Annotated in this window: 59 protein-coding genes and 3 pseudogenes (1 of these 62 only partly in view); 42 read left to right on the top strand and 20 right to left on the bottom strand. The window is 61.2% G+C overall.

Annotated features, from left to right (window positions below; translation table 11 throughout):
• Positions 1-468: 468 nt before the first annotated feature.
• From B9A19_RS07020 to B9A19_RS07045, 6 genes are all read left to right on the top strand, one after another.
• The gene (locus B9A19_RS07020) at positions 469-1440 is read left to right on the top strand and encodes a D-2-hydroxyacid dehydrogenase (protein ID WP_176216827.1); all 972 of its coding nucleotides are present in this window, start codon (positions 469-471) and stop codon (positions 1438-1440) included.
• Between the two features lie 72 nt (positions 1441-1512).
• Entirely contained in the window at positions 1513-2439 is a 927-nt protein-coding gene (locus B9A19_RS07025; RefSeq protein WP_084090079.1) for a TauD/TfdA dioxygenase family protein, read from the top strand.
• Between the two features lie 156 nt (positions 2440-2595).
• Positions 2596-3957: an LLM class flavin-dependent oxidoreductase gene (locus B9A19_RS07030; protein ID WP_084090080.1), complete on the top strand. Its 1362-nt coding sequence runs from the start codon at positions 2596-2598 to the stop codon at positions 3955-3957.
• Positions 3958-3990: 33 nt separating this feature from the next.
• Positions 3991-4557, top strand: a complete 567-nt coding sequence (locus B9A19_RS07035; protein ID WP_084090081.1) for an NADPH-dependent FMN reductase — start codon at positions 3991-3993, stop codon at positions 4555-4557.
• 47 nt (positions 4558-4604) lie between these two features.
• Positions 4605-6002, top strand: coding sequence for a multidrug transporter subunit MdtD (gene mdtD / locus B9A19_RS07040; RefSeq protein ID WP_084090237.1), 1398 nt, complete (start codon positions 4605-4607; stop codon positions 6000-6002).
• 20 nt (positions 6003-6022) lie between these two features.
• The gene (locus B9A19_RS07045; protein ID WP_084090082.1) at positions 6023-6451 is read left to right on the top strand and encodes an OsmC family protein; all 429 of its coding nucleotides are present in this window, start codon (positions 6023-6025) and stop codon (positions 6449-6451) included.
• A gap of 74 nt (positions 6452-6525) precedes the next feature.
• Here B9A19_RS07045 and B9A19_RS07050 read toward each other — a convergent pair whose 3' ends face one another.
• Both B9A19_RS07050 and B9A19_RS07055 read right to left on the bottom strand, forming a co-directional pair.
• A complete protein-coding gene (locus tag B9A19_RS07050; RefSeq protein ID WP_084090083.1) occupies positions 6526-7503 on the bottom strand; it encodes a TauD/TfdA dioxygenase family protein in 978 nt (325 codons plus the stop codon).
• A gap of 69 nt (positions 7504-7572) precedes the next feature.
• Positions 7573-9084, bottom strand: a complete 1512-nt coding sequence (locus B9A19_RS07055) for an amidohydrolase family protein (RefSeq protein ID WP_084090084.1) — start codon at positions 9082-9084, stop codon at positions 7573-7575.
• A 276-nt stretch (positions 9085-9360) separates the two neighbouring features.
• On the opposite strand from B9A19_RS07055, the gene B9A19_RS07060 reads away from it, so the two are divergent.
• Positions 9361-9909: a glutathione peroxidase gene (locus B9A19_RS07060; RefSeq protein WP_084090085.1), complete on the top strand. Its 549-nt coding sequence runs from the start codon at positions 9361-9363 to the stop codon at positions 9907-9909.
• 71 nt (positions 9910-9980) lie between these two features.
• On the opposite strand, the gene B9A19_RS07065 is transcribed toward B9A19_RS07060, so the two are convergent.
• From B9A19_RS07065 to B9A19_RS07085, 5 genes are all read right to left on the bottom strand, one after another.
• The gene (locus B9A19_RS07065) at positions 9981-10934 is read right to left on the bottom strand and encodes an aldo/keto reductase (protein ID WP_217807004.1); all 954 of its coding nucleotides are present in this window, start codon (positions 10932-10934) and stop codon (positions 9981-9983) included.
• Positions 10935-10982: 48 nt separating this feature from the next.
• Positions 10983-12362, bottom strand: coding sequence for an LLM class flavin-dependent oxidoreductase (locus tag B9A19_RS07070; RefSeq protein WP_084090086.1), 1380 nt, complete (start codon positions 12360-12362; stop codon positions 10983-10985).
• 270 nt (positions 12363-12632) lie between these two features.
• A complete protein-coding gene (locus B9A19_RS07075; protein WP_084090087.1) occupies positions 12633-13628 on the bottom strand; it encodes an aldo/keto reductase in 996 nt (331 codons plus the stop codon).
• An 11-nt stretch (positions 13629-13639) separates the two neighbouring features.
• Positions 13640-14065 (bottom strand): GFA family protein, encoded by a 426-nt coding sequence (locus B9A19_RS07080; protein ID WP_176216828.1) that lies wholly within the window; start codon positions 14063-14065, stop codon positions 13640-13642.
• A 4-nt stretch (positions 14066-14069) separates the two neighbouring features.
• Complete coding sequence (locus tag B9A19_RS07085; protein WP_084090089.1) at positions 14070-14831, bottom strand: SDR family NAD(P)-dependent oxidoreductase; 762 nt, start codon at positions 14829-14831, stop codon at positions 14070-14072.
• Positions 14832-14860: 29 nt separating this feature from the next.
• On the opposite strand from B9A19_RS07085, the gene B9A19_RS22045 reads away from it, so the two are divergent.
• The 12 genes from B9A19_RS22045 to B9A19_RS07140 all read left to right on the top strand — a co-directional run bounded on the left by B9A19_RS22045 (position 14861) and on the right by B9A19_RS07140 (position 25212).
• Entirely contained in the window at positions 14861-15199 is a 339-nt protein-coding gene (locus B9A19_RS22045) for a hypothetical protein (RefSeq protein WP_139798701.1), read from the top strand.
• A 75-nt stretch (positions 15200-15274) separates the two neighbouring features.
• On the top strand, positions 15275-16012 hold the full coding sequence (locus B9A19_RS07090; protein ID WP_084090090.1) for a GntR family transcriptional regulator: 738 nt from the start codon (positions 15275-15277) through the stop codon (positions 16010-16012).
• A 12-nt stretch (positions 16013-16024) separates the two neighbouring features.
• Positions 16025-17755: a fumarate reductase/succinate dehydrogenase flavoprotein subunit gene (locus B9A19_RS07095; protein WP_084090091.1), complete on the top strand. Its 1731-nt coding sequence runs from the start codon at positions 16025-16027 to the stop codon at positions 17753-17755.
• Entirely contained in the window at positions 17752-18000 is a 249-nt protein-coding gene (locus B9A19_RS07100) for a 4Fe-4S dicluster domain-containing protein (RefSeq protein WP_084090092.1), read from the top strand. The genes B9A19_RS07095 and B9A19_RS07100 overlap by 4 nt, the downstream gene beginning before the upstream one ends.
• Before the next feature lie 48 nt (positions 18001-18048).
• Positions 18049-19461, top strand: coding sequence for an ABC transporter substrate-binding protein (locus B9A19_RS07105; protein ID WP_084090093.1), 1413 nt, complete (start codon positions 18049-18051; stop codon positions 19459-19461).
• An 8-nt stretch (positions 19462-19469) separates the two neighbouring features.
• Positions 19470-20255 carry an ABC transporter permease gene (locus B9A19_RS07110; protein ID WP_084090094.1) on the top strand — a complete coding sequence of 262 codons (786 nt, stop codon included), beginning with the start codon at positions 19470-19472 and terminating at the stop codon, positions 20253-20255.
• Complete coding sequence (locus tag B9A19_RS07115; RefSeq protein WP_084090095.1) at positions 20252-21112, top strand: ABC transporter ATP-binding protein; 861 nt, start codon at positions 20252-20254, stop codon at positions 21110-21112. Before B9A19_RS07110 ends, B9A19_RS07115 begins: the two co-directional genes overlap by 4 nt.
• 7 nt (positions 21113-21119) lie before the next feature.
• Positions 21120-22088, top strand: a complete 969-nt coding sequence (locus B9A19_RS07120) for a HEAT repeat domain-containing protein (protein ID WP_084090096.1) — start codon at positions 21120-21122, stop codon at positions 22086-22088.
• Positions 22085-22384: a DUF971 domain-containing protein gene (locus B9A19_RS07125; RefSeq protein ID WP_084090097.1), complete on the top strand. Its 300-nt coding sequence runs from the start codon at positions 22085-22087 to the stop codon at positions 22382-22384. The genes B9A19_RS07120 and B9A19_RS07125 overlap by 4 nt, the downstream gene beginning before the upstream one ends.
• A 230-nt stretch (positions 22385-22614) precedes the next feature.
• On the top strand, positions 22615-24231 hold the full coding sequence (locus B9A19_RS07130) for an FAD-dependent oxidoreductase (protein ID WP_084090098.1): 1617 nt from the start codon (positions 22615-22617) through the stop codon (positions 24229-24231).
• Positions 24228-24548, top strand: coding sequence for a 4Fe-4S dicluster domain-containing protein (locus B9A19_RS07135; RefSeq protein ID WP_084090099.1), 321 nt, complete (start codon positions 24228-24230; stop codon positions 24546-24548). The genes B9A19_RS07130 and B9A19_RS07135 overlap by 4 nt, the downstream gene beginning before the upstream one ends.
• Positions 24549-24660: 112 nt before the next feature.
• Positions 24661-25212 (top strand): histidine phosphatase family protein, encoded by a 552-nt coding sequence (locus B9A19_RS07140; protein WP_176216829.1) that lies wholly within the window; start codon positions 24661-24663, stop codon positions 25210-25212.
• 345 nt (positions 25213-25557) lie between these two features.
• Here the strand turns inward: B9A19_RS07140 and B9A19_RS22050 are convergent, their stop codons facing one another.
• A complete protein-coding gene (locus B9A19_RS22050; RefSeq protein ID WP_139798702.1) occupies positions 25558-25890 on the bottom strand; it encodes a hypothetical protein in 333 nt (110 codons plus the stop codon).
• Positions 25891-26242: 352 nt separating this feature from the next.
• Between B9A19_RS22050 and B9A19_RS22970 the strand changes: the two are divergent.
• Positions 26243-26473, top strand: a pseudogene (locus tag B9A19_RS22970) (IS481 family transposase); the annotation flags it as partial.
• On the opposite strand, the gene B9A19_RS07150 reads toward B9A19_RS22970, so the two are convergent.
• From B9A19_RS07150 to B9A19_RS07160, 3 genes are all read right to left on the bottom strand, one after another.
• Positions 26462-27040 carry an RHS repeat-associated core domain-containing protein gene (locus tag B9A19_RS07150; RefSeq protein WP_084090101.1) on the bottom strand — a complete coding sequence of 193 codons (579 nt, stop codon included), beginning with the start codon at positions 27038-27040 and terminating at the stop codon, positions 26462-26464. The pseudogene B9A19_RS22970 and the gene B9A19_RS07150 sit on opposite strands and share 12 nt — an antisense overlap.
• 73 nt (positions 27041-27113) lie before the next feature.
• Positions 27114-27536, bottom strand: a complete 423-nt coding sequence (locus tag B9A19_RS07155; protein ID WP_084090102.1) for a hypothetical protein — start codon at positions 27534-27536, stop codon at positions 27114-27116.
• Between the two features lie 53 nt (positions 27537-27589).
• Positions 27590-28489 (bottom strand): RHS repeat domain-containing protein, encoded by a 900-nt coding sequence (locus tag B9A19_RS07160; RefSeq protein ID WP_084090103.1) that lies wholly within the window; start codon positions 28487-28489, stop codon positions 27590-27592.
• A gap of 280 nt (positions 28490-28769) precedes the next feature.
• Here B9A19_RS07160 and B9A19_RS07165 point away from each other — a divergent pair, with 280 nt between their 5' ends.
• Positions 28770-29780: an IS110 family RNA-guided transposase gene (locus B9A19_RS07165; RefSeq protein ID WP_084090104.1), complete on the top strand. Its 1011-nt coding sequence runs from the start codon at positions 28770-28772 to the stop codon at positions 29778-29780.
• Between the two features lie 105 nt (positions 29781-29885).
• Here the strand turns inward: B9A19_RS07165 and B9A19_RS07170 are convergent, their stop codons facing one another.
• Complete coding sequence (locus B9A19_RS07170) at positions 29886-30386, bottom strand: hypothetical protein (protein ID WP_139798703.1); 501 nt, start codon at positions 30384-30386, stop codon at positions 29886-29888.
• A 215-nt stretch (positions 30387-30601) separates the two neighbouring features.
• Between B9A19_RS07170 and B9A19_RS07180 the strand changes: the two are divergent.
• Positions 30602-30877: pseudogene (locus tag B9A19_RS07180) on the top strand (hypothetical protein); the annotation flags it as partial.
• Here the strand turns inward: B9A19_RS07180 and B9A19_RS07185 are convergent.
• Positions 30796-31236, bottom strand: a pseudogene (locus B9A19_RS07185) (integrase core domain-containing protein); the annotation flags it as partial. The pseudogenes B9A19_RS07180 and B9A19_RS07185 sit on opposite strands and share 82 nt — an antisense overlap.
• A gap of 575 nt (positions 31237-31811) precedes the next feature.
• On the opposite strand from B9A19_RS07185, the gene B9A19_RS07190 reads away from it, so the two are divergent.
• Positions 31812-32429, top strand: coding sequence for a hypothetical protein (locus B9A19_RS07190; protein ID WP_139798704.1), 618 nt, complete (start codon positions 31812-31814; stop codon positions 32427-32429).
• Positions 32430-32477: 48 nt separating this feature from the next.
• On the opposite strand, the gene B9A19_RS07195 is transcribed toward B9A19_RS07190, so the two are convergent.
• Together B9A19_RS07195 and B9A19_RS07200 are read right to left on the bottom strand one after the other, a co-directional pair.
• A complete protein-coding gene (locus tag B9A19_RS07195; RefSeq protein WP_084090108.1) occupies positions 32478-33281 on the bottom strand; it encodes a fused MFS/spermidine synthase in 804 nt (267 codons plus the stop codon).
• Complete coding sequence (locus tag B9A19_RS07200) at positions 33281-33565, bottom strand: hypothetical protein (RefSeq protein ID WP_084090109.1); 285 nt, start codon at positions 33563-33565, stop codon at positions 33281-33283. The genes B9A19_RS07195 and B9A19_RS07200 overlap by 1 nt, the downstream gene beginning before the upstream one ends.
• Positions 33566-33735: 170 nt before the next feature.
• Here B9A19_RS07200 and B9A19_RS07205 point away from each other — a divergent pair, with 170 nt between their 5' ends.
• Positions 33736-35475 carry a SulP family inorganic anion transporter gene (locus B9A19_RS07205; protein WP_245804300.1) on the top strand — a complete coding sequence of 580 codons (1740 nt, stop codon included), beginning with the start codon at positions 33736-33738 and terminating at the stop codon, positions 35473-35475.
• Between the two features lie 13 nt (positions 35476-35488).
• On the opposite strand, the gene B9A19_RS07210 is transcribed toward B9A19_RS07205, so the two are convergent.
• Positions 35489-35680: a ribbon-helix-helix protein gene (locus B9A19_RS07210; protein ID WP_084090111.1), complete on the bottom strand. Its 192-nt coding sequence runs from the start codon at positions 35678-35680 to the stop codon at positions 35489-35491.
• A gap of 124 nt (positions 35681-35804) precedes the next feature.
• Here B9A19_RS07210 and B9A19_RS07215 point away from each other — a divergent pair, with 124 nt between their 5' ends.
• Positions 35805-36146 (top strand): zinc ribbon domain-containing protein YjdM, encoded by a 342-nt coding sequence (locus tag B9A19_RS07215; protein WP_084090112.1) that lies wholly within the window; start codon positions 35805-35807, stop codon positions 36144-36146.
• A gap of 73 nt (positions 36147-36219) precedes the next feature.
• Entirely contained in the window at positions 36220-36702 is a 483-nt protein-coding gene (locus B9A19_RS07220; RefSeq protein ID WP_084090113.1) for a GlcG/HbpS family heme-binding protein, read from the top strand.
• 40 nt (positions 36703-36742) lie between these two features.
• Here B9A19_RS07220 and B9A19_RS07225 read toward each other — a convergent pair whose 3' ends face one another.
• A complete protein-coding gene (locus B9A19_RS07225) occupies positions 36743-37651 on the bottom strand; it encodes a LysR family transcriptional regulator (protein ID WP_217807007.1) in 909 nt (302 codons plus the stop codon).
• 112 nt (positions 37652-37763) lie between these two features.
• Here B9A19_RS07225 and B9A19_RS07230 point away from each other — a divergent pair, with 112 nt between their 5' ends.
• From B9A19_RS07230 to B9A19_RS07270, 9 genes are all read left to right on the top strand, one after another.
• Entirely contained in the window at positions 37764-38990 is a 1227-nt protein-coding gene (locus B9A19_RS07230; RefSeq protein WP_084090114.1) for an argininosuccinate synthase-related protein, read from the top strand.
• 2 nt (positions 38991-38992) lie between these two features.
• On the top strand, positions 38993-39781 hold the full coding sequence (locus tag B9A19_RS07235; RefSeq protein ID WP_084090115.1) for a 2OG-Fe dioxygenase family protein: 789 nt from the start codon (positions 38993-38995) through the stop codon (positions 39779-39781).
• Positions 39778-40710, top strand: a complete 933-nt coding sequence (locus tag B9A19_RS07240; protein ID WP_084090116.1) for a DMT family transporter — start codon at positions 39778-39780, stop codon at positions 40708-40710. Before B9A19_RS07235 ends, B9A19_RS07240 begins: the two co-directional genes overlap by 4 nt.
• Before the next feature lie 853 nt (positions 40711-41563).
• Entirely contained in the window at positions 41564-42079 is a 516-nt protein-coding gene (locus B9A19_RS07245) for a GspH/FimT family pseudopilin (protein ID WP_084090117.1), read from the top strand.
• Positions 42073-42786: a PilW family protein gene (locus B9A19_RS07250; RefSeq protein WP_139798705.1), complete on the top strand. Its 714-nt coding sequence runs from the start codon at positions 42073-42075 to the stop codon at positions 42784-42786. Before B9A19_RS07245 ends, B9A19_RS07250 begins: the two co-directional genes overlap by 7 nt.
• Before the next feature lie 10 nt (positions 42787-42796).
• A complete protein-coding gene (locus tag B9A19_RS07255) occupies positions 42797-43957 on the top strand; it encodes a hypothetical protein (RefSeq protein WP_139798706.1) in 1161 nt (386 codons plus the stop codon).
• Between the two features lie 22 nt (positions 43958-43979).
• Entirely contained in the window at positions 43980-45317 is a 1338-nt protein-coding gene (locus B9A19_RS07260; RefSeq protein WP_084090120.1) for a type IV pilus modification PilV family protein, read from the top strand.
• A gap of 172 nt (positions 45318-45489) precedes the next feature.
• Positions 45490-46512 (top strand): transporter, encoded by a 1023-nt coding sequence (locus B9A19_RS07265; protein ID WP_084090240.1) that lies wholly within the window; start codon positions 45490-45492, stop codon positions 46510-46512.
• Positions 46513-46515: 3 nt separating this feature from the next.
• A complete protein-coding gene (locus B9A19_RS07270) occupies positions 46516-46944 on the top strand; it encodes a GNAT family N-acetyltransferase (protein WP_084090121.1) in 429 nt (142 codons plus the stop codon).
• A gap of 46 nt (positions 46945-46990) precedes the next feature.
• Here the strand turns inward: B9A19_RS07270 and B9A19_RS22055 are convergent, their stop codons facing one another.
• Positions 46991-47293 (bottom strand): hypothetical protein, encoded by a 303-nt coding sequence (locus tag B9A19_RS22055; RefSeq protein WP_139798707.1) that lies wholly within the window; start codon positions 47291-47293, stop codon positions 46991-46993.
• 113 nt (positions 47294-47406) lie between these two features.
• On the opposite strand from B9A19_RS22055, the gene B9A19_RS07275 reads away from it, so the two are divergent.
• Positions 47407-48756, top strand: a complete 1350-nt coding sequence (locus tag B9A19_RS07275) for a glycoside hydrolase family 19 protein (protein WP_084090122.1) — start codon at positions 47407-47409, stop codon at positions 48754-48756.
• A gap of 72 nt (positions 48757-48828) precedes the next feature.
• Here the strand turns inward: B9A19_RS07275 and B9A19_RS23260 are convergent, their stop codons facing one another.
• Positions 48829-49518 (bottom strand): hypothetical protein, encoded by a 690-nt coding sequence (locus tag B9A19_RS23260; RefSeq protein WP_084090123.1) that lies wholly within the window; start codon positions 49516-49518, stop codon positions 48829-48831.
• 149 nt (positions 49519-49667) lie between these two features.
• Here B9A19_RS23260 and B9A19_RS07285 point away from each other — a divergent pair, with 149 nt between their 5' ends.
• The 6 genes from B9A19_RS07285 to B9A19_RS07310 all read left to right on the top strand — a co-directional run bounded on the left by B9A19_RS07285 (position 49668) and on the right by B9A19_RS07310 (position 55062).
• Positions 49668-50003: a YbjQ family protein gene (locus B9A19_RS07285; protein WP_084090124.1), complete on the top strand. Its 336-nt coding sequence runs from the start codon at positions 49668-49670 to the stop codon at positions 50001-50003.
• Complete coding sequence (locus B9A19_RS07290) at positions 50000-50212, top strand: hypothetical protein (RefSeq protein WP_084090125.1); 213 nt, start codon at positions 50000-50002, stop codon at positions 50210-50212. The genes B9A19_RS07285 and B9A19_RS07290 overlap by 4 nt, the downstream gene beginning before the upstream one ends.
• 114 nt (positions 50213-50326) lie before the next feature.
• A complete protein-coding gene (locus tag B9A19_RS07295; RefSeq protein WP_084090126.1) occupies positions 50327-51067 on the top strand; it encodes a response regulator in 741 nt (246 codons plus the stop codon).
• A gap of 8 nt (positions 51068-51075) precedes the next feature.
• Positions 51076-53199: a PAS domain-containing sensor histidine kinase gene (locus B9A19_RS07300; protein WP_176216830.1), complete on the top strand. Its 2124-nt coding sequence runs from the start codon at positions 51076-51078 to the stop codon at positions 53197-53199.
• The gene (gene nosR, locus B9A19_RS07305; RefSeq protein WP_084090128.1) at positions 53196-54524 is read left to right on the top strand and encodes a response regulator c-di-GMP phosphodiesterase, NosR family; all 1329 of its coding nucleotides are present in this window, start codon (positions 53196-53198) and stop codon (positions 54522-54524) included. The genes B9A19_RS07300 and nosR overlap by 4 nt, the downstream gene beginning before the upstream one ends.
• A gap of 1 nt (position 54525) precedes the next feature.
• Complete coding sequence (locus B9A19_RS07310) at positions 54526-55062, top strand: response regulator (RefSeq protein ID WP_084090129.1); 537 nt, start codon at positions 54526-54528, stop codon at positions 55060-55062.
• A 158-nt stretch (positions 55063-55220) separates the two neighbouring features.
• Here the strand turns inward: B9A19_RS07310 and B9A19_RS07315 are convergent, their stop codons facing one another.
• Positions 55221-55875, bottom strand: the 3' portion of a protein-coding gene (locus tag B9A19_RS07315; protein WP_176216831.1) for a GntR family transcriptional regulator. Its footprint extends 77 nt past the window's final position; the window shows 655 of its 732 coding nt (coding positions 78-732); its start codon lies off the right edge, out of view; the stop codon is at positions 55221-55223.

The following is a 55875-nucleotide window of genomic DNA, read 5'->3' on the forward strand; positions in this document are numbered from 1 at the left end:
GCGTCATCCGCCTGGGTCTGCAGTTGTTGCTTGAGGGCGTCCACCGCCTGTTGCAGTGCCTGGATCTGCTTTTGCAGGTCTTCGGTGCTGGGGGCTGCTGCCCCGGCGCTGCCGGCCAGCGCGATCAGCCCCGCGCCCAGCCAGCGTTTGCTTGCTTGCATGCATGTGCTCCCTGTTTGTCTTGCCCCGGCATTAGCCAACCGGGTGCTGTCGTTGTGGCCGGTTGCTCCGGCCCGGCCACATATAAGCAGAATGCATGCCAATAAAAATCTTTATATTTATTGGATATAAAAAGACAAGCCGCTGCTGCAATCGCAACAAAACGTCGGCCTTGCTGCACAAAAGCAAGCGCGGCGGTAAAGATCCATGACCTGAAGTGCCCGCAGGCAAGCGCCGCACCTGTCTTGCAGGCGCAGGCATGTTTCCTGCATGACAGCACACCAATTCAGCTGCCATGGAACACAGGCCGTGCCCGAACTGCGTCGTTTTGTCGTTGCCCACCCGCTGGAAGAAAGTGCGCTGCTGCGGCTGCGCAGTGCTGCACCCGGTGTGGAAATCGCCCTTGCCGAGCCGGAACAATTGCCAGCAGCGCTGCAAGGCGCGCAAGGCGTATTGCTGGGGCGGCTGGGCGGCCCCATCGACGCGCTGCTGGAGGCGGCCGGCGAGCTGGCCTGGATACACACCGTCGGCGCAGGGGTGGATCGGCTGCTGACACCCAAGCTGATCGCCAGCCCGCTGCTGGTGACCAACAGCAGCGGCGTGCATGGCACCAATATCGCCGAGCATCTGCTCGGGCTGATGCTGGCGTTTGCGCGGCAGTTCCCGCTGCTGTGGCGCGCGCAGCAACAGGCGCAATGGACGCCACCACCGCTGGCCGGCACATTCGAGCTGGCCGGCCAGACGCTGGTCATTGTCGGCCTGGGTGCCATCGGTGAGGCATTGGCCTTGCGTGCGCATGCCTTGGGCCTGCGCGTGCTGGGCGTACGCCGCAACGGCAGCCACGCACTGCCCGTGGGGGTCGAGCGCGTCTACCGCATCGAGCAACTGGATGACGCACTGGCGCAAGCCGATCACGTCGCCGTCACCCTGCCGCTGACACCGGCTACGCACGGCTTGTTCGACGCAGCGCGCATCGCCGCCATCAAGCCCGGGGCCTATTTCTACAACGTCGGCCGCGGCGAGTTGGCGGATCAGGCTGCGCTGCTGGCCGCGCTGGATCGCGGTGCGCTGGCCGGCCTCGGGCTGGACGTGACCACGCCCGAGCCACTGCCCGCCGATTCGCCACTGTGGCGCCACCCCAATGTCTTCATCACTTCGCACACCTCGGGCGGCACGCCGTACTACGGCCAGCGGCTGGCCGAACTGGTGGCGGAAAACCTGCAGCGCTTCCGCACCGGTCAGACGCTGCTGAATCTGGTCGACAAGCACGCGGGCTACTGAACGCCACCTGCACTCCCCTACCGGCGGCAACCCTGACTCGCCGCTCTTTCTCACGCAACCCCAGGAGCACGCATGAGCTATCCATTGACCACACCGCTGTCACTTGCGCTGCAGCACGCGGCGCAGCAGGCATTCCAGCCGCAGGACGGTAGCGGCGTCAGCATCACCCCCACCGGCGAGGCGCTGGGCGCCGTTGTGACCGGCCTTGATGCCAACCGTCCACTCAGCGCGGCACTGGTGCGCCGGCTCAAGCAGGCGCTGGATGACCACCACATCCTGATCTTCAAGCAGCAAGCGCTGGGCGACGATGCCTTCCTCGCCTTTTCAACCTATTTCGGCTCGGTATTCCGTCCGCCCGAAGATGTACCGGTGCTGGCCTCGGCCAGCAATGACGGCATCCCGCCCGATGTGGTGCCGGTAGCCAACGTGGAAGGCGGCTATACCGGCAACGGTGAGCTGTTCCCGCACATCGACCACCAGTGGACACCGCTGCCATCGAGCGGCTCGCTGCTGTATGCCCTGGAAGTACCCGGCAGCGGCGGCGATACAAGCTGGTACAACATCAGTGCCGCCTACGAAGCGTTGTCCCCGGCGCTCAAGGCCCGCATCGACGGTTTGCAGCTGATTACCTACAACCCCTTCCTGCGCGCCAAAGGGCAGAGCCGCCCGCAATACCGCCGGCCCGAAGCCGAACCGCTGGGCCCGGGCTTTCCGCACCCGTTGGTGCGCAATCACCCGTCATCAGGCAAGAAGCTGCTGTTCCTCGCCACGCACGGCGAAGTCGAGCTGGTCGGCGTGGATGCCGACGAAGGTGAAGCGCTGATCGCCGAGCTGCGCGCGCATCTGCTGCTGCCGCAGTTCCGCTACGAGCACCGCTGGAGCGTGGGCGACATCGTGTACTGGGACAACCAGGCCACCCTGCATTCACGCACGGCCTTCCCGGAAACCGAGCGCCGGGTGCTCAAGCGCGTGAGCCTGGCAGGCAGCCGGCCCTATTGAGATAGCCTCTCGTATCTCTGCTGGAATCGGTGCAATCCGTCGCCATCGTTGCGCCGATTCCAGCAAGCCGCTGCCTTTGCGCCAGTGCCGATGCGGGCCAGCGCGGTGGCACGCTTTCTGCATGAGTGACGCATCTTCCCGGTAACGAGGCCCATCATGAGCCAGCGTCAACTCAGTCTGAATGCCTTCATCCCGTCTACCGGCCATCACGTGGCCGCATGGCGTCATCCCGATGCACAAGCCGATGGCGGCCACAGCTTTCGCCACTACGCACAGATTGCACAAACCGCCGAAGCAGCTCGCTTCGATGCGGTGTTCCTGGCCGACAGCGCGGCCGTCTGGGGCGGTAGCGGCGAGGACGGTCTGACCTCGCTGGCGCGCAGTGCCCGTGCAGCGCATTTCGAGCCCATCACCCTGTTGTCGGCGCTGTCTGCAGTGACCGAGCATATCGGCCTGATTGCCACCGTCACCACCACCTATAACGAGCCCTATCATCTGGCGCGCAAGTTTGCCTCGCTGGACTGGCTCTCTAACGGGCGCGCGGGCTGGAATCTGGTGACCTCGGCCAACCAGCACGAGGCGCAGAATTTCGGTCTGGCCCAGCACGTACAGCATGCCGACCGTTACGACCGCGCCGAGGAATTCATCGACGTGGTAAAGGGCCTGTGGGACAGCTGGGAGGACAATGCCTTCCTGCGTGACAAGCAAAGCGGCGTGTTCTTCGATGAGCACAAGCTGCATACGCTCCATCACCGGGGCAAGCATTTCTCGGTGAAAGGCCCCCTCAATGTCGCGCGGCCACCGCAAGGCTACCCGGTGCTGGTACAGGCAGGCTCCAGTGAGCCGGGCAAGGAATTGGCCGCCCGCACCGCCGAGGTGATCTTTACTGCGCAGCAAACACTGGCCGACGCGCAAGCGTTTTACCGCGACGTAAAAGGCCGGCTGGCCAAGTATGGCCGCATCCCCGATACGCTGAAAATCCTGCCCGGTATTTTCCCGGTGGTCGGCCGCACCGAGGCCGAGGCGCGCGACAAATTCCAGGCGCTGCAAGACCTGATCGACCCGGTAGTGGGCCTGTCCTTGCTGTCGGGCATGCTGGGTGGTTTCGACCTGAGTGGTTACCCGCTCGACGGCCCCTTGCCCGATCTGCCGGCAAGCAACGGCGGCAAGAGCCGCCAGGCCCTGCTCATCGACAAGGCGCGGCGCGAAAACCTCACCATCCGCCAGCTTTACCTGAGCATTGCCGGCGCACGCGGCCACTGGCAGATCGTCGGCTCAGCGGTGCAGATTGCCGACCAGATCCAGCAATGGTTTGAATCGGGCGCGGCCGATGGCTTCAACGTGATGCCCCCCACGCTGCCGGGTGGACTGGATGACTTCACCAGCCTGGTGGTGCCCATCCTGCAGGAACGTGGCCTGTTCCGCACCGAATACCGGGGCAACACGCTGCGCGAGCACCTGGGCCTGCAACGGCCGCATAACCATCATGTGCCGCAATCCACAGCGGCTGCGGCATGAGTTCGTTTCACCCCAACCTGCAATGAGGCATCCATGAGTTTGCTCGTTTTATCCGGCAGCATCCGCCGCGCTTCTTTCCACACCAAGCTGGCCGCCGCCGCCGCCGAAGAACTGGACCGCCAGGGCCAGACCTATCGCGTGCTCAATCTGGCCGATTTCCCGCTGCCGCTGTACGACGGCGATCTGGAAGCACAAGGTCTGCCGGCAAGCGCCCGGGCGCTGCGCCAGTTGTTCTCCGAATACGATGGTTTCGTCATCGCCAACCCGGAATACAACGGTTCGATCACGCCACTGCTGAAAAACGTGCTCGACTGGGTATCGCGCAAGGATGCGCAAAGCAGCCAGTACGAACCGTATGCCGGCAAGACCGCGCTGCTGCTGTCCACCTCGCCGGGCAGCCTGGCCGGGCAACGCGCGCTGCGCCACACGCGGGAGATCCTGACCTCGCTGGGTGCCTTCGTGCTGCCACAACACGTGGCCGTGCCCAATGCCGCGCAATCGTTCTCGGCCGAAGGCAAGCTGGTGGACGAGAAACAACTGCAGGCACTCAGCACCCAGCTGGCCGCACTGGGCCGCCTGACTGCCAAGCTGGCAGCCTGATCCACCCTGTACCGGCCGCCCTGTTGCGGCCGGTGCTGCGAGAATCGATGCCTTCTGACTCCGGTAAAAACCCGATATTGCTCTGGGTGGTCGCGATTGCGTTTTTCATGCAGTCGCTCGACATGACCATCCTCAACACCGCGCTGCCTGCCATGGCACGCAGCCTGGGCACCAGCCCGCTGCACATGCAACCGGTGCTGATTTCCTACATGCTGACCGTGGCATTGCTGATTCCGGCATCCGGCTGGGTGGCGGATCGCTATGGCACGCGCACCACCCTTGCATCAGCAATGATCCTGTTCACCCTCGGCTCGCTGTGCTGTGCCGAGGCACAAACGCTGACGCAACTGGTGCTGGCCCGAGTACTGCAGGGTGTGGGCGGTGCATGGATGCTGCCGGTGGGCAGGCTGGTGCTGCTGCGCACCTGGCCGCGCAGGGACCTGGTGCAGGCCATGAGCTTTGTCACCATGCCGGGTCTGGTTGGCCCCTTGCTCGGCCCGACACTGGGTGGCTGGCTGGTAGAGCTTGCCTCGTGGCACTGGATTTTCCTGATCAACCTGCCGGTAGGCATACTGGGCTGGCTGGCCATACAACGCCACGTGCCCGAGCTGCGTCGCCCGGACGGCGGGCGCTTCGACTGGGTCGGCTTCATCCTGTTCGGCAATGCCATGGTGCTGGTGTCATTCGCCCTTGAAGGTCTGGGCCATCTGAAGCTGGGCACCCAAGTCTGTGCCATGCTGGCAGCAATCGGCCTTGTCAGCCTGATCGGTTACTGGCTGCATGCGGGGCGCACCACTCGGCCGCTGTTCAGCCTGCAACTGCTTGAAACCCGCTCGTTCAGCGTGGGCATCCTGGGCAATCTGGTGGCGCGGCTGGGCGGCGGCTGCATGCCCTTCCTTACCCCGCTACTGCTGCAGATCGTGCTGGGCTACAGCCCGACCCAGGCCGGGCTGGCCATGATACCCAGCGCTGCCGCTGCGCTCTGCGTCAAACCCGTCGTCAAACCGCTGGTGGACTGGCTGGGCTTTCGCCGCCTGCTGGTGCTCAATACCGTGCTGCTGGGCGCCATCCTCGGCAGTTTCCAGCTGATTGATCTGCACACGCCCTTACCCGTCTTGCTGGCAATGCTGACCTTGTTCGGCGCCATCAATTCGCTGCAGTTCACCTTCATGAATACCGTCACGTTGTACGAGCTGCCCGATCAACACGCCGCCGCCGGCAACAGCATGCTGTCGGTGGTGATGCAGCTGTCACGCAGCCTGGGCGTGGCCGTAGCCGGCGCCTTGCTGGCGGCCTTTGTCGGTACTAGTGGCAGCCTGCCTGGCATCAGCCTGCTGCCGGCGTTCCATACCACCTATCTGTGCATCGGCCTGATCACGCTGGTCGGCGCCGCCATTTTCATCCGTCTGCCAGCGCATGGCGCCGTGCAGGCTTCAGCCACCTGAGTTCTTCCGGGAATTTACTCATGAGCCACACCATCCATGTCGATATCAGTCGCGCCGCCAACGGTCGCCAGCAGATACGCAGCCGCAATGCAGTCGCAGAAGCCGGCCGTGCTGCCGACGGCAGCGACGCCGATGATGCATTCCGCGCCGGAGAATTACTGCTGGGTGCGCTGGGGGCCTGCACTGCCGGCACTGTCTGGGCCTACGCGCGCCAGCACGGCATCACCGCGCTGGAAGAGGTACGGGTGCATGTTGCAGGCGATGAGGAGACTGCGCCATCGCGCATCGCACGTATCCGCGTCGAGGTGCAGGTCAGCGGTGCCTTGAGCGAGGTCGAGCGTGACCGGCTGCAGCGCGCAGCGCATGCCTGCAAGATCCACAACACGCTGCGCCATTTGCCGGAAATCAGCGTGGGTGTCAGCCTTGCTGAAGCGCCGGTGAGCGCCTGACCCAGCCTTGCCCACTGGGCGATCAAAAAAACCGCACCGGGTAATTGGTGCGGTTTTTTTTGACTTGCGTCGCATCAAGCCGGCTGTGCGTCTGCCACCACCTGGCGTGCCTGTTGCAATGCAGTCGGCACCGCATTGCCAAAGAACTCGCCCTCAATCAATTGCGAGCGGAAGCCATCAACGCCCACCGGCACATCGCCGGTGATGGTGGTGCGATAAAGCACGCGCTCGACCTCGATATGATCGAGGTCCTGCGGGGCCAGGTGCGCGGTAGCGCGATTGTCCCAAAATGCGATATCGCCATTGTTCCAGTGAAAGCGCACGGTGTAGGCCGGCTTGGTCACTTGCTCGAAGAACAGCTCCAGCAGCTTCTCGCTTTCGGCCGGTGATACATCGACGATGTGCGAGGTAAAGCCCGGGTTGACGAACAGCGCCCGCTCGCCGGTTTCCGGGTGTACACGCACTACCGGGTGTACGGCCACCAGCGGGTTATCGGCAAAGCGCTTGGCCAGCTTGCTGCCGGCCGGGATACGGGTGTTGGCAGCAAAACGATGCTCGGCCTTCAAGGTATCGGCCAGGGCGCGCAGCGGCGCCGACAAACCTTCGTACGCAGCAACCAGATTGGCCCACTGGGTGTCGCCACCGAACGACGGCACATCCACCGCACGCAGGATGGAGCCGGCCGGCGGGTTGACGGCAGCAGTGACATCAGTATGCCAGCGGCTTTCATAGCTGGAACGGCGCAGGCCGTTGCGGCGCTCGTAGCGGCTGCGGTCGATGGGCAGGATTTGCGGATGGCCTTCGATCGGCTCGTCTTCGTGCGGATGGGCATAGGTCACCTCGCCGAAACGGCTGGTGAAGGCCACCTGCTGCGCGTGGTCGATCTGCTGGTTGCGGAAGAACACCACTTTCCACTTCAGCAGCGCCTGGCGGATATCGTTGATGACGGCATCGCTGAGCGGGCCGGCAAGATCGACATTGCCGATCTCGGCACCGATATGGCCAGCCAGTTGGGTAACGGTAATGCCGGAATCAGTCGTAACGGTAGACATGGCTTGTTTCCTCGTAACTCAGTTTCAAAGAATCGGCCCAGCCAGGATGACCGGGCCATGGCACGGCAATCAGGCACCCTTGGCGAGCTTGCGCTCCACGGCAGTACCCTTGAAGAAATCGGCATTGGCCTCGGTGTAAAGCTTGTAGGGGTTGCTGAACACCAGCGACTTGAAATCGGCCTCGCTGATCACCTGCTGCTCGACCAGATCCCAGCTTTCCGCCAAGGCTTCGGTCAGGTCCGGCACGTCCCAGTGGCCGACGTCGGACGAATAGATGGCGTTGATCTTCACGCCCAGCGGGTTGGCCTTGTCGTTGAAGGCATGCGCCACGGTGCGGTCGTCTGCCTCCGAGCCGAAGAAGAAGTTGTCCACCCAGCGCGACTTGATGTCCTCGGCGCTTTCAATGCCGGCAGCGGCAAAGTCGTTCTGCTGCTCCGGCGTGGGCTGGATGGCGTCAGCGGTGTAGCGCTTGCCCAGCGTATCGGCCACCAGTGTTTGCGGGTCGAGCGAGCGTGGCTTGACCAGATCGGTGCCGTATTGCTCGAACAGGCGCACCAGCAGCTCGGTATCGAGCGCAGCCGGATCGTAGTTTTTCAGCCCTTCCGGGCCACGTTTCTCCCAACGATCCACCAGATGGGTGAACACGCGTGCACCCCAGTCTGCCCCGCCCTCCAGCAAGCCGAAACGCAGCTTGGGAAAGCGGCGCGTGACACCACCAAAGAACAGCGCCTTGGCGAAGGCCTCAGACGCATCGGCAAAGTGGCCGATGTGGTTGAACATATAGTTGCTGATCGAATTGCGCCCCACCCAGCCCTGGCTGCCGTAGTGCGTGGTGATGGGCACGCCCAGCTCGACCGCCTTGGCCCAGAACGGGTCGTAATCGTGCTCGCTGTCGAGGCCGTAGAAATCGACATACGACGCGTACTTGGCAATGTTCTTGAAGTCCTCGGGCGAGAACTGCTCCTGGATGGCCCTGATCGGCCGGCGCACCCCGCCGGCGATATTGATCACCTTCAGGCCCAAGGTGTTGACGGCGAACTCCAGCTCCTCGATCCCTTCCTGCGGGGTATGCAGCGGAATGCCTGCCACCGGGGTCAGGCGGTCGCTGTACTTGCGGTACAGGTCGGCATGGTAGTGGTTCACCGCGCGCTGCAGTACACGGCGCGCTTCGTCATCCTTGGCGGCCAGCGGCGACAGCACGTTGTTGGGAAACAGGATGGAATAATCCGAGCCCTGCTCGTCCTGGCGCTCATACAGCAGCTCGGGCAGGTGGTAGGTGGCCACATCCAGCGTGTTGGCGGTAACGCGTGCCCACCACGGGTTGCGGCGGCTGCGGTGATGTTGGCGCTGCTCGGGTGTTTGCTGATACCAGTCGTGCCCTTCGCCATCGCTGCGACTGCGCTCGGCATTGGCACGGCGAAATTCATCCACCAGCTTGCTGCCCCCGTAGTGGGCCACGTAGTCTTCGATGGCCGGGGTGTAGTCATTGGTGTGGACATCGGTATCGATCACCGGGAAGTCGAGCCCGGATTTGATATCGGCGGAACGGGAAACACGGTTGTGCGGTAAACGGGCGGTCATGGCGAACTCCTGAAAACAACGTCACAAGGAAGTCCGGGCAAGCATGCTTGGCTTACACCGGTGGCAACCATGTTGTATGCAGAAAGCATGCCATGCTGCAAAGCGCTGATCCTGTTGGTTTTTTCTGCAAAGTTGCATCGATTGCAACGCTTGTTCATGCAATCTGCAGCGATTCCAGCAGCAACAACCCTCGCCCTGCAGTCCCATCCGGGCCACTCGCCGTGGAACGGGATTTGCTCCACACCAACGCCCTTTCAACCCATCAAGGACCACGCAATGAGTCAGACCCTGCAACAGATTCCCCTCACCCGCATCGACGGCAGCGCCGCCACTCTGGCCGACTACCAGGGCAAGGTGCTGCTGGTGGTCAACGTCGCCTCCAAATGCGGGCTGACCAAGCAATACGCCGGGCTGGAACAGCTCTATCGCAGCAAGCAGGCCGAGGGCTTTGCGGTGCTCGGCTTCCCGGCCAACAACTTCAAGCAACAGGAGCCGGGCAGCGATGCCGAGATCGCCAGCTTCTGCAGCACCGAATACGACGTGACCTTTCCGCTGTTCAGCAAGCTGTCGGTGGCCGGCGATGACCAGCATCCGCTGTACGCAGCGCTCACCAGTGCCCAGCCCAAGGCACGCGATACCGATGCCTTCCGCGCCAAGCTGAGCGAACGCGGCCTGGCGCCCGAGCACGAGCAGGACGTGCTGTGGAATTTCGAGAAATTCCTGATCGGCCGCGACGGCAAGGTAGTAGACCGCTTCTCGCCGGACATCGTTGCCGATGACAGCCGGCTGGTGGAAGCCATCGACCGTGAGCTGAGCAAAGCCTGATCAGGCTTTGTTGAAAACAAACAGCCCGCCGGAAGCGGGCTGTTCGTGTTGCTGCCTGAACCCGGCCGGGCCTACTGCTGGCGGGTGATACGATCGATCTGCGCCAACGCTTCGTTATCCAGCTGCCATGCCACGGCGCGCGCATTCTGCTCCAGCTGCTCGGGGCGGGTAGCGCCGGCAATCACACTGGAGACCACCGGCTGCGCCGCCAGCCAGCTGAACGCCAGCTCCAGCAGGGTATGCCCGCGCGTGGCAGCAAAGTCAGCCAGCTCGCCAGCCACGCGGTAATTGCGCTCGGTCAGCGTGCGCTCGGCCAGCGGGGATGCGGCAGTCAGACGCGCGCCCTGCGGTAATGCCTCGCCGGGCCGGTACTTGCCCGACAAAAAGCCACCAGCCAGCGGGAAGAACGGCAGCAAGCCCAAGCCATACTGCTGCAGCACCGGGATGCGCTCGGTCTCGGCCTGCCGGTTGAGCAGGCTGTATTCGTCCTGGCTGGAAATGAAGGCAGACGCGCCCAGTTCACGCGCTACCCACTGCGCCTCGACCAGTTGCCAGGGCGCAAAATTGGACAGGCCGACATAGCGCACCTTGCCGGAACGCACCAGGTCTTGCAGTGCACGCACGGTTTCCTCGATCGGCGTGAGCGGGTCCGGACGGTGCACCTGATACAGGTCGATCCAGTCGGTACGCAAACGCTGCAGGCTGGCATCGACAGCGTCAAACACGTAGCGGCGCGACGCGCCCTTCAAGCCCGCAGCCTCATCGAACGGAGAACCGAACTTGGTGGCCAGGATCACATCCTTGCGGCGGCTGCCGAGCACCTCGCCCAATATGGATTCCGAGCCGCCCTTGTTGCCGTAGACATCGGCCGTATCGAAGAAATTGATACCCAGATCCAGCGCCTTGTGAATAACCGGGCGCGAGGCATCGCGATCAATGCGACCGCCAAAATTGTTGGTGCCGAGGCCCACGAGGGAAACGCGCAGGCCGGATTGGCCCAACTGGCGGTATTGCAAATCAGACATGAGAGCTCCTGGCAGCCCGTTTGCCGGGCTGTGCGATTGAACAATGAATCAGGCGGTTTGCAGCGTGGCGGAGGCCTGGTCGACAGACAGCGCATGCCGATTACCGGGCCGGGCCAGACCGAGGTGCTCGCGCAAGGTGCGGCCGGTGTATTCGGTGCGGAACAAACCGCGCTGCTGCAGGATGGGCACCACGTGTTCGACGAACTCCTCCAGCCCACCCGGCAGCCAGGGTGGCATCACATTGAAGCCATCGGCAGCATGGGACTCGAACCACAGCTGCAGCTGGTCTGCGATATGTTCCGGCGTGCCGACCACGGTCCAGTGACCACGTGCCCCGGCAATGCGCTCGTAAAGCTGGCGCAGCGTCAGCCCCTCCCGCTCGGCCAGATCACGCACCAGCTTGAGCCGGCTCTTGCTGCCATTGGTATCGTCCGGGAATGGGGGCGGCGGCGCATCGAGCGGGTGGCCGGACAGGTCCTTGCCCCCATACAGACCGCCCAACAGGGCCAGCCCGACACTGGGGTGAATCAGTGACTGCAGCAGCTGGTATTTCTCTTCTGCCTCCTGCTGTGTGCGGCCAATCACCGGAAAGATGCCGGGCATGACCTTGAGCTGCTCCGGGCTGCGGCCATAGCGTGCCAGCCGGCCTTTTACATCGGCGTAAAACGCCTGTGCCTCTTCCAGCGTCTGCCACGCGGTGAAGATCACCTCGGCGGTGCGGGCGGCCAGCTCCTTGCCCGGCTCACTGGCGCCAGCCTGCACGATGACCGGGTGCCCCTGCGGCGGTCGCGCCACGTTCAGCGGTCCTTTCACCGAAAAATGCGTGCCGACATGGTTGAGCACATGCAGCTTGTCCTGATCGAAGAACACGCCGCTTTCCTTGTCGATGCCAAAGGCATCGTCTTCCCAGCTATCCCACAGGCCGGTGACGACATCGACGAATTCATCGGCGCGCTCATAACGCGTGGCATGCTCGAAATGGTGTTCCCGGTTGAAGTTGAGCGCCTCTGCCTCGGTGCCCGAGGTCACCACATTCCAGCCGGCACGTCCGTCCGACAACCAGTCCAGCGAAGCAAACTGCCGCGCCAGATGGTACGGCTCGTTGTAACTGGTGGATGCCGTTGCAATGAAGCCGATCCGCTCGGTCACCGTCGCCAGCGCCGAGAACAAGGTGAGTGGCTCGAAAGTGGCCAGCTTGCCATTGCGGCTGAGCGCCTCCAGATTGGCAGCGCGGTCACGCACCGCCACGCCGTCGGCAAGGAAGATGGCGTCGAATTTGGCCCGCTCGGCCAGTTGGGTAACGGCTTTGTAGTGCGCGAAGTTGATGCCGGCATCGGCATCGGCGTCCGGATGGCGCCACGAGGCGACGTGATGACCGGTGGCCTGTAAAAAGGCGCCCAGACTGAGTTGCGTATTGCGCTTGCCCATGATGTATTCCTGATGACCAAATCAGATCATCCGGAGCAAAAGCCATTCCACCGCGATCACGCAGGCAACAGGCGGGCCCTGCTGCCCGACATCGCACCAATTGCTGGAATCGGCTCACTCCGGCCAGCAAGCTGCTGCACAAACGACAGGCAATATCAGGCATGCACTCCGTGCCAGACCGCGCCGTATCGCTGGCCCGAAATGCATGAAACCCGGCATGGCCGGGTTCCGGGTCGCGCTTGCTAAGCAAGGCTGCTGTACGGCTACCGATCAGCGCGCGGCATCACCACGCCGGTATTCGGCGGTCAGCGCATCAAAGCGCGCCTTGAGCGCCGGATCAAGCTGGTAGCTGGCGGCGGCCAGTGTCTCGTCCAGCTGCTCGGGCCGGCTGGCGCCGATCAGCGGAGCGGTGATCAGCGGGTTGGCCAACACCCAGGCCAGCGCGGCGGTGGTGAGCGATACGCCCGCCTCGGCACTCGCTTCCTGCAAGGCGGTCACCGTCTCGAACTCGCGCTCGTGCCAATAGCGCTCCTGATAGCGCCCGGCGGCCGACCCCAGGGTAAAGCGCGTACCTTCGGTGGGCGCCCCGGCGCGGTGCTTGCCGGTGAGCAGGCCGCCCGCCAGCGGGTTGTACGGGATCACCGCCAGCCCTTCCTCCTGCGCCAGTGGCAGCAGCTCGCGCTCGATCTCGCGGAACAGCAGGCTGTAGCGCGGCTGTACCGAGACAAAACGCGCCAGCTGCTGCGCATCCTGCTTGCCCAACGCACGTGCCAGCCGGTAGGCGAGGAAATTGGACACGCCGACATAGCGCACCTTGCCGCTGCGCGCGATGTCGTCCAGTGCCTGGATGGTTTCATCCAGCGGCGTGGCGGCATCGTCCGAGTGCAGCTGGTACAGGTCAATGTAATCGGTGCCCAGCCGGCGCAGCGAGGCATCGACCGCATCCAGCAAATGCTTGCGCGATGCACCCTGATCCCACGCATGCGGGCCGGTCTTGCCGACCGCCTTGGTGGCAATCACAAAGCGGCTGCGCTTGCCCTTGAGCCAGCGGCCGATGATTTCCTCGGTCTTGCCGACGGTCTCCAGCGAGCCGCCCAAGGGATAGACGTTGGCCGTGTCGATCAGGTTGATGCCGGCATCGGCGGCCTTATCGAGGATGCGGTGCGAGGTGGCTTCATCGGTCTGCAAGCCAAAGGTCATGGTACCCAGCGCCAGGCGCGAAACCTGCAAGCCGGTATTGCCGAAACGGGTGGTGGGTATGCTCACGGAAAATCCTGTCAGAAGTGGGAAATACGGTTGCGGGGAAATTCGGTCAGACCTTCTGGCGGCACCGCCCATGCCACGCGTTGGCTGGCCCAGGACGCCCAGCCTGGCTGCACCAGCGCCGGGTCATCCAGGCCGCCGGCACGCACCCATACCGACTCCGGGCGTGCCGGATGGCGCGTGAACAGCGGCGAGCCGCACTGGCCACAAAACAGCCGCTCAACGGCCTGACCGCTGCCACCGGCGTGACTGTATGAGCGCAGCACACCGCTGATCTGCAGCAAGGCTTGCTCCAGACGGATGCCGATATTGAACGCACTGCCGGTTACGCGACGACAATCGACGCAATGGCAGTAGTTGGCAGCCCCCAGCGGCAGCGGATAGCGATAACGCACCGCGCCGCACAGGCAGCCACCACTGGCGCTGGCTGGATCGCTCATGGCATCAGTAATGGATGGTGCCGGGCGCGCCGCCGCCCACGGCAATGGCATCGCCATTGATGGCGACCGCCAGCGGTGACGCCAGGAAGGCAATCACGGCGGCAACCTCGGCGGCATCGACGATGCGGCCTATGGTGTTGCCTTTGCCGGCGCGCTCGGCCGCTGCCTCGTCAGTGCGTTCGGTACGCGTAGCGCCCGGATGCACCGCCACCACGTTGACGCCCTTGGGGCCCAGTTCATCGGCCAGGTTCTTGGTGACGGCCGCCACGCCGACATTGCGCAACGTGGCAATCGGCCGCCCGGTCTTGTGGATGGCCAGCCCACCCACATTGATGATGCGCCCCCAGCCCTGCTCGACCAGAAACGGCGCCACGGCGCGTGCAGTGCGCAGATAGCCGATGACTTTCACATCCAGATCGAGCAGCGCATCGGCGTCGACCACCTCGGCCACGCCGGTAGCGGTGGAAATGCCGCCGGGCTGCGCCGCTGCGTTGACGAGGATGTCGACGCCACCGAAAGCTTCGACGGTGCGCGCCACCAACGCATCCACCTGCTGCTTGCTGGTGGTATCGGCGCTGATGCCCAGCACGCGCCGGCCGGTAGCGGCGGCGATTTCCTGCGCACTGGCGTCCAGCACTTGCTGATCGCGTGCGGCAATCACCACATCGACGCCTTCCTGCGCCAGTGCCAGCGCAATCGCCTTGCCGATGCCGCGGCTGCCACCGGTGACGATGGCCCGTTTGCCTTGCAGTTGATAGTCAGCCATGGATGCTCCTTGAGAGTTTGCAACAGGCCATGCGCGCATTCGGCGTGATGGCAGGTGCTCATCAGGCAGCAAGCTTCATTCCAGCTACGCAAGCCGCATTGCTGCTGCACAAGGTCACACCACTTGCGCAGGAATGCGCAGCAACACGTACAAGTTGCGGCCAAACCAACATCGGGCGTGCCCATGCCAGACCGGCCAGCATCAGACCACATGACATGCATCAACCGCGCATGGCCACATCGGCACCCTGTCTGTTTTTCAACAATCTGCACGATCAATTGTTGATTTTTGATCATCAACAACGCCAGATGGCAAGCCAGAAAAATCGAGCAAAATCCGTTAAAAACATAATTAATTCAATGAACTGAAAAGATAAAAGTGTTTGCGCAGAGAGCTGGCACGCCGATTGCACTACATGACTTGTCATAACAGGTCATCACTGCATGCAGCACTTACATCCCCACCCTGCCCAACCGCTGTACGGACGCATACGTGACGAGTTGCGCCAGCGCATCCACAGCGGCGCCTATCGCCCGCACGAGCAATTGCCGTCCGAAAGCGCGTTGATGACGCAATACAGCGTCAGCCGCATTACCGTGCGCCAGGCGCTGGGCGAGCTGGAAAAGGAAGGCGTGCTGTTCAAGGTGCCGGGCAAGGGGGCATATGTCTCCAAGCCCAAGCCGTTCCAGCAACTGGCGCGGCTGCAGGGCTTTGCCGAGGCCATGCGCGAGCATGGTCACGAAATCTACAACCGCCTGCTGGGCGTGCACACCACAGCGGCCGATGCCACGGTGGCAGCGCGGCTGCAGCTCGCCCCCGGCACGCCGGTCACCGAGCTGCGCCGGGTGCGCCTGCTCAACCGCGAGCCGGTATCGCTGGATATCACCTGGGTGCCCTCCCACATCGGCGAGCGACTGGCGCGCGAAGACCTCGCCACGCGCGACGTGTTCGTAATCCTCGAAAACGACTACGGCATTGCGCTGGGCCATGCCGATCTCGCCATTGACGCGCAACTGGCCGATACCGATCTGGCCAGCCACCTTGCGCTGCCCACGGGCGCGCCGCTGCTGCGCATCGAGCGGCTGACGCACGACCGCAACGGTACGCCACTCGATTTCGAATACCTGTACTGCCGTTCCGACAACTTCCAGTTCCGCCTGCGCGTTGACCGCCAGGCCTGAGAGAGCAAAACGATGAATACGATAGAACGCGAGGTCGATGTGTTGGTGATCGGCGGTGGCACTGCCGGGCCGATGGCCGCCGTCAAGGCCAAGCAGGCCAACCCCGACCTCAAGGTGCTGCTGCTGGAGAAAGCCAACGTCAAGCGCAGCGGCGCCATCTCCATGGGCATGGACGGCCTCAACAATGCCGTGGTGCCGGGCTTTGCCACGCCCGAGCAATACGTGCGCGAAATCACCGCTGCCAACGATGGCATCGTCAACCAGAAAACGGTGCTGGCCTATGCGCAGAACAGCTACGCGATGATCGAGGAGCTGGACCGCTGGGGCGTGAAGTTCGAGAAGGACGAAACCGGCGACTACGCCATGCGCAAGGTGCACCACCTGGGCACCTATGTGCTGCCGATGCCGGAAGGCCACGACATCAAGAAGGTGCTGTACCGCCAGCTCAAGAAAAACCGCATCGACATCACCAACCGGTTGGTGGCCACTCGGCTGATCGTTGGCGAAGATGGCCGCATTGCCGGCACCTTCGCCTTTGACTGCCGCACCGGTGATTTCCATATCGTGCGTGCCAAGGCGGTGGTGCTGGCGTGCGGCGCGGCCGGGCGGCTGGGTTTGCCGGCATCGGGCTATCTGTTCGGCACCTACGAAAACCCGACCAATGCAGGGGACGGCTACAGCATGGCCTACCACGCCGGGGCCGAGCTGTCCGGGATCGAATGCTTCCAGATCAACCCGCTGATCAAGGACTACAACGGCCCGGCCTGCGCCTATGTCACCGGCCCGTTCGGCGGCTTTACCACCAACAGCCGTGGCGAGCGCTTCATCGAGTGCGATTACTGGTCCGGCCAGATGATGCAGGAATTCTACAACGAGCTGCAGGGCGGCAATGGCCCGGTGTTCCTCAAGCTCGACCATCTGGCCGAGGAAACCATCAGCACCATCGAGACCATTCTGCACACCAACGAACGCCCCAGCCGTGGCCGCTTCCACGCCGGGCGCGGCACCGATTACCGCGAACGCATGGTGGAAATGCACATCTCGGAAATCGGCCTGTGCAGCGGCCATTCGGCCTCGGGCGTGTGGGTGGACGAACACGCTGCCACCACGGTGCCGGGGCTGTATTCGGCCGGCGACATGGCCTGCGTGCCGCACAACTACATGCTGGGTGCCTTCGTTTACGGGCGCTTTGCCGGCGAATCGGCCGCGCGGCATGCCGGTAGCCATGCGCATGCGCAAGTAGCGGCCAGCCAGATCGAGGCAGAACGCCAGCGCGTGTGGGCGCCGCTGCTGCGCGAGGCCGGCCTGCCGCCCAACCAGGTGGAATACAAGCTGCGCCGCATGGTGAACGACTACCTGCAACCGCCCAAGGTCACCCGCAAGATGCAGATCGGCCTGGAGCGCTTCGAGGCCATCCGCGAAGACCTCGACCGCCTGCATGCACGCAACCCGCACGAGCTGATGCGCGCGATGGAAGTACACGCCATCCGTGACTGCGCCGAAATGGCCGCGCGTGCCTCGCTTTATCGCACCGAAAGCCGCTGGGGGCTGTATCACGCCCGCGTCGATTACCCCGAGCGCAACGACGCCGAATGGCGCGTGCACGTGCAATTGCACAAGAACGCCGCCGGCGACATGGCTTGCTTCAAGCGTGCCATCGAGCCGTATGTGGTGGACATGAACCAGAACGATCACCGCGCCTATGCCGCGCTGCGCATCAACAAGGAGCTGACCCCAGCATGAGCTTTCCCGTCTTTTCCATTGCCGAGCAACGCAGCAGCGTGCCGGTGCGCATCGATGAAGAAAAGTGCATTGCCGACAAGGGCTGCACCGTCTGCGTCGATGTCTGCCCGCTCGACGTACTCGCCATCGACCTGAGCAAGGGCAAGGCCTATATGGCCTTCGACGAATGCTGGTACTGCATGCCGTGCGAAAAGGATTGCCCGACCGGCGCCGTGCAGGTCGACATTCCCTATCTCCTTCGCTGATGACCGCCCTCACCCAACGATAACGACCTCCCTCACTGGAACCACGCCATGACCAACAAGCTGCAACTGGGCGCCATTGCGCTCGCGCTGTTCACCGCCGGCCTCGCGCAGGCCGAAACCATCCGCATCGCCATCGGCACGCAGGACACCACCATCAACTGCGCCACCGGCGGCGTGCTGATCCGCGAGCTGAAGCTGCTGGACAAATACCTGCCGCACGACGGCAAATACAAGGATGTGCAGTACGACATCCAGTGGAAGAACTTCACCTCCGGCGCACCGCTGACCAACGAAATGGTGGCGGACAAACTGGATATCGGTTCGATGGCCGACTTCCCCGGCTCGCTCAACGGCGCGGCGTTCGACAAGGCCGGCAAGAAGAGCCTGTTCATCACCGTGCTGTCCGGCAGCACGCAGGGCAGCGGCAACGGCATCGTGGTGCCCAAGGATTCGCCCATCCACTCGATTGCCGAGCTCAAGGGCAAGACCATCTCGGTACCGTTCGCGTCAACCGCACACGGCATGCTGCTGCGCGCGCTCAAGAACAACGGCATCGACCCCGAGAAGGACGTGACCATCACCACGCAGGCACCGGAAGTCGCCGGCCCGGCGCTGCAGGCGGGCAAGATTGATGCGCATGCCGATTTCGTGCCGTTTGCCGAGCTGTTTCCCTATCGCGGCTTTGCCCGCAAGATCTTCGATGGCTCGCAAGCCAGCACACCCACCTTCCATGGCTCGCTGGTGAATGCCGACTATGCGAAGAAATACCCTGAGATCGTGGTCGCCTTCCTGCGCGCCGCCATCGAGGCCGATCGCCTGTTTGCCAGTGACCCGGAGAAATACAGCGACCTGATCGAGAAAACCACCGGCATCGAAGCCGAAGTCGCCTATCTGTTCCACGGCCCGCTCGGCCTGCAAACCCGCGACTTCAGCTGGAAGCCCGAGTACCGCCAGGCGGTGAAGACCTCGATCGAGACGCTGCGTTTCCTCAAGCGCACCGATGCCGATCTGGACGTGGCCAGCTTTGTCGATGACCGCTATATCCGGCAGGCCTTCAAGCAATCCGGCCTGGATTACGACGCGCAGCTGAAGAACTACGACAAGCTGCCACTCAAGGCCAAGGACATCCTCACCGGCAAGCCCATCAGCGATGCGCGCCGGCTGGGCCAGGTGTGGATCGAGGGCGAAGCCAAAGTGCGCAACTACGCCACGCTTGAATCAGCTGTCGACGACGCGCGCCGCATCGAGACCGGCGGCAAGAAGATTCGCGTGATCTACGCACAGGACTACAACAGCGGCATCAAGCTGCTGGCGCGTCAGGCGTGGTTTGCGCAAGACGGCAAGGGCCAGCTTGCTGCCTTCCTGCTGCGCGATGCCGCCACCGCCTGGGCCAAGGGCAACAACGCCAAGGTGGTCGATTACGCCGGCATCCAGCCGCAGGCCAAGTTCGCCAGCAACTGAGGTCAGCCATGACAGACCGCCGATTTACCCCGTCTGCCTGGCTGCTGCCCGCGGCCTCGCTGCTGGTCAGCGTGCTGCTGTGGCAGGCACTGGCTGCCAGCCGGCTGCATCTGGGCGTGGTGACATTCGCCAACGTGCCCTCACCCGTCGAGGTGCTGCGCGCCGGCTGGGACTTGCTGCAATCGCCCAAGCTGCTGTTCCACCTCGGCCATAGCCTGGTGCGGGTGTTTGCCGGCTTTGCCGCCGCCGCCTTGCTCGGCATCGGGCTGGGGCTGCTGGTGGGCCGCGCACGCTGGGCACGCAGCACGCTGCTGCCACCGCTAGAGGTATTGCGGCCCATTCCGGCAGTGGCGTGGATACCGCTGTCGGTACTGGTGTTCCCGTCGTCGGAAGTCAGCATGATTTTCATCACCTTCATCGGTGCGCTTTTTCCCATCCTGCTGGCCACCATCCATGGTGTGGACAGCGTGGACGAACGCCTGATCGCCTCGGCGCGCAGCCTGGGTGCACGGCGCTGGCAGCTGTTTGGCGAGGTCATCGTACCCGGCGCTGCGCCGGCCATCATCACCGGCCTGGCCATCGGCATGGGCACGTGCTGGTTTTGCCTGGTGACTGCGGAAATGATCTCCGGCCAGTTCGGCATCGGCTATTACACCTGGGAGAGTTATACCTTGCAGAACTACGCCAATATCGTCGTCGGCATGCTGTTGATCGGCCTGCTGGGCATGGGCAGCAGCGCGTTGATCCGGTTTGCCGGACGCCGGGCCATGCCATGGCAGCGGGGTGGCGCATGAACGCGCCCTTGCACGCGCTGCAGGCGCAGACCGGCCGGGTGGCGCTGTCCAGCGTGTCCATCCGAGTCGGCAGCGGTGCGGATGCCTTCACCGCCGTTCAAGAGGTTGATCTCGACATCGCCCCGGGCGAGTTTGTCTGCCTGCTTGGCCCGTCGGGCTGCGGCAAATCGACCTTGCTCGGCGCACTGGCCGGGCACTTGCAGCCCGCGCAGGGTCGTATCCTGCTTGATGGGGCTGCCATCAATGGCCCTTCGCCCGAACGTGGACTGGTATTCCAGCACCACACATTGCTGCCATGGCGCAGCGTGATCGACAACGTGGCCTTCGGCCTGAAAATGCGAGGGCAGCCACGCGCGGCACGCCATGCAGCGGCACGCGCGCTGCTGGAGCTGGTCGGCCTTGGTGGTTTTGAAACACGCTATCCGGCGCAGCTATCGGGCGGCATGCAGCAGCGCGTGGAAATCGCCCGCGTGCTGCTCGGCCAGCCACGCGTGCTGCTGATGGACGAACCCTTCGGCGCGCTCGATGCGCTCACCCGGCTGAAGATGCAGCAATTGCTGCTCGATGTCTGGGATCGTTTTGGCACCACCGTGGTCTTCGTCACTCATGATATCGACGAGGCCTTGTTCCTCGCCGACCGTATCGTGGTAATGAGCCCTCGCCCCGGCCGCATCATCGAGGACATCCGCCTGCCGTTTGCACGCCCGCGCGACGCCAGCCTGTCCACCAGCGCCGATTTCAACACGCTCAAGCGCCATTTGCTGGCGCTGCTGCATCACGATGCCGACGCGGCGCCATTGCCGCGCTTGTCGCCACTGGGTGCAGTGCGCCCCCATGAACTCCAATTTGCCATCTAAGCCCCCCATGACTGCCCTTCTCGCTGCCCTGCACGATCACCCTGACTACCTTGCCATTGCCCCACGGCTGCATGCTGCCGATGCAGCCATCCGGCGCGTAGCGCTGCTGGAGCTGGCCGACGAAGCCGACCCCGAGCTGCTGCCGGCACTAGTGCACGCGCTGGACGACGCCGATGCCGGCGTGCGTGCCGAAGCGGCCCGGTTGCTGGCTGGCGCTGACGACATCGCCGCTACGGCAGCACTGGCAGCAAGACTGCTCGACAGCGATGGCGCAGTGCGCGATGCCGCAGCGCAAAGCCTGTCCGAACTCAAATCGGCCGATTGCGGCACAGTACTGCTGGATTGGGCTGTGCACGACAACGCCTTTGCGCGCACCGCCGCACTGCGCGCATTGCGCGAGCTACGCCTGCCGGCTGCACACGACGCCGGATTGGCCGCGCTGAAACACCCACAGGCTGGCGTGCGCCGCGAAGGCGTAGGCGTGCTTGGCTGGCTGAAAGCAGATGATGCGCTGCCCGCGCTGGCCGATCTGGCGCAACACGACCCCGATGCCGAAGTGCGCCGGGCTGCCAGCGGCGCGGTCGGCTTCGGCCAGCATCCCGCCGTGCTGCCTGCACTGCTGGCTGCGCTGGGCGATGAACACTGGCCGGTACGCGAAGAGGCGGCTGCCACCTTGGGCAAGCTGCGCCTGCAAGCAGCGGGTGAAGCATTGATCTCCACGCTGGAGCAGGACATCTGGCAGGTGCGCATCCGCGCGGCGCGCGCACTGGGGCTGCTGCATGAGCGCCAAGCGCTGCCAGCGCTGATCGGCAGCCTTGCCCATCAGGCCGGCAACCTGCGCAAGGAAGCCGCGATTGCACTGGGCGAAATCGGCGATCCGTCGGCCCTGCCCGCGCTGTCCATCGCCACCGACGACCCCGACCCCGAGGTGCGCAAGGCAGCACGGCTGGCGCTCGGCAAGCTGGCATCAGCATGACGCCGCAACAGCTCGACCTGCACCCGGCCGGCCTGACGCTGGCATGGCCCGACGGCACGGCCACACTCAACGCGGCCCGGCTGCGGGCGGCCTGCCGCTGTGCCGATTGCCGCGCCGCCAGCCTGCGCGGCCAACCGCTGCCCATTCCCGATCAACTGCAGCTGGCCCATGCCACGCCGCTGGGGCATTACGCGCTACAGCTGCATTTCAGCGACGGGCATGAGCGCGGCATCTATCCCTGGAGCTATCTGCACGAGCTGGCGTTGCCACTGCTGACGGCCAATCCGGTGGACTGACGCCGTCGGCACATTGCCGGCTGACAGCCGGCGGCGATGTCGCCATCGCAACAAACTGCGCGCCATGCTGCAGCAAAACCAGCATGCGCACTCGCACGCGCCACGCGCAAGCAGGCTTTGCGCCGCACCGGCCGGTGGCACGGCTTGTGCTGATACACCCTGTACACCGGCACCGCCCAGGCAGCCCCAGGCTTGTTCCGTAACGGCGATGCCCCGACAGGAGAAGCTGCATGGCGACGAACGCACACACCGATTTGCGTACCCTGCACACCGATGTGCTGGTGATTGGCGGCGGCCCGGCCGGCTGCTGGGCTGCGTGGCGAGCGGCGCGCAGCGGCGCCCGCGTGGTCTTGGCCGACAAGGGCTATGTGGGGACCTCTGGCGCTACCGCCCCGTCGGGCACCGGCGTGTGGTATGTACCGCCCGAGGCCGAGGCGCGCGAGGCTGCATTGGCCAGCCGCGAGGCACTGGGCGGCTATCTGGCCGACCGGGGCTGGGGCACCCGCGTGCTTGACCAGACTTATGCCAACCTGGAGCAGGTGGCGCAATGGGGTTACCCCTTCCCGCTGGACGATCAGGGCCGGCAGCGCCGCACCTCGCTGCAGGGGCCGGAATACATGAAGCTGATGCGCAAGGTGGTCAAGCAGGCAGGCGTCAGCATCCTGGACCAAAGCCCGGCGCTGCAGCTCTTGCTGGATGATGAAGGCAGCGTGGTCGGCGCCGAGGGCGTCAGCCGCCAGGGTGACGAGCGCTGGCAGGTGCGGGCCGGTGCGGTAGTGCTGGCTACTGGCGGCTGCGCCTTTTTGTCCAACGCGCTGGGCTGCAACGTGCTGACCGGCGATGGCTATCTGCTGGCGGCCGAAAGCGGCGCCGAGCTGTCCGGCATGGAGTTCTCCAATGCCTATGGTTTGTCACCGGCGTTTTCGTCCGTCACCAAATCGGCGTTCTATCGCTGGGCCACCTTCCGCTACGAAGATGGCAGCCTGATCGACGGCGCGGGCTCCAAGCACGGGCGCAGCATCATTGCCCGCCATCTGGAGGGCGGCACGCAAGTGTATGCACTGCTCGATCTGGCGACAGATGCCGATCGCCAGTACGCGCGCAGCGCCCAGCCCAATTTCTTCCTGCCATTCGACCGCATCGGCATCGACCCATTTACCCGGCAATTCCCGGTCACCCTGCGGCTGGAAGGCACGGTGCGCGGCACAGGCGGCCTGCGCCTGGTTGACGAAGGCTGCGCCACCACGGTGCGTGGCCTGTATGCTGCCGGCGACGCCGCCACGCGCGAGCTGATCTGCGGCGCGTTTACCGGCGGCGGTAGCCACAATGCGGCATGGGCCACTTCATCGGGTTACTGGGCTGGCGAAGCTGCAGCAGCCTTTGCGCTGCAACAGGGCCGGCAGTCACACGCACGCAGCGCCATCGCTGCCGGCGGCGCCACCCAGTCCGGCAGCCAGCAACTGGACAGCCGTGCGCTGATCCAGGCGGTGCAGCAGGAGGTGCAACCGTACTCCAAAAACCTGTTCCGCAGCGGCGAAGGGCTGGATGCATCGCTGGCACGGCTGGACGGCTACTGGCGCAGCGTGCGGCAAAGTACCCCGGCCACCAACGCAGCAGAACAGCTGCGCGCCCGCGAAGCCACTGCCATGCTCGCCACCGCGCGGTGGATGTACCGTAGCGCGCTCGCACGCACTGAAACACGCGGCATGCACAAGCGGCTGGACCACGCCGGCGAAGATCCGGCCCAGCAGCATTACATCCACAGCGGCGGGCTGGACAGGGTATGGACGCGCAATCACCGTGCCCCATGGCACGTGCCTGCCCTTCAGGCAGAGGTGGCGGCATGATCGAGCTGGTCAGTGCCGAGCGCTGCATCAATTGCGACCTGTGCGTGCGGGTCTGCCCCACCAATGTGTTCGATGCGGTGCCCGGCGACAACCCGGTGATCGCGCGCCAGCAGGATTGCCAGACCTGCTTCATGTGCGAAGCGTATTGCCCGGTCGATGCGCTGTACGTCGCCCCGTTTGCCGAGCAGCACATTGCCGTCGACGAGCAAGCGTTGAACGAAGATGCGTTGCTGGGCAGCTACCGCCGCGCCATATGCTGGAGCCCGGGCAGCCGCCCCCAGCCGGATCAGAGTTTCAGGCTGCTGCGGGGTGGCTGAGCCTCCGACCGCTGGCAGCAGGAACGATACGCGCCATGCTGACATCACCGGCGTTGCCACAATCACGGAACGCACGGTTGCAGATGGCTCTGGCGCACAGGCCGATCCGGTCATGCTCACCCCGGTTCCCTTTTATTTCCTGCGCCATGGCGAAACAGACTGGAATGCGGCATACCGGGCTCAGGGCCGGCAGGATATTCCCCTTAACACAAGAGGCCGGCAACAGGCCCGCGATGCCGCGTTGCGCCTGCACGACTGTGGCATCCGGACGATATGCAGCAGCCCTTTGCTGCGTGCACGGGAAACCGCGGACATCATCGCGCAAGGGCTGGGACTGAGCATCAACACGGTTCAAGATCTGCAGGAAGCGCATCTGGGGCCGTTCGAGGGCAGCATGCCCGGTCGGTGGCTACAAAGGTGGCGTGGCGGCCATACCGACGCCGGCATGGAATCCCACGCCGGGTTTCAGCAACGCACGCAGGCAGCCATTCATGAAGCGCTCACCCAGCCCGGGCCCGTACTGATTGTGGCTCACGGGGGTACGCATGCCGTGTTGCAGCAGCTCACGCGGATCATTGCAGATACGCATCAGACCAATGCCCAAGCATTGTTCTTTCAACCACCAGATGCGCTGCGCTCGTACTGGTCATCAACCCTGATCTGAACGGCTGGCTTCGCCTGTGTATCGACACGAGCGCACTCAGCAGAGCCCCCTGGACCGACCCAGCTTCAGTAGGCAAATCCCGGCCTCACGCTGCGGCCTGTTCACGGTGCCATTAGCAGGCTGCGAGAAACTCTTTGAACTCCCACCGAGAATAAGAAAAACCATGGAATCTGGCTTTTTTGCTTAAAAATCGAGCGAGATCGGCTTAAATTTTAAGCAGTTTCGCCCAAGCTTGCCCGTTTTTCCCACATCCAGCGGTGGCCGGGAGTTTCTCACCAGCCTGTTAGTGTCGAATCAAATGTCGCATTGCAGGACTTGACCTCAGACTCACTTCCGCAGATCAGCTTATGGCAATTGCAAGACAGATTGTTGCTGATCCCGCAATACCACTTTTAACTGCACATCGGTGCCAGCTCCTCCAACCTCCTGCAAATAGAAAGATTTTCCTTCTTTTGTTGCTAAAAATATCACAGCACTTTTCGGCCCATGAAATGTTTGCAATCTAAAGTGGCCTGCACTATCCGTTATCCCTTCTGCCTCTATTCCATTGTTATAAATCAGCCAAACCTTCACCCCTGGCAAGGGTTTTTCAAACCTATCCAGAACGACACCGCTCACTTTAGTAAGGGCATCACACGCCACTAAAAATACAAAGGAGAGGAGGACTAATTTTTTCATTCGCATACTCCATTAGGGTATTTTTGCTTCATATCTGCCATGATCTTTCGACCAAAGGCGTAAGCGTCCTTCTCAAGAATTCAATTGTCGTATCCGTGAGCAATTATCTCTGCACCAATCAAAGCAACAAATGGCAGGCCTCCTCCAGTGAGTGACGCTTTGATACGAATGCCTTGCTTCGTGACCAATCAATTTCATATCAGAAACATATTGGTTTTTTATATATCTGGCGTCAAATAAATATCGTTGCCAATCGTTGTTCCGCCATACTCAGGAAAAGGAAACAGATAGTCATTAGCATGAAGCCTAACTGTCGCATCTCAGATGATAATTTAAGCCCCAGAAGCTGGCAGCGGTAGAGCGTTTCAATGGCCGAATCAGCGAAGTGCTGGCGACACATCGCTTTGAGTCAGGCGAGGATCTGGCGCAGACATTGACGCGCTATGTCTGGTTGTGCAACCAGCATCTGCCGCAGTTGGCGCTACAGCATCGCACACCGCTTCAGGCGATGAAGGATTGGGCGCGTGAGCGACCTGACTTATTTCATAAACGCGCGATCTATCGTCCGGGACTAGACAACTAGACAACTACCTCCCACATACCCATAAGTCGAAAAACTCCATCCATCCAACCCAATCGGATCACTCTCAACATACCGCCCCGTCGCCGGATCATAATCCTGGAAGTAGTTGTAGAAGTGCCCGCTCTCCTGATCATAGTACTGGCCGGGGAAGCGCAGGTTGTAGACAAAGGTCGTACCGCTGTTGCTCGGGTCCTGGTTCGGCAGGGTGTCGCCAAACGCTTCGCTGTCCCAGCGCCATACCAGCTGGTTGTTGGCTGCGGCGGTGATCTGGCGCGGCGTGCCGAGGTGGTCGGCCCAGACGTAGTAGGTGGCCGGGTTTTGCGGGTCGGCGCTCGGTTTGATTACGGCAATCGGCATGTCGCCCAGCCAGATGGTTTCCTGGATGGCCGTGCCGTTGGCTTGGTATTCGCCCAGCAAATGGCCGGCCTGGTCGTAGACGTAACGCAGCGTGCCGTTGCCATTGGTCTTTTGCAGCCGTTGGCCGAGGGCGTTGTAGCTGTACTGGGTGATGGCAGCGCCACGTTGCAGCTGGATCAGGCGGCCGGCATTGTTGTAGGTGTTGACCATGCCGGCGTCGTTGATGCGATCGCCGCTCGCGTCGAATCAAATGTTGCATTGCAAGATTTGACCCCGGGTTTTTCTATGTTGCCCCTAGCTGATCTCGTAGTAGCGGCCAGGCATCTTCCAGATACTTACGGGCATCCTCGCTCTCTGTTGCTGCTTGTTGCAGTAAATATTCAATAGAGGCGTTATGCTCCGTTGTCTTGGTCGAAAGCGCCCGGTCGATCAGCCTCAAAGCCGAGCTATAGCTATCGTCATCTGAATGATTCTCGCCGACTGCCGGAACCTCCCAGCTTCCAAACGCCTGCTTATGCCAGAGTCCCAGGATATTCAGGACAGTTCCGCCAATTCGATGGGCCGCATCCTCTGGGCCAAGGGCTTTTAGCTCATCGAGCGGCACATCAACAATCAGGCGAGACTCCGCATTTTGCTTCTCAACTTTTGAAATACAAAGGCTTGCTTCTTGATCTAAGTAGATTTCCAAGCGCGGTACTTTCATCATTTATTTCCCATCGCACTACTTCATGCACTGAGCAAGGTACTCCCCAGCGCGGTTCATGCATACTTGATAACCTTTTTACTCCAGAACATATGCGCAACGGAGCACTCCGTCGCATCACGCTCATATTGCGCGACACATTCCTTCTTGCATTCTTCGCGTGGAGTATCGCTGCTGCTGCAAACGAGTTGGCCGATTTTATGTCCTAGATATCCACCAGCAGCAGCTCCCGCTGCCCCGCCTGCCGTACTTCCTGATGCGGCACCAGCCTCACCACATCCAACCGTCCCAACGCCTGGTGCAACCAGCGTACAAGCGGCACCGCCGACCGTCCAAGCCGCTACACATGCTTGGTTCGGGGCTAAACCCAGCGAATCGGTGAACATCACGGGATTGCCGTTCACATAGCCATACGTCGAAAAACTCCCCCCATCCAACCCAATCGGATCACTCTGGACATACCGCCCCGTCGCCGGATCATAATCCCGGAAATAGCTATAGAAGTGCCCGCTCTCCTGATCATAGTACTGCCCCGGGAAGCGCAGGTTGTAGGCAAAGGTGCTGCCGCTGTTGCTCGGGTCCTGGTTCGGCAGGGTGTCGCCAAACGCTTCGCTGTCCCAACGCCATACCAGATTGTTGTTGGCTGCGTCGGTAATCTGGCGCGGTGCGCCGAGGTGGTCGGCCCAGACGTAGTAGGTGGCCGGGTTTTGCGGATCGGCACTGGGTTTGATCACCGCAATCGGCGTGTCACCCAGCCGGATGGTTTCCTGAATGGCTGTGCCGTTGGCCTGGTACTCGCCCAGCAGGTGGCCAGCCTGGTCATAGACGTAGCGCAGGGTGCCGTTGCCATTGGTCTTTTGCAGCCGTTGGCCGAGGGCGTTGTAGCTGTACCGAGTAATGGCAGCCCCACGTTGCAGCAGGATCAGGCGGCCAGCGTTGTTGTAGGTGTTGACCATGCAGGCGTCGTTGGCACGGTTGCTGTTAGTGTCGAATTAAATGTTGGATTGCAAGACCTCGTATCTTGATCCTGCCAGCCCCGACACAGCTACCATGGTGCCAGAGCAGGCCGGGCAGGATGATGCTGGCAAGGCTTTAAGCCCTTGAGTCCTCAACAAGCCTGTGGGTCAGATAAGCGCACCTGCCCGTTTCTCGTTCATTCAGTCCGAACGGTAACCTGAGCCAGCGCCAAGCGGAACACGCTCGCACCAAGCTCGCATACGAGGAAGGCCAAGAACGATGAACGAGCTGCGCTGTTTTATCGGTATTGATGTTGCCAAACTCAAGCTGGATCTGGCTTTGCTGGTCAACGGCAAGTACAAGTCCAAGGTGGTGGCCAATACGCGCGAGGGTCACCTGCAGTTGCAGCAATGGTTGCTGGACCGCGATGCCACGCCGGCCAACAGCCGTCTGTGCATGGAGGCCACCGGCCCCTATTCAGAAACGGTTGCGACCGCACTGGTCGATCGGGGCTGGCCGGTCAGTATCGTCAATCCCGCACGCATCAAGGGCTTTGCGCAAAGCGAGCTGAGCCGGAACAAGACCGATGCGGTCGATGCCGCGCTGCTGGCGCGCTTTTGCAGTGTCATGCAGCCCGAATGCTGGACGCCACCGCCCGCGGAATACCGCACCTTGCGCGCTTGGGTGGATCGGCTGCAGGCGCTCAAAGACATTCAGCAGCAAGAAAAGAACCGCCAGGAAGCTGCCTTGGCCATGCAGCAAGCGGCGCTGGTCGATTCGATCCAGCATCATCTGGACTGGCTGGCGCAAGAGATCGCCCGCATCGCGCAAGACATCGATGATCATCTGGATCATCACCGCGGCCTGAAACGTGACGCGGCACTGATGACCAGCATTCCCGGCATTGGCAATACCACTGCCGCCAAGATGCTGGCCTATGTGGGCGACGTGCGCCGCTTCGAATCTGCCAAGGCACTGGCCGCCTGGCTGGGCGTCTCGCCCCGGCAACGGCAATCGGGCAGTTCGGTGAGAGGCCGGACCATGCTCAGCCGCACCGGCCACCGCAGCGCGCGCACCGCGCTATACATGCCGGCACTGGTGGCACGGCGCCACAACTCTGCCTTGCAGGCCTTCGGCGAACGACTGCGCGCCAACGGCTTGGCGCCCAAGGCAGTGGTTGGCGCGGCCATGCGCAAGCTCGCGCATCTGATCTTCGGGGTGGTGCGCTCAGGCATGCCATTCGATGCACAAATGGCAATGCCCAAGCTTGACGTTCAAGACGGTATCTGACCCCGGATTTTCGCGGATTTTCGCAGCCTCTTGCACTCGGTGTAAATACGATCGACTTGGGCCATACGCTGCATATCTTTATTGTTTACATTTAATAAGAACCGCTTAATCACCTGAAATGCCACGCAATGCAGAATCTTTATCCATAGCCCAATCACCATGCAAATATTCTATCGCCTCGAGAAAATTTCCTTCCGCTGATTTTTCAAGCCAAACCTCAGCTAACTCGATGTCACTTGCACTGCGAGTACGGACCCCTCTTGAAAATAAATCCATTGCCAACATAAATTGGCACTCAGCATCGCCATGTTGGGCCTTAAATTCAATTTTCGCGAAATCTGCTACCTTAGCTTCTCTGGATTCACCCTTGTAGTCGCGCATACCTAGCTTTAGGCCACCATGAAGTTCCAGAAGTGCAAAGATACCGGCTCCCATCATTCGCTCTGCATCGTCTGCGCCTGCCTCAACATACATAGAAAGAGGCACTTCGAGAGGAAACTCCCTTGCTCGAATTTTTTCGATATTACGCTCTTCCGTGGAGTAGCAAACAATTGTTTCATTTTCTTCATCAAAATGAATAATTAAGTCTCTTTTGGCTTTTGTCATCAACGATTTTCCTAGTAGCCTCGACAAGCTTGATAGCGCTTAAATGCATTGCTTTGGCACGCTTGGAGCCACCGATAGCCATGGGCACGTGAGTAAGCCTGGCACTCGTCCAATTCACGCTCATATTTTGCAAAACATTCAGCCTCGTCTTCTTCACTAACACCACTCTTGGAAAAAACCCAATTCCATGTGATTTTCGCACCTTTCCAAGCATCGCTACAGAAATGTATGACTACCGGCGTTGTCGGGCCTATTTGCGCAAGCGCGGCATTCTGGCGCGTATCGCCCGACGCGGCGTGGATAGCGGAGAACGCCTTGGGCAGCATCGGTGGGTTGTGGAGCGCACCCATGCCTGGTTTGCTGGCTTTGGAAAGCTGCGCATACGCTTTGAACGCCGCCTGGATACACATTACGTGTCCAGTCCCGCTCGATTGGTTACACGCTTCTTAAATAGTTCGGGCTTTTGCTTCTGCCAATCCTTCATCGCTTGAAGTGGTGTCCGGTGTTGCAGGGCCAACTGGGGGAGATGCTGGTTGTAGAGCCAGACGTAGCGCGTCAGCGTCTGTGCCAAATCCTCGGCCGAGTCGAAGCGATGCGTGGCCAGTACCTCGCCGATCCGGCCGTTGAAGCGCTCCACCATCCCGTTTGTTTGTGGGTGGCGCGGTTTGGTCAGGCGATGCTCGATGCCAAGCGCGGCGCACAGCCGGTCGAATTCATGCTCGCCACTGGCCTGCTTCTGCTTGTTGAACAGTCGATCCGTGAACTCGCTGCCGTTGTCGCTTAGCACCGTGTGGATCCGGAATGGTGCGGCCTTGTTCAAGGCAGCCAGAAACGCCTGCGCTGCAGCAGCCGCTGCTCGATGTGAGCGCTAACATAAAATTCGGGGGCACATGAAATTCGGTGTCAGGTCTCAATGCTGTTTGGTTAGAGCCGCTAACAAAATCTCTTTACAAAACGCAAACAAATCAAAGAACAAGCCAGCTTGAGCAGGGCGTACACCCTCGGGGTGTATGCCCCACGATGGCAAAATCAAGCTGATTATACAAGCAAAAACTTACAAATTATGAAATTTTTAAGAAAAAAATTAAAATACAACACAAAAATATACTATATAAAATCTTACAAATATGTAAAGCCACGAGGGCTTTAGCGAGAAGGATGGGGCACCAGCAACATTCGCAAGGGACGACGCTGGATCGGGGGGACCGCGTACTCTGTTTACATCACCATAAAAACGGCAAACAACACGGTTGACTATGAAGCTTCAGGCCAATCATGGGGCCGGCATGCCTACGGTAGTCGGGGTAGTCCAAACTCCAATTCAAGCCCCATATCGCCCGGTTACCATCCGCGCTATAAACCCGTTGCGCCTATGTGCCATGATCCCGTTGCAAACCGTCCGCACATAACACTCCGATGCGAGCCATGTCCCGACCAGCCGAAGATTTCACCTGCACCCAATGCGATTTCCGCGGTTCCTCACTGTCGATGCAAATTCGGCGCGTATATCAAGTCGGCGCCCACCACATTCGGGTCAGAGTTAGGCTTGCTTGGTGCCAAGCCTGTGCCAGCGTGACCGCGGCAGAAGAATTGCCAACGCCTGCCGACCTGAAGGCCTTGGTTGCCAAATACGCCAAACAACGCAGCGAAAGAGCCGCAGCGCGCGAGGCGGCCTATCGGCAACGCACCTGGGTGCAACGATTGTTTCGCCTGAAACCCGTAATCATTTGGCCGGAGGACCATTTCATTTTGTGGTCCGAAGAGCACATGGAAGCGGAAATAACTGATTTGCGCCGGCTCGTGGCCGCCATGCAGCAGCGCCAATCCACCCCGCGCTGCCTGACATGTGGTTCAACACAGACTGCGCCCTTTCACTTCGGGCTGTACGAAGAAACACCTGAGGGCAGCATGCCTACGGGCTTCATGCATCCAGGCTGCGGAGGCATGTTACAGGTCAGGAAGTCTGACTTCCGCTTTTTCCTTCGGCGCCGAATCCATGAATTTAGCATTGAGGGCGAGGCGCTGCCCCCTGCTCAGCGCTGATCCAGGAGGCGACGCGCGGCGCAAAGCGAATGAACGAAAATGGCAGCATCACCTGAATGATCTTGACTGTGCGTACTCCCGCATTTGCATCAGGTAAACCAGCAGACCCACCCCTGTACGCCGCTTGAACTCAGCGACCTGCACTTCCATAGCCGCCCAATCCATCTTGAACGGATCTTTCACCGCTAACGCCAGCAAATTGTTCCCGCCCTTGGCCAGCGCACGGTAAACATGCTGGTCGAAGGCTGTGCGCAAGCGGTTCATGCAGGTGCCGGCATGGCGCGGCGAGGTGAAGTTGCTGACCAGCACACCTTGCTGGCGCAAGGCGAGATGGCAGCCGTCATAAAAGAACTGCGAGCTGAGGGCTGCCGGTATGCCCTTCCGGTCATAACCATCCAGCAATATCACGTCGGCAATCTGGCGTCGCGAAGCCAGATACTGCGCGGCATCGGCATGAATCACCCGGAAGCGTGCGCTGTCGTCGGGAATGCCGAAGCGCTGGCGCAGGGCGATCACGCGCGCGTCGATTTCCAGCGTGGTGATCCGTGCCTGCGGAAAATGCGCGGCGCAGAATTTCGGCAGCGAGCCGCCTCCCAGCCCGACAATCAGGATGTCGGCCGGCTGCGGACAAAACAGTGCGAAGGCGAGCATGGCCTCCGTGTAGGGCAGCACCAGCTGCAAGGGATCGGACTTCTTCATCATGCTCTGGATGCCTTGATGATCGAAGTGCAGCGACAGGTAGTCATCGACATCGACGCAGAACGGCCCGTCGGCAGCGGCATGCCGCGCCGCCGTCTTGCTGAGGATGTCCAGCGTCTTGAGGTCATGCATGGTCTGGCGGCCGTCCTGCATCACACGCTGTCCGGCGCACGGCGCAGATAGATGCGCATTGGGCCGTTTTGCAGGGTCACGGCAACCGGCTTGCGCCCCAGGGCGCCATCAAGGATGTCCTGCGCGAACGATTCGATGCCCGCATCCGGCCCCGCAACGCACAGCTCCAGGTTTTCATCGGTTTGCGCGGTGACCTGCATATGCAGGCCCGTCGCTGCACTCAGTCGCAGCAGGGATTCGTGCCTGACCGCATCCATCGCACAGCCAATGATGCACAACGTCCTGCCCGCCTTGCCGGCGGCCATGCAACCCCGCTCTCCCATCCCGATTTCCCCTCATTTTTACCGAAGCCGACGCTGTGCATCTGCCCGCTGGCACACTCGCCATATGCTCAAATTGTTAGCATTGTATTATCATTAAATGTGTTTAATGAAGACAGGCATCAGATGGTGCCGCGAGGAATGCCATGATCGCCATGCTTGAAGCTCACCGTGCCGGCCTGTTGGGCCGGCAGCACTGGCTGCGCAATCTGGTGGCCGGCATCATCGTCGGCGTGGTGGCCTTGCCGCTGGCCATGGCATTTGCAATCGCCAGCGGCGCCAAGCCCGAGCAAGGGCTGTATACCGCCATCGTGGCCGGGCTGGTGGTGTCGCTGTGTGGCGGCAGCCGGCTGCAGATTGCCGGGCCGACCGGCGCCTTTATCGTCATCCTGTCCGGCATCACCGCGCGCTATGGCATGGCCGGGCTGCAACTGGCGACCCTGATGGCCGGCGCCATGCTGCTGCTGTTCGGGCTGGCGCGGCTGGGCACCGTGATCAAGTTCATTCCCGACCCGGTCGTCGTCGGCTTTACCAGCGGCATAGCCGTCATCATCTGGGTGGGGCAATGGAAGGATTTCTTCGGCCTGCCTGCAGTCAGCGGTGCCCATTTCCACGAGAAGCTATGGCAGTTGCTGCAGGCCTTGCCGCATTGGCACCCCGCCACCACGGGCGTAGCGCTGCTGGCGCTGCTGATCACCCTGCTGGCACCGCGCGTGCGGCTGCTGCAACGCGTGCCGGGGCCGCTGCTGGCCTTGCTGGCAGCCACCACACTGCAGGCCGTGTTTGAATTCCATGGCGTGGCCACCATAGGCAGCGCATTTGGCGGCATACCACGTGGCCTGCCACCGCTGACCCTGCCGGAAATCAGCTTGTCCGCCGTCATCACCCTGATCGGGCCGGCCTTCACCATCGCCATGCTGGGCGCCATCGAATCACTGTTGTCTGCGGTGGTGGCCGACGGCATGGCCGGCACGCGTCATGATGCCAATCAGGAGCTGATCGGCCAGGGCATTGCCAATCTGCTGACGCCCCTGTTCGGTGGCTTTGCCGCCACTGGGGCGATTGCGCGCACAGCCACCAATATCCGTAATGGCGGCAGCTCGCCACTGGCCGGCATCGTGCATGCGCTGACCCTGATCGCCATCCTGCTGGTGCTGGCACCGCTGGCAGTGCACATCCCGCTGGCCGCGCTGGCGGCCATCCTGTTTGTGGTGGCATGGAACATGAGCGAGCTGCCACACTTTGCGCAGATGATGCGCCGCGCACCGCGCGCCGATGTGGCAGTGCTGCTGGTGACCTTCACCCTGACCGTGTTTGCCGATCTGGTAGTAGCCGTGAATATCGGCGTCATCCTTGCCATTCTGCAATTCCTGCGCCGCATGGCTGCCAGCGTGGAAGTGGCGCAGCAGGGCGAACCGGAGCTGGCGCAGGAGCTGACCCGGCTTGGGCTGCCCGCGCTGCCGCCGGGCGTGCAGGTCTATGCGGTAGAGGGGCCGTTTTTCTTTGGTGCGGTAGAAAACTTCGAACGCGCGCTGGCCAGCATCCACGCCGACCCGCGCGTGCTGATCCTGCGGCTGAAATGGGTGCCCTTCATCGACATCACCGGCCTGCAGGCGCTGGAGGAAGCAATACACGCGCTGCACAAGCGCGGCGTGCGCGTGATCCTGAGCGGTGCCAACACGCGCGTACAGTCCAAGTTGCAACGTGCAGGCGTGCTCGACCAGATCGGCCAGGAATACTGCGTGGCGGATTTCGAGGCAGCGCTGGCGCTGTGCGCGGCGCAGGTCGCACCACTACCCGTGCATGCTCACGCGTGGCTGGAGGCCAGCAGGCAGTATCTGGCACGGCACGTCCGGCATGCAGCACCTGCCGGACAAGAGAATGACGATGCCTGAGCCGGCACTCGCCTCAGTCTTGCGGCTGGCTCGACCGGCCGGCTGCCTGGGTGGCGTAGCTCACGCCGTGCTCGGCCAGATAGCCACGGATCAACTGCCTGACCACCTGCGAAGGCGTGAGGTCTTGCGAGGCGCACAGATCCTCAAAGGCTTTTTTCTTGGCCGGATCGATCAGCACGGTAAGGCGGGCAGTTTTGTTTTCCATCGGAAGCACAGAGGTGATGTGTTAAGAAAATTATAATTCAATGCACATCCATGGCGATAGATTTTGCCTGATCACCAGTGCAACCCATTACCTACCCCATGCTTCACCACCCGCAAAGGACACCATGAGCACCTTACCACACTGCCCGCAATGCCAATCCAGCTACACCTATGAGGATGGCGAACACTACATCTGCCCCGAATGCGCCCACGAATGGCCCCGCCAGGCTGAAACCGAGCAGGCAGAAGCCGCCCGTGTCGTACGCGACGCCAACGGCAATGTGCTCAATGACGGCGACAGCATCACCGTGATCAAGGATCTGAAGGTCAAAGGCTCATCGCTGGTGGTGAAGGTCGGCACCAAGGTCAAGAACATCCGGCTGGTTGATGGCGACCACGACATCGACTGCAAGATCGATGGCATCGGCGCCATGCAACTCAAATCGGAATTCGTCCGCAAGGCGTAATGCACATGTGCAGGGGCAAAACGCCGGCATCGGCTACAGTGACTCCATGACTGCTCTGCAAGGATGGAATGCCATGAACCGTGCTGCATCTGCTGTTTTGCTGGCCTGCATTGCAGGCCTTGCCCAAGGCGCACCGCTGCTGGAAAAAAACATCTCCCTTGCAGATGCCCAGAAACTTGCTGCCGATGCCGTTGCGCAATGCCAGGCCAAGGGCTGGAATGTCTCGGTCAGCATTGTGGACCGCGCCGGCAACCTGAAAGCATTCGCCAGGGCCGACAATGCCGGCCCGCACACGATTGCCGCCAGTCACGCCAAGGCCTACACATCGGCCTCGGCCAAGGCCCCTACCCAGGCCATGATGGAAAACGCCCAGAAAAACCCGGGAGCCGCCAATCTCACCGACATCCCGGGCTTTCTGCTGCTGGGTGGCGGCCTTCCGCTGAAAATCGGCAACGAGGTTATCGGCGCCATCGGGATAGGCGGTGCACCTGCAGGTCAGCTCGACGAACAATGCGCGCTGGCTACGCTCGAAGCCAATGCAGCCATGTTCAAGTAATCCACGCCAGATGCATTAGGGGGCTGTGCCGATATCCCTGCTATTGCGGCTTGCCCAGCTCGCCAACCAGAAACTCCACCAGTGCCCGGTGGCGGGCAGCCAGATAGCGGTTGGATGGGTACAGCAACCACGCTGCCCCTTGCCATGAGCTGAGCAGGGACCAGTCGGGCAGCACGGTTTCCAGTTGATCGGGGCCCAGCAATTCACGCGGGGTAAAATCCGGCAGGCAGGCAATGCCCAGCCCCTTCAGCGCAGCAGCCAAGCGCATTTCACTGTGATTGCAGCCAAAGCGGCCATTCACCTTGACTGTGCGGCGCTCCTCCCCTTTCACGAATACCCATTGCTTGTCGTCTGCGCGTTCACCCAGATACAGGCAGCTGTGGTTTGCCAGCTCATCGGGGTGTGCAGGACGTCCGTGCCGGTCCAGATAGGTCGGCGAGGCACACAGCACCTGTTTTACCGGGGCAAGCGAGCGCCCGACCATGCCTTGCGGCGGTTGATCAGTCACGCGGATGATCAAGTCGACATCTTCCACATAAGGGTCAACCAGCCGATCGGTCACCAGCAATTGCACATCAATTTCCGGATAGCGCCGCATGAAATCCATCAGCAGCGGTTGCAACACAATGCGGCCAAAGGCCTTTGGCGTGCTCATGGAGATCTTGCCTTGCGGCACGGTTGCAAAGCGATGGCTGACTGACATCACCTCCTGCCCGGCGGTCATCAAAGTCAGGCAATGGGCATAAGCGGTGCGGCCGGCTTCGGTCATGCGCAACTGGCGCGTGGTGCGCACCATCAATTGCACCCCCAAGGCCTTCTCCAGCCGCGCCACCTGCCGGCTGACGGCGGATGGCGTCTGCCCCAGTTGCCGTGCCGCAGCAGAAAAGCCCCCCAGCTCGGCCACCCGGGCAAAAACCACCATCTCGGCCAGCAATAGTTCCGTCGGCATATTTATTCCCTCACGGCACAAGTGTTTGACCATTGGAACGGATTATCACACCCCGGGAACATTAGCAGAATGTGGCTGTTGTTTTGAGAAATACAGGGAAGGAAGACAACGCATGCCAAAATCGAAGCAAATCCGCAGTCTGCAAGATCTTGAGCTGGTAGCGGGCAACTGCCGCCACATTCTGACCATGTTCAGCGGCGGGCTGGACAGCTCGCACGTACTGCACACGCTGGCCCAGGCCGGCTGCCGGGTTACCGCACTTACCGTCGATGTGGGAGATGGCGTCAATCATGATGATCTGGCGCGCATCGCCGCACATTTCGGCGCCTCGCTGCACATTGTCGACGGGCGCGAAATGTTTGCCGAGAAGGCGATACTGCCAGCCATACAGGCACAGGCACGTTACCTTGGCATCTATCCGGTGAGCTCATCGCTGTCGCGCCCTGTCATGGCGCATTACGCAGTGGAAAAAGCACGGCAGCTGGGCTGCGATGCCATCGTGCATACCGCGAATCAGTCACAAAACAGCTTGCGACGCCTGAATGGCGCCATCACCCAACTGGGCTACACCGGCTATTTCGGCTCCCCCTACGAATATTCGGCCATTTCGCGCGCCGAGAAGATCGCGATACTGGCCGCACAGGGGCTGACCCATTTCCAGGCGCGCGGCATCAGCGGCGATGCCAATCTGTGGTGCCGCGAGTTTGAATCAGGCTCGCTCGACAACCCGGAAGCATTCTGGGTGCCCGAGCTACTGTTCGACTGGACCCAAACACCAGCAAGCGGCCTGCCGGACCCACAGCTGTCGATCGAATTCAAGGCAGGCCGGCCCGTGGCGCTCAATGGCCAGGCGCTACCACTGGTCACGCTGATCGAACGCCTTAACCGCCATGCCGGCGCGTTCGGCATCGGCCGCTTCAGCGGGCTGGAGCATCTTGCCGGAGGTCAAAAGGTGCTTGAGGTGCGTGAAGCACCAGCTGCCAGCCTGCTGCTGGAAGCTTATCGGCACCTGGAAACCGCCACGCTTGATGCCGAACTGTTGCGCGAGAAACTCTCGCAAGAGCAACTATGGATACGTGAAGCCGTAGAGGGACGCTGGTACGGCACGCTGCGCAAGGCCGTTGAAGGATTCATTGCCCAAACCACCGAGCGGGTCGATGGCGTCGTGGAATTCAAGCTGCGCCAAGGTGCGGCAGACCTGTGCGGCATCCGCGCCACGCGGCCCATCTATCTGACGGATCGCGACGCATGGGAGCGCGAAACGGCCACCGCAGCAGCCAGCCGCCACCTGGAAATCCACGGCCGCGAACGGCTGAACACCATTACCTTGAGGACTTGAGCATGCCAGCCACCGTGCTTGAACCAGATACCCGCGCCTTGGCGCCTCGTTTTTCGGCCGCAATGCTGGAACGCATCGGCAGTGATTTGCTGCAGTCCGGCTACTGCCATGTTCCGGGGCAGCAGATCCGCCTCGATTGTGCGATTGAACCAGCCAGCTGGCGGCAATTCAGCGACTGCTGGGGTGGCTTGACACTTGATAACTATATGGGTGACGGCGGCACCTACCGCTTCCGCCGCTACGGCGCCATCAATCTGGATGGTCCCGACGCAGCACTCACCCTGCTTCCACACGGCCCATATGAGCAGCCGCGCTATATCAACACGCTCAACGGTGGCAAGGCGCGGCATTTCGACCCAATCGAGGAGCGCTTTGTCGAGCACCCATTCCTGCACTGCCTGCTGCGTTCATTGGCAAGCGTTTTCGACGCGATCCATCCCGGACAAGGTGGTTGGAACATCCGCCTGCACCCGTATCGCATCAGAACCTGGCAAGAGCAACCCGGCTTGCCAACGCCGGAAGGCCTGCACCGTGATGGCGTCGACTACATCGTGACCATGATGGTGCGCCGCCTGAATGTCGAGGGCGCCACCACCGTCGTCACCGACAACGAGGGCGTGCCGCGCTTTCTCACCACGCTGAATGAGCCCATGGAGCTGCTGGTGGCCGACGATACAAGCACCATGCACTCGGTTTCACCGCTGCAATGCAAAGACCCTCTGCAGGAAGCCTATCGCGATGTACTCGTGGTGGCCTTCACTCGCTATTCATCGCTGGAGCAACAATCATGACCAAGCGCACTCATACCCCCGTCTGGATTGCCGAGGCCATGCTGTTGCTGGTCGCCATTGTCTGGGGCACCAGTTATGGCGTGGCCAAGACGGCCATTGCCTTTTACCCCGTACTCGGTTTTCTGGCGATCCGCTTCGGGTTGACTGCAATACTGCTGCTGCCCGCACTGTATAAAACACCGGCACTGCTGAACCGCAGGACAGCGCTGCCGGCACTCGGTCTGGGCTTGATCCTGCTGGCCATTTTCCTGTGTGAAACCTATGGTGTGGCGCATACCACGGCCAGTAATGCTGCATTCCTGATCAGCCTGTGCGTGGTATTCACGCCGCTGGTGGAATGGGCACTGCTGCGCAACCGCCCCAGCCGGCCAGAAATCATCGCGGCCTGTGTCTCATTGTTTGGCGCCTGGTTGCTGACCGGTTATGCCGGGCTTGCCCGGTTTGGCGTGGGCGACCTGCTGATGCTGGCCGCTGCCGTGCTGCGCGCCTTCATGGTCTGTAGCACCAAGCGCGTTACCGCGAAGCAACCGCTGCCCGCACTGTGGCTCACGTTCTGCCAGAGCATCATGGTTTGTCTGGGTGCAGGCATGCTGGCACTGCTGCTCTTGCCATCGCAAACGCTGCACGTGCCCGTCAACCCGGTATTCTGGTGGAGTACGCTGTATCTGGTGGTGATGTGCACCATCTTCGCCTTCTTTGCGCAAAACTACGCGGTGCAGCGCAGCAACCCCACCCGGGTAGCACTGTTGATGGGGTCCGAACCGGTCTTTGGCGCAATTTTTGCAACCGCATGGCTGGGTGAACACCTGTCACCCATGGCGTGGATCGGTGGTTTCCTGATCGTGGCAGCTGCCTTGTGGAATAGTCTGCCAGAGAGCAAGCCTGAAGGAGGTCGCGCTCGTTTCCTCCCTCGCTACAGAAGGTCATGAGCGGCAGGCAGGGATAGCAGCTGTGCATTGTGCTGCTCCTGCTGCCCGGCACGGCCATCGGCACCTTTACGGGCCAGGCAGGTCTCACCGCCCATGCCACGGCGGCCCACTCACATTTTCTTGCCCAAGGCAGTTACGCCCCAAGCGGCCGACCTGCAAGCTCCGGGCTGTTGCAGCAAGCCAAGTGGCTCCCTCGCGATAGCAAGCAATACGGGCCAAGCGCGCTGCCAACACCATGTTGGCAAACATGGGTAACTCGGTCTGCCCGGAACGGCAGCCACAGCCAGCTCAATCGAACGGCCTTGCACATCTAAATGATGTTTATTTTCATTTATGGCTCATTAATTACTCACTCTGGCAAACCGGCATTGGCAATACTGCCTGGATATCAGCAAATAAAAGGCACTCAAAACACACCCATTTCCATTCTGGATTGTACTTACCACCCAGAAAGAATAGCTTTGATTTTCGTGTCAGGAAAATACTGAACCCCGCTCAACCAAGCGATGCCTGACACGGAAATCCATCTTCTTCTCCCTCCGCATCAGCTTCCCTTCCTCTCGCCATCAGGTTCGTTGCCGCTCCAAAGCGGAAGCACGCAACCAGAAGGATCCGCTGCAACCATTGGTTTGATTTCAGAGAAAGAAAGAAACACGACTCATGCTACTTGGTCAAACTTGTGACAATTACCGCCCGGCGGTCGATTTAACCATTTAACACCTCAATTACCGCCGTCCATTCCGACTTTGCTTGTGGTTTTCTGCAATGTGTATTGAATAGCAGTATGCAGGGATTAAAGCGGCTCGCTTGGCCATGCATCACCATCTTCTAATTTTCCGGGGGATTGTCATTGATGCGCAAATGGCATGATCAAGGGTTTACCCTGGTCGAATTGGCAATCGTCCTCACCCTGCTCGGTATCCTGCTGGCAATTGCATTACCCTCTTACGCCAACTTCATCGACCGCCAGCGCTTGCGGGCCGCAGCCGAGACCGTGACAGGGGACTTCAACTGGGCCAAATCGCTGTCGCGCAACCGCAGCAGCACCATTTACACGAGTTTCAGCAGCAGCGGCAGTACCTGGTGCTATGGCTTCAGCGCGAACGCCAGCTGCGATTGCACCACCAGCGGCAGCTGCGAGCTGAAAACCGTACTCAGCAGCGGCACCGATTTCAAGTCGGTCACCGCCAGCAGCAGCACCATCAACGGCAGCAAGCTTGATGCGGTCCGCGGGCTGGTGACCACAGGTGCGGCAAGCATGCAATTGGCTTCCAGCCGGGGCTACACGCTGCAGATGAATCTGTCTGCCATCGGTACTGTCAGCATGTGCTCTCCCGGCCGCGACGACATGGGGTACAAGGCATGCTGAAACGCAAGCATATGGGTGGTTTTACCCTGATGGAGTTCCTTGTCGGCGCTCTGGTCAGCTCCGCCGTGCTGTATTCGATCAGCCTGGCCACCGTCAATAACCTGCGCTCCGCCGGCGTAGAGTCTGACCGCCACAAGCTCAATGCAACGCTGCGTCAGGTACTCGACATCATGACGCGCGACATCGGTCGCTCCGGCTATTGGGCCAACGCAGCCAGTCTGCTCAACAGCAGCAACAGCAATCCATATTCTACGATCACCAACACCGCCAGCTGTGTGTTGTTCAGCTACAACCGCGATACTCCCGTGCCATCCCTGCCACCCGCCGACGACGAGCAGTATGGCTTTGCCTTCACCGGCAACGCTGTATATGCACGAACAGCAGGCACACCCTGGGATTGCAACAACACGACAGCCTGGTCGGCATTGACCGACAGCAACGTCGTGGAGATCACCAGTCTGACCATCACGCGCATGTGGCCGGAAGACACCGCGGCAACGACTGCCAGCGCGACGGAAGACGGTTTGAGCTACACCGTGCACCGCACGGTCAGCGGCAACAGCGTGCTGTGCGTGCGTGAGTACCAGATCAGCCTTTCCGGGCGTCTGAAGAAAAAACCGACCATCACGCAGACTTACCAGGCCACCATCAAGGTGCGCAATGATGAAGTAAAGCGCGGTGTCACTTCAGCGCCGACCTGTGCGTAGGAGAACGGACATGCTCAGAGCACGACAGCAATCCGGTGCAGCCACGCTGCTTGGGGCCATGGTCTCGCTGCTGATCATGACCATCGTGATGTTCTTCATCAGCAACGTCACCATCTCCGACTCCGTCGCGTCGGTTGCCTATGTGCGTGCCGCGCGATCATTCAATGCGGCAGAAGCCGGCGTCGACGCGATCATTGCCCAGCTCAATGCCGACAAGACCAATAATCCGGCCAGCATGACTTACCTGTGCAGCAGCGGTTATGTGAAAAGCAGCAGCGGGACTGCCTGCCAGAACAGCAGCGCCGATGCAGGCAATGCCTATGTGGTTGCGGCTACCTCACTCAGCGACGCTGCCCTGCAATACACGGCCACACTGACCCGGACCAATACCAACGGCCCGATCACCATTGCCAGCACCGGTGGTTTCTCTGGCTGCCTGAGCAGCGGCTGCACCCGGCAGCAGGTGACGACACAGATTGCACTGGCCAAGTTTTTCCCGGCTTCGCCCAGCGATGCCATTTCCACCACCGGCCCGATCAACCTGAATGGCTCCGGCTGCGTGCAGAACACCAGTGGCACCGGGTACGCCATTCGTGCAGGTAGTTCGGTCGGCAGCACCAACAACCTGAACGGCAGCAGCTGCACCGCCAACAACGGCAACGGTACTTTTGGCGCATCGGACGCCTTCGATGCCAACCTGGGCTATATGAGCTCGGTTGCCCCGGCAACCATGCCGGACAACAGCGGCAACAGCTACCCGTACTTCCAGCAAATGTTCGGCCGCACGCCCAACGACGTGTGGGCAGTCAAGGATGGCACGTCCCTGCCCAATGACAGTGACGGCACCGTCACCGCCGGCAAGATCTACTGGCTGACCGGCGCCATCGACCTGCAGGGTGGCGTGTATGGCACCGCCAGTTCGCCAGTCATCATCATCGTCAACGGCTCGCTGACCATGCGCGGCAACACCACCATCAACGGCCTGCTGTTCGTGTGGGGGGCCAGTGACATCAGCGGCAATGTGACGGTCAACGGCTCAATCATGGATGACGGCGCCTTCAACAAGTCCACCGGCAACATGACGGTGATCTACGACCCCAACATCGTCAGCAACGCCAGCAACATCAAGGGCCAGTTCACCAAGACCGCAGGGTCGTGGAAAGACTTCTAGCCTACACGCGGAGTAACCGATCATGGCACATCCACTCATTCCCGGCTTTCAGCGGCCACCTCAGCAACAACGGGGCTTCAGCCTGATCGAAGGCATGATCGCCATGGCCGTCATGACGGTCGGCATACTGGCCATCGGCACCTTCCTCGTCACCATGATGAAGTATGGGTATTCGAGCAAGGAGCGCACCACGGCGCAAATGCTGTCGCAGCAGAAAATCGATGAACTGCGCCGCACCAACTTTGCCGATCTGGCCAGCCTGGCCAGCAACTCGCCACAGGCCATCAACAACACGCAATACACGCGCGCGATCACGGTGACCGATGCAACCGGCTCGCTGGCCACTTTTTACAAGGCGGTCAAGGTCGATACCTCGTGGAAGGACAAGTTCGGCATCACGCAGACCGTGAGCCTGACCACCTATGTGGCCAACAGCATCCTCGGCAACCAGCTCACCCTGCTGACCCCGACTACCAGCAACGGCAGCCCGATGGCCACCCTGCTGAACTGGAGCACCGGCCAGTGGTGGAAGCAGGGTGTGGTGGTGAAGTTCGGCAACAAATACTATATGGCCACGACCACCCACACCGACGCTTATAACCTGGCCACTCCGGATGGCGCAGCCGGCTGGTCGGAAGCCTATTTTGTCAGCGGCACCATGCAATGGACACCGACCGATCTGACCAATCACGGTATTTGTTCGCTGACCATCAGTTCCAGCCAGACACTCAACCGCTGCAGCCCGGACAATCTGTCCGGCTATGGGCTGCTGAACAGCGCCTTCTATTGTGTGGCGTTAAAGAGCAGCACCATCACCTCGGTGACCGGTGCATGCCAGATTGAGGATGGCAACGGCAGTCACCTGGGTTCCTTCAGCAGCAATATCGGGCCGTTTACCGACGCGGTCAGCGGCCAGTTCATCGATATCCGGCAAAGCAGTGGGTCAAGTACGCCGGTGCCGACCGTAACACCGGCGCCGACGAGCACACCAGCCCCGACTGCCACGCCGATACCGGGCGCAACACCGACACCGACTGCAGTGCCGACAGGCACGCCGACGTCCACCCCCACACCGGCAACCACGCCGACACCGACGCCGGCACCGTACTCGGTCAACTTGCAGGTGAACGTGATCAGCAACGGTAACTACAGCTGTAGCATCACGGTGCAAACCGGCACGGGCTCGTGCCTGGTGGGTAGCTACAACGCCAAGAACACCTCGTCGACCACGACCAGTTGCACCATCAGTTCGTCGACGGCGGTTCTGGCGGCCACCTGCGCCAAGAGCAATGCCAGCGGAGGCGGCACCACCACCGTCAACAGTGGCACCGGCACAGGCCAGATCAATATCAGCTTCTGATCGCCCTGCCCCACCCACAGCCCGGCGCGCATGCGCCGGGCTTTTTTCTGCCCGCGCGCACCTCCGGCATGCGGGTCTTGCTGCGTTGCGCAATGCAGGCATCGCCCGCCCTGCGGTTCGGCGCTATCATGCGCGTTGCTTGCTGCCCCTCCATCGCTCCAGCGAGATTGCCATGTCCCACCCCTACGCGTCGTCCAGCTACGGTACCGATCAGGTCGGCCTGATTGCGGGCTTTCGTTTTGCCGCAGGCGAAGCCGGCAGCGAGATCGACTCGCAGCAAGCCATAGAATGGCTGCAACAGCCTGCAAATGCAGATGAATTCATCTGGCTGCACGTCAATCTGGCGCATGTGGCTTGCGAACCCTGGTTGCGCGCGCAGCTGGCCTTGCCGGACGAGTTCTTCGAAGCGCTGCGCGAAGGATCAAGCTCGACCCGCATCGAGCAAACCAACAACGTGCTGCTGGCCGTGGTCAATGATGTGGCCTTCAGCTTTGGCATGGCCTCGTCAGACGTGGCCAGCCTGTGGGGCTGCGCCAACCAGCGTGTGCTGATCACCGCACGCACCAAGCCGCTGCGCTCGGTCGATCAACTGCGCGCAGCCGTCAAGCGCGGCACCCGTTTTCAGACACCGCTGGCCCTGCTGGTGCACCTGCTGCAGGATCAGGCGGATGTGCTGCTGCGCATCGTGCGCGATACCAGCAGCAAGGTGGACAACATCGAAGACCGCCTGCTGGCGCACCGCATCCACGACAACCGGACCGAGCTGGCCGCCATGCGCCGCACGCTGGTGCGCTTGCAGCGGCTGCTGGCGCCCGAGCCGGGCTCGCTGTTCCGCCTGCTCAATCACCCGCCGGCCTGGGTCCAGGAGGCCGATATCCAGGCGCTGCGCGAATCGACCGAAGAATTCTCGCTGGTGCTCAATGACCTGAGCAGCCTGGTCGAGCGTATCAAGCTCTTGCAGGAAGAGCTGGCCGCCCAGCTCAACGAGCAGACCAACCGCACGCTGTTCACACTGACCATGGTGACGGTGCTGGCCTTGCCGATCAACATCGTCGCCGGTTTCTTCGGCATGAACGTCGGTGGCATCCCGCTCTCGCAACACCCGCACGGGTTCTGGGTATTGGTAGCGCTGGTGGCCAGCTTTACCTGGCTGGCCGGCTGGTGGGCATTCCGCAAGCAGCGCCAGTTCGATTAGCACATGCAGATACGCCCCTTCACGGTTGATGACTGTCTGCCTGCGATCGCATTCTGGCAAGGCATGGCCGGCATCACGCTGAATGAATCCGATACACCGGCCGCCATGGCCGCGTTCCTGCAACGCAACCCGGGGCTGAGTCAGATTGCATGTGTCGATGGCCGCATCATCGGTGCCGTGCTGTGCGGCCACAACGGGCGTGCCGGCTCGCTGCACCATCTGGCAGTCGATCCGGCGTGGCGCCGCCGGGGCCTGGGCAGGCAGCTGGTGGAAACCTGTCTGGCCGCGTTGCAGCAGGCCGGCATACCGCGCTGCAATCTCTTCGTTTATAGCGACAACGAGACAGGTAACCGCTTCTGGCTTGAGCAGGGCTGGGATGATCCGAGCAGCTGGAAGGTGCTGCAAAAACGGCTGCTCCAATCGACCGGATGAGGCATCTGCTTACTTCGGCATCGGTGCTGCAAGTGTTCGGGGGCAATCAACAGCCTTGAGACATCAGCTTCGTACGGTGCCGACGCGGCACGCCTGGCGGCATAGCCCGCTGCAGCCCCAAGACGAGCAATAGGGCTTGCTGCACGGCGTTTGTTGATAAACGACTTTTTTCGGACAAATCCGTTTGTCTGAGCAAAACAACCGCCTGTCGATTTCTTCCTGATTGGTGAAAACGATGCAAGCGGCATGGGCATTGCCCTGCGGCCGATTTCGTCATTTTGAAAATGATAGCGCTTTCATAAATCGTTTGACTTTGTGCCGCCTGAAAAACGAACATGGGCGCGCGCATGCTGGATCCAGACAAATGGGCCGACGTCGTCGCCAATGTACAGGCGGCCGAGCGCAATCGGGCACGGTGCTTCTGTCCGGTTAAGACAAAACATAAAGATGGAGTGAGACAACATGAATCGGACCATGAAACTGGCCCGCAACGGCCTGCTGTGCGCCGTGCTGGGTGCAAGCCTGTATGCGATTGCCGCCCCGGCCTGGCAGGAAGGCGTGACCTATACCGCCGGCACCGTCGTTACCTATAACGGCAAGGACTACAAGGCACTGGTTACCCACACTGCCTATGTCGGCACCAACTGGAACCCGGCCTCCACTCCGACACTGTGGGCGGCTACCGGCGGCACCTCGTCCCCCGCTCCGACCCCGGCACCGGCAGCAACCCCGGCGCCGAGCCCGTCCGGCGGCAGCTGCAGCAGCACCACCTGGACGCGCGGCGTGAACTATAGCCTGGGCACCGTGGTGAACTACAACGGCAGCTATTACAAACTGGTCAATACCGGCAGCAATGGCAGCGATGGCACCGATCCGACCATCAGCACCTGGTACTGGCAGCCGACCACCTGCAGCGGCGGCACCAGCCCGACACCGGTACCGACCCCTGCTCCGACCCCCAAGCCCACACCGGCACCGACCCCGACACCGTCCGGCTGCAGCGCCACCGTGTGGACACGCGGCGTGAACTACAGCCTGGGCACCGTGGTGAACTACAACGGCAGCTATTACAAGCTGGTCAATACCGGCAGCAACGGCAGCGATGGCACCGACCCGACCATCAGCACCTGGTACTGGCAACCGACCACCTGCAGTGGCGGCACCAGCCCGACCCCGACACCGGGCACCGGCGGGGGCAGCTTCATCGTGTCCGAAGCCACCTTCAATCAGATGTTCCCCAACCGCAATCCGTTCTACACCTACCAGGGTCTGGTTACCGCACTGAGCGCTTACCCGGCCTTTGCCAACACCGGTGGCACCACGGTATCCAAGCAGGAGGCTGCTGCCTTCCTCGCCAACGTCGATCAGGAAACCGGCGCGCTGCAGTACATCCGCGAGATCAACACCAACAACTGGCCGCTGTACTGCTCGTCGGGCAATTGCGGCGGCAAGCAGTACTACGGCCGTGGCCCGATGCAGTTAAGCTGGGACTACAACTACTCGGCAGCCGGCGCGGCGCTGGGCATTGATCTGCTCAACAACCCGGATCTGGTCGCCACCGATTCGGCCATCGCCTGGAAAACCGCCATCTGGTACTGGATGACCCAACGCGGCCAGACTGCACGTACCCCCCACGATGCCATGATCAGCGGCGCCGGCTTTGGCGAGACCATCCGCGCCATCAACGGCGGCATCGAGTGCAACCAGGCAGGCGGCACCTTGGGTAATCAGGAAATGAACAACCGGGTGAACTTTTACATCACCTTCACCAACCTGCTGGGCGTTACTGCAGGCACCAATCTGGGCTGCTGATCTCGGCGACCAGACAGCAAAAAGGCCCGCGCTTGCGGGCCTTTTTGCTTGCTGCATGCATACCGCGATGAATCAGGCCGGCTTTTTGGTCTTGGCCGGCTTGTCGCTTTCCGGCTCGGCCGCCGGGCGACCGGTCTTGATGGTTTCGATCTGACCCAGCAGCGTCTTGAACGCGGCATCGGGCAGCGCCTGCAGCGCATGCAGGCCGGCACGCAGCAGCTCGCTCTTCTTGATGCCCAGGCCTTGCGTCAGCGCGCGCTTCTTCAGCGCGTCGATCTTGTCGTAGTCCGACTCGGGCATGGTGAAGCTGTCGCGTACCACTTTGGCCTTCTTCTTTTTCTTGCCGTTGTCAGCTGCGGCGGTTGCGGCGGCCTTGTCGGCCACGGCCAGCGGTTTGGCCTGCTTGGGTGCCTTGGCCGGTTTTTCTGCAGCGACGCTGGCAGGCTTGGCCGGGGCTGGCTTTGCCGCCACAGGCTTGGGCGTTGCCGCCGGTTTGGCCGCTGCCGGCTTGGGCGCAGCAGCTGGTGCTGCCTTCACTGCAGCCGGCTTGCTGGCTGCGGGTTTTGCGGCAACCGGTTTGCCGCTTGCGGGCTTGGCGGCGGCCGGCTTTACGGCAGGTTTGGCTGCCGGAGTGCTGGCGACCGCTTTGGCGGCAGCTGGCTTGGCCACAGCTGGCTTGGCCACAGCCGGCTTGGCTGCTGCGGGGGTAGCTGCGGTTGCTGCGGGTTTGGCAGTAGCTGCCGGTTTGCTGGTTTTGGTCATGGTAGCGCTCCCGAGTCTGAAAACAAAAACAGTGTATACCGTTTATACTATTCACACTGAAAAACGACTTTGGCAATTTGTCATACGGTACCGCATGTGGCGCTGGGGTGGCTATGCTGATATCGGGCATTCCGCCCGCAGGGAGGCATATGGAAGCACGCATGATCACCACGGCGCTTGAGTTGCCGGGTTACCGTATCGTTACCAACGTGGGTGTGGTGCGCGGCATCGTCGTACGCTCGCGTTCCATCGTCGGCTCGTTCTTCGGCGGGCTGCAAACGCTGCTGGGCGGCAACATCACCATCTATGCCAATCTGTGTGAGCAGGCGCGGCTGGATGCCTACGAGCTGATGTGCCGGCACGCCCGCAACAACGGCGCCAATGCCATTGTGGGCATGCGCTATGACGCAACCGAAATCATGCCCGGCGTAACCGAGGTGCTGTGCTATGGCACCGCCGTCACCGTCAAGCCGGAGCAAGCATGAAAACCTGCCTGACGCTCGGCCTGCTGGGCTTGCTGTGCGGCATCGCGCTGGGTTTGCTGCAGCTGTGGTTTGCCCTTTTTGCACCGGCGGTGTTTGCCAAGCTGATCATCACGCTGGGCGTGCTCAGCGCGGTGCTGTTGCTGGTGTGGTACTTCGTGCGCGAACACCGGCAGGATCAGGCCAATCGTGATGGACAGCGGCTGAACTGAGCATTGCAACCTGCTCTCTTACCGAAAACAGAAAGTAAAAAAAGAAAACAACAAGGTAACACCCGGGTTACTCAGCATCTATATTGAACCTAGCGGAAATGTTCGAGTTCAATCATGGAACGGCACTTGCTCCTTGTCGACGATGAGGCAAACGTACTGTCGGCGCTGAAACGGGCGCTGCGCCGTGATGGCTATACCATACATACGGCCGACAGCGGTGCCCAGGGGCTGGACCTGGTACGCGATTGGCCGATTGCCGTGGTGATTTCCGACCAGCGCATGCCCTATATGACCGGGTCGGAGTTTCTTGCCCACGCGCGCCAGATCCGCCCACACTCGATACGCATCATGCTGTCCGGCTTCAGTGAAGTGCAATCACTGGCCGATGCCATCAATGAGGGCGCCGCCTGGAAATTCCTGTTCAAGCCTTGGGAGGATGATCAGCTGCGGGCACAAGTACGTGCTGCCTTTGAACATTACGAGCTGGACGAGACCAATCGCAGCCTGAATGCCGCACTGCAGTTGGCTGGCGAAGAAATGGCCCGGCTGAACGAGATCATGACTCAGCGTTTCGATCAGGCCAGTACGGATCTGCTGCGCGAGCGCACTGAACTGATTGCACGCTGGCAATACCTGCCTCTGGCGGCTGTCAAGCTTGATGCCCAGGGCCATGTCGAGACCAGCAATGCACGCGCCGGCAACCTGCCCCCAGGTAGCCTGCTGGTCAATGACTGGCAGCGACTGGCAGCGACGACACAGGGCCATCATCCACAACTCGGACAATACTGGCTGCAGCCACCTCAGCCGCCCGAACTCGCGTACTACCTGCTGCTCTACGATATGGACATCGGATGATGTCAGGCATGCAACTGTCCGAGGATGTGCTGTGCGCGCTGCCCTTTGCCATATGGCACAAGGACGGCACGCTTCGTTATGTCTGGGCCAATCCCGAGTGGCAGCGCTTCCTGGGATTGACCGAGGGCGATTGCCATGGCCGGCTTGATCGCGACATGCTGCCGCGCCGCATGGCAGATTTGCTGGAAATCGGCGATCTGCGTGCGATCAGCCATGGTACGAGCAGCGAGGAAATTACCCTGATCAACCACGATCAGATGGAGCGAACGCTGCGGCTGCATCGCATGCCTCACTTTGATGCCCGGCACCAGCTGACAGGGCTGACCATTATTGCCACCGACACGACCTATCAGCAGTTGCTCTCTCAACAACTGGAAATGCTGATGCGGGAAATGGACGCCCAGCGTCAGGCACTGCATCAGCATGCCCTGGTCACCATCACGCGGGCCGATGGCCGCTACCTGTATGCCAGCGAACCGTTTTGCCGGCTTACCGGCTATGCGCAACAAGAACTGCTGGGTAGCTCGCGTCACCAGCTCGATTTTGTGCCAAACGACTTTGACCAGCGGCTGCAAACACTGCATTTTGTTGAGGCCATCCGCTTCGAATTCCACGGGCATGCCAAGGACGGCAGCGACTTCTGGCTGCAATCGCTGCTGGTGCCCATGGCCAATAAAGGCACAGGGGAACGCAGCTACTTCGAGATCAGCACCGACATTACCAGCATCAAGCAGCGTGAGGAATCGCTGGAATCCGAAGTGCATCGCCGCACAGAGGAATTGAGCCGCATGAATGCGGTGCTTGCAATGGACGTTGATGTACGCGAGCAAGTCGAGGCCGATCTACGCCATCAGCACGCCTTGGTACAAAGCATGCTGGCCTCGCTAACTGAAGAAATATTGCTGCTGTCCGGCAAGGGGCTGCTGCTGCAAACGAACCTGCCGTGGGATAATTTTGCCGGACAAGCCGCAGTGGACCAGACCTTGCATGCCGCCGTTGCCGGCGACAACTTCATAGACTATCTGCGCAGTCTGAGTCATCCGCTCTATCACGCGCTGGCAGATCGTTTGCAGGACATTCTGGCCGGAGCCATCAACAGCCACGAGATGCGGTACAGCGAAGCTTCACGACAGGGAGAACGCCACTTTGCCCTGACCGCCAGCGCCTGGATAGGCGAGGAACGTGGGATCATCATCACCGAACGTGACGTTACCGACGCACAGCAGAACGCGATTGCACTCGAAAAGCGCAACACCGAACTGCTGGCACTCAACGAGCAGCTACGTGATGTGCAGCACCAGTTGCTGCAATCGGAAAAAATGGCCTCCATCGGCCAGCTGGCTGCCGGGATCGCGCACGAGATCAACAACCCGATCGGTTATGTCAACTCCAACCTGGGCGCGCTTGAACGGTATCTGACCGATCTGATCGGGCTGGTTGACGAATACGAGCGCGGCCTAACCGCCCTCGATCATGCGCCGCTGCATGATCGCATCGCAAAAGCACGCCGGGCAATCGATTACGAGTTCATGCGCACCGACATCGACGCCTTGCTGAGCGAATCGAAAGAAGGCATCTCGAGGGTCAAGCGCATCGTGCAGGATCTGAAGGATTTCTCTCGCGTAGATTCCACACAGGAATGGGGCATGGCCGATCTCCATGCAGCAATCGACAGCACGCTCAACATCGTCAACAACGAGCTCAAATACAAAGCCAGCATCATCAAGGAATACGACCCGTTGCCCGAGGTCGAATGCGTGATCTCGCAACTCAACCAGGTTTTTCTGAACATGCTGGTCAATGCCGGCCATGCCATCGAGCATCATGGCTGCATTACCATACGGACCCGCCACGACGATGGTCAGGTTTGCATCAGCTTCATTGATACTGGCAAGGGCATCCCGGCGGAATTGCTCAATCGCATTTTTGACCCGTTTTTCACCACCAAGCCAGTGGGTCAGGGCACAGGCTTGGGACTGTCACTCTCCTATGGCATCGTGCAAAAGCACCACGGCCGGATAGCAGTGAACAGCACACCTGGCAAAGGCACCACGTTTGATATCTGGCTGCCCATACTGCAGCCGATCCGGTCGGGGGAACGCATCGACCTTATGCCGGAGTTCCCAACGTGACCGATCTCGACCTTGATGCCCTGCTGGCTGGCGACGATGACACAGCGCCATTTACCGTGCTGTGTGTTGATGATGAGAGCAATATCCTTGCTGCTTTGCGACGGCTGTTTCGCGGCGCGGGCTATCGCGTGCTGGTTGCCGAAGGTGGGGCCGCGGCCTTGCAGCAACTGGAGCAGGAACATATCGACCTGGTGATTTCCGATATGCGCATGCCCGGCATGAGTGGCGCCGATTTCCTCACCGAGGTACGAGCACGGTGGCCCGACGTGGTGCGCATCCTGCTCACCGGCTATGCCGACATGCAATCGACAATACAGGCCATCAACCAGGCCAATATCAGCCGCTATATCGCCAAGCCCTGGGAGGACGACGAAGTGCTGACCGTCGTGCGCGAAGCATTGTCAGTGAAGCGGCTGGAACGAGAAAAGGCCAGGCTGGATGGCGTGGTCCTGCGCCAGAACGCCGAGTTGAAGCGACTGAACAGCTCTCTGGAGGACAAGGTACGTGCGCGCACCGCCGAACTGGAAATGGCGATGCAGGACGCCACCAACGCACATGACAAACTGAAAAAGACCTTCATCACGCTGATCCGGGTGTTTTCATCGCTGATCGAAATGCGCGCCGGCAAGCTGGCCGGCTTGTCGCGCGGCATCGCCGATCTGGCGCGGCAGATCGCCACGCGACTCGAACTGCCCGAAAACGACAGGCAGGATATCTTCATTGCCGGGTTGCTGCACGGCATCGGCAAGATCGGTTTGCCTGACACGCTGTTGGGCAAGCCGTTCGCACAGCAGACCCTGGAAGAGCGCAATACCTATGGCAAATACCCGATCAAGGGGCAAGCTGCGCTGATGGCGCTGGAGCAACTGCAGAACCCGGCCCGCCTGATCCGCAACCAGCACGAACGCTTCGACGGTTTGGGCTTCCCCGACCGGCTGGCAGGCATGCAGATACCCATGGGCGCGCGTATTCTGGGGCTGGCCAACGACTACGAGAACATGCAAGCCGGCATGATCACCGGTAAGCCCATGTCGCGCACCGAAGCGATCCACAACATCGAATCCGGCCGCAACAAGCGCTATGACCCCGATGTGCTTGATGCCTTCCTGGCCATCGTCGGCACGGCCGAAGTCGTCAACCCGCGCGAACGCGAGGTGCGCAGCCGCGAACTGGAGGCGGGTATGGTGCTGGCACGCGATCTGATCGCCGCCGGTGTAATGCTGCTGGCCAAAGATTACATGCTGGATCAGCGGCTGATCGGGCAGATCCGGCATTTCGAAGAAACGGACGGCACAGCGCTGAAAATCTTCATTCAGGTGAAATGAGATGGCCACCTTGCTCCTCGTTGATGACGAACCCAACATTCTCTCCGCCTTGCGCCGCGTGCTGCTGGCCCGTGACGATTTTGGCGATGCGCCCGACTATCAGATACACCTGTTCACCTCGCCACAAGAAGCACTGCAGGCCAGTGAGCATGAACACTTCGATCTGGTACTGTCCGACTACCGGATGCCCGAAATGAGCGGTGTGGCTTTCCTGACCGATTTTCGCTATCTGCAGCCCGACTGCATACGCATCATCCTGTCCGGCATGACCGACCTGCAGGGTTTGATCGCAGCGATCAACGAAGTGGAAATTTATCGTTTCTTGCCCAAGCCCTGGAATGACTTCGAGTTGCGCTCGACCATAGCCGGGGCGCTGCGTTATCAGCACCTTCTGCTGGAGAACCAGCGCATGGCTGATGAATTGCGCACCATGCGCGAGCAGTCCACGCGCCAGGAAGATGAATTGCGCAGACTGGAAGCTGAAATGCCCGGCATCACCAAAGTCCGCTGGGGCCCGGATGGCTCGGTGCTGCTCTGAGCGCCTGCCATACCTCCTCGGCCGTCATTCGTGGCTAAGCCGGTGAGCAAAGCCCAGCGCAAAAACCGGAGTTCATGTGGTGGGGTGAGGATTTTGAGCAACGCTGAGGCCCGATCAGCCTCTCGCCACCAGTCAGCAGGCAAGCACTGATGGCCGATTCAGCGCTTGAGTTCGACCACGAGCCGATAATAGTCACTGCGAAAGTATGAATGCGTGAGCTCGATGGGCTGACCACGCAACTCATACCCAACCCGGGTCAGATGCAGGATCGGGCTGCCGGGCGTGAACCCGGTGATCTTGGACATCATGTCGCTGACCACCATTGCCTCGATATGCTGGGTCGCCGTAGCCACCGCAATATCCTTGGTGCGCAGGTACTCATACAGTGAATCGTCCACCAACTGCGGATCCGGTACGATGGAGTCGGGCAATGAGGTCATTTCAAGGGCCACGACTGCGGTACCAGCCAATCGCAACCGGTCAAGTTTGGCGACCTGCTTGGTCACCGGTACGTCCAGCCAGAGGATTTCCTCATCGTTCGGTGTCGCCATGCGCCGCGCCAGCCAGCGAGAACCGGCCTCGAACCCACGCTGCCGGAGCATGGTGCTCAAATTGGTCAGCTTGTCGAGTGGCTGGTCGATCTTGGGCGTAATCCGGTACGCCCCATCTTGATTTGCAACCTGCCCATCACGAGTCAGGCTGACCAAGGCCAGTCGGGCTTGGTCAATATCAACCCCGCTGTAATCGGCCAGCAATTCAACCGACGGCAACACCTCTTCAGGCCGCCAGAACCCGGCCATGATGGCTGATGAC

This window comes from Andreprevotia lacus DSM 23236 (genome assembly GCF_900176275.1).
GTDB classification, from domain to species: domain Bacteria; phylum Pseudomonadota; class Gammaproteobacteria; order Burkholderiales; family Chitinibacteraceae; genus Andreprevotia; species Andreprevotia lacus.

Coding starts and splice junctions, on each gene's coding strand:
- B9A19_RS07025 (WP_084090079.1), top strand. CDS start 1,513: ATGAGCTATCCATTGACCACACCGCTGTCACTTGCGCTGCAGCACGCG.
- B9A19_RS07030 (WP_084090080.1), top strand. CDS start 2,596: ATGAGCCAGCGTCAACTCAGTCTGAATGCCTTCATCCCGTCTACCGGC.
- B9A19_RS07035 (WP_084090081.1), top strand. CDS start 3,991: ATGAGTTTGCTCGTTTTATCCGGCAGCATCCGCCGCGCTTCTTTCCAC.
- mdtD (WP_084090237.1), top strand. CDS start 4,605: ATGCCTTCTGACTCCGGTAAAAACCCGATATTGCTCTGGGTGGTCGCG.
- B9A19_RS07045 (WP_084090082.1), top strand. CDS start 6,023: ATGAGCCACACCATCCATGTCGATATCAGTCGCGCCGCCAACGGTCGC.
- B9A19_RS07050 (WP_084090083.1), bottom strand. CDS start 7,503: ATGTCTACCGTTACGACTGATTCCGGCATTACCGTTACCCAACTGGCT.
- B9A19_RS07055 (WP_084090084.1), bottom strand. CDS start 9,084: ATGACCGCCCGTTTACCGCACAACCGTGTTTCCCGTTCCGCCGATATC.
- B9A19_RS07060 (WP_084090085.1), top strand. CDS start 9,361: ATGAGTCAGACCCTGCAACAGATTCCCCTCACCCGCATCGACGGCAGC.
- B9A19_RS07065 (WP_217807004.1), bottom strand. CDS start 10,934: ATGTCTGATTTGCAATACCGCCAGTTGGGCCAATCCGGCCTGCGCGTT.
- B9A19_RS07070 (WP_084090086.1), bottom strand. CDS start 12,362: ATGGGCAAGCGCAATACGCAACTCAGTCTGGGCGCCTTTTTACAGGCC.
- B9A19_RS07080 (WP_176216828.1), bottom strand. CDS start 14,065: ATGAGCGATCCAGCCAGCGCCAGTGGTGGCTGCCTGTGCGGCGCGGTG.
- B9A19_RS07085 (WP_084090089.1), bottom strand. CDS start 14,831: ATGGCTGACTATCAACTGCAAGGCAAACGGGCCATCGTCACCGGTGGC.
- B9A19_RS22045 (WP_139798701.1), top strand. CDS start 14,861: ATGCGCGCATTCGGCGTGATGGCAGGTGCTCATCAGGCAGCAAGCTTC.
- B9A19_RS07090 (WP_084090090.1), top strand. CDS start 15,275: ATGCAGCACTTACATCCCCACCCTGCCCAACCGCTGTACGGACGCATA.
- B9A19_RS07095 (WP_084090091.1), top strand. CDS start 16,025: ATGAATACGATAGAACGCGAGGTCGATGTGTTGGTGATCGGCGGTGGC.
- B9A19_RS07100 (WP_084090092.1), top strand. CDS start 17,752: ATGAGCTTTCCCGTCTTTTCCATTGCCGAGCAACGCAGCAGCGTGCCG.
- B9A19_RS07105 (WP_084090093.1), top strand. CDS start 18,049: ATGACCAACAAGCTGCAACTGGGCGCCATTGCGCTCGCGCTGTTCACC.
- B9A19_RS07110 (WP_084090094.1), top strand. CDS start 19,470: ATGACAGACCGCCGATTTACCCCGTCTGCCTGGCTGCTGCCCGCGGCC.
- B9A19_RS07115 (WP_084090095.1), top strand. CDS start 20,252: ATGAACGCGCCCTTGCACGCGCTGCAGGCGCAGACCGGCCGGGTGGCG.
- B9A19_RS07120 (WP_084090096.1), top strand. CDS start 21,120: ATGACTGCCCTTCTCGCTGCCCTGCACGATCACCCTGACTACCTTGCC.
- B9A19_RS07125 (WP_084090097.1), top strand. CDS start 22,085: ATGACGCCGCAACAGCTCGACCTGCACCCGGCCGGCCTGACGCTGGCA.
- B9A19_RS07130 (WP_084090098.1), top strand. CDS start 22,615: ATGGCGACGAACGCACACACCGATTTGCGTACCCTGCACACCGATGTG.
- B9A19_RS07135 (WP_084090099.1), top strand. CDS start 24,228: ATGATCGAGCTGGTCAGTGCCGAGCGCTGCATCAATTGCGACCTGTGC.
- B9A19_RS07140 (WP_176216829.1), top strand. CDS start 24,661: ATGCTCACCCCGGTTCCCTTTTATTTCCTGCGCCATGGCGAAACAGAC.
- B9A19_RS22050 (WP_139798702.1), bottom strand. CDS start 25,890: ATGAAAAAATTAGTCCTCCTCTCCTTTGTATTTTTAGTGGCGTGTGAT.
- B9A19_RS07150 (WP_084090101.1), bottom strand. CDS start 27,040: ATGGTCAACACCTACAACAATGCCGGCCGCCTGATCCAGCTGCAACGT.
- B9A19_RS07155 (WP_084090102.1), bottom strand. CDS start 27,536: ATGATGAAAGTACCGCGCTTGGAAATCTACTTAGATCAAGAAGCAAGC.
- B9A19_RS07160 (WP_084090103.1), bottom strand. CDS start 28,489: ATGGTCAACACCTACAACAACGCTGGCCGCCTGATCCTGCTGCAACGT.
- B9A19_RS07165 (WP_084090104.1), top strand. CDS start 28,770: ATGAACGAGCTGCGCTGTTTTATCGGTATTGATGTTGCCAAACTCAAG.
- B9A19_RS07170 (WP_139798703.1), bottom strand. CDS start 30,386: ATGACAAAAGCCAAAAGAGACTTAATTATTCATTTTGATGAAGAAAAT.
- B9A19_RS07190 (WP_139798704.1), top strand. CDS start 31,812: ATGTCCCGACCAGCCGAAGATTTCACCTGCACCCAATGCGATTTCCGC.
- B9A19_RS07195 (WP_084090108.1), bottom strand. CDS start 33,281: ATGCAGGACGGCCGCCAGACCATGCATGACCTCAAGACGCTGGACATC.
- B9A19_RS07200 (WP_084090109.1), bottom strand. CDS start 33,565: ATGGCCGCCGGCAAGGCGGGCAGGACGTTGTGCATCATTGGCTGTGCG.
- B9A19_RS07205 (WP_245804300.1), top strand. CDS start 33,736: ATGCTTGAAGCTCACCGTGCCGGCCTGTTGGGCCGGCAGCACTGGCTG.
- B9A19_RS07210 (WP_084090111.1), bottom strand. CDS start 35,680: ATGGAAAACAAAACTGCCCGCCTTACCGTGCTGATCGATCCGGCCAAG.
- B9A19_RS07215 (WP_084090112.1), top strand. CDS start 35,805: ATGAGCACCTTACCACACTGCCCGCAATGCCAATCCAGCTACACCTAT.
- B9A19_RS07220 (WP_084090113.1), top strand. CDS start 36,220: ATGAACCGTGCTGCATCTGCTGTTTTGCTGGCCTGCATTGCAGGCCTT.
- B9A19_RS07225 (WP_217807007.1), bottom strand. CDS start 37,651: ATGCCGACGGAACTATTGCTGGCCGAGATGGTGGTTTTTGCCCGGGTG.
- B9A19_RS07230 (WP_084090114.1), top strand. CDS start 37,764: ATGCCAAAATCGAAGCAAATCCGCAGTCTGCAAGATCTTGAGCTGGTA.
- B9A19_RS07235 (WP_084090115.1), top strand. CDS start 38,993: ATGCCAGCCACCGTGCTTGAACCAGATACCCGCGCCTTGGCGCCTCGT.
- B9A19_RS07240 (WP_084090116.1), top strand. CDS start 39,778: ATGACCAAGCGCACTCATACCCCCGTCTGGATTGCCGAGGCCATGCTG.
- B9A19_RS07245 (WP_084090117.1), top strand. CDS start 41,564: ATGCGCAAATGGCATGATCAAGGGTTTACCCTGGTCGAATTGGCAATC.
- B9A19_RS07250 (WP_139798705.1), top strand. CDS start 42,073: ATGCTGAAACGCAAGCATATGGGTGGTTTTACCCTGATGGAGTTCCTT.
- B9A19_RS07255 (WP_139798706.1), top strand. CDS start 42,797: ATGCTCAGAGCACGACAGCAATCCGGTGCAGCCACGCTGCTTGGGGCC.
- B9A19_RS07260 (WP_084090120.1), top strand. CDS start 43,980: ATGGCACATCCACTCATTCCCGGCTTTCAGCGGCCACCTCAGCAACAA.
- B9A19_RS07265 (WP_084090240.1), top strand. CDS start 45,490: ATGTCCCACCCCTACGCGTCGTCCAGCTACGGTACCGATCAGGTCGGC.
- B9A19_RS07270 (WP_084090121.1), top strand. CDS start 46,516: ATGCAGATACGCCCCTTCACGGTTGATGACTGTCTGCCTGCGATCGCA.
- B9A19_RS22055 (WP_139798707.1), bottom strand. CDS start 47,293: ATGCGCGCGCCCATGTTCGTTTTTCAGGCGGCACAAAGTCAAACGATT.
- B9A19_RS07275 (WP_084090122.1), top strand. CDS start 47,407: ATGAATCGGACCATGAAACTGGCCCGCAACGGCCTGCTGTGCGCCGTG.
- B9A19_RS23260 (WP_084090123.1), bottom strand. CDS start 49,518: ATGACCAAAACCAGCAAACCGGCAGCTACTGCCAAACCCGCAGCAACC.
- B9A19_RS07285 (WP_084090124.1), top strand. CDS start 49,668: ATGGAAGCACGCATGATCACCACGGCGCTTGAGTTGCCGGGTTACCGT.
- B9A19_RS07290 (WP_084090125.1), top strand. CDS start 50,000: ATGAAAACCTGCCTGACGCTCGGCCTGCTGGGCTTGCTGTGCGGCATC.
- B9A19_RS07295 (WP_084090126.1), top strand. CDS start 50,327: ATGGAACGGCACTTGCTCCTTGTCGACGATGAGGCAAACGTACTGTCG.
- B9A19_RS07300 (WP_176216830.1), top strand. CDS start 51,076: ATGCAACTGTCCGAGGATGTGCTGTGCGCGCTGCCCTTTGCCATATGG.
- B9A19_RS07310 (WP_084090129.1), top strand. CDS start 54,526: ATGGCCACCTTGCTCCTCGTTGATGACGAACCCAACATTCTCTCCGCC.